Genomic DNA, 55,564 nt, shown 5'->3' on the forward strand with positions numbered 1-55,564 from the left:
CGCCTGCTGAAGCTGCGCCGCGCGCTGCGCGAGCGGCTGCTGGCCTGGCGCCCGGACGTGTTCGTCGGCATCGACGCCCCCGATTTCAATCTCGGCGTGGAGCGCTGGCTGAAGCAGCGCGGGCTGCGCACCGTGCATTACGTCAGTCCGTCGGTGTGGGCCTGGCGCGAGCAGCGCGCGGCCAAGATCGGCGCCAGCGCCGACCGGGTACTGTGCCTGTTCCCGATGGAGCCGCCGATCTACGCCAGGCACGGCGTGGACGCGCGCTTTGTCGGCCACCCCATGGCCGACGCGATCGCGCTGCACGAAGACCGTGGCGCGGCGCGCGCGGCCCTCGGCGTGGCCTCCGACATGCCGGTGCTGGCGGTGCTGCCGGGCAGCCGCCTGGGCGAGATCGGCAAGCTCGGCGACACGTTCTTCGCCGCCGCCGCGCGGGTGCTGCAGCAGCTTCCGAACGCGCGCGTGCTGGTGCCGGCCGCCAATGCCGCGTGCAAGACGCTGATCGCCGAGCAACTCGCGCGCTCGGCCTTGCCGCCGGCCGCCACCCAGGTGCTGGACGGCCAGGCGCGCGCCGCGCTGCTGGCCGCCGACGCGGTACTGCTTGCCTCCGGCACCGCGACCCTGGAAGCGATGCTGGTGAAGCGGCCGATGGTGGTCGGCTACAAGGTCGCCCCGCTCACCTACCGCATCGTCAAGGCGCTTGGGTTGCTGAAGGTAGACCGCTACGCCCTGCCCAATATCCTCGCCGGCCATGACCTGGCGCCGGAGCTGATGCAGGACGCCTGCACCCCCGACGCGCTGGCCACCGCGCTGCTGCACTGGCTGCGCGATCCGCAGGCGGTGGCGGCGCTGCAGCCCGAATACGAACGCCTGCATCTGCTGCTGCGCCAGGACGCCTCGGCGCGGGCGGCCGATGCGGTGCTCGAGTTGCTTGAGAGCCGGGAGTCGGGAGTGGGGATTCGGGATTCGAGAGAAGCAAAGGCATGAAGCGCCCAGACTCCCCATCGCCGCAGCAGGAGCTGCTCTGCGAATCCCCACTCCCCAATCCCCAATCCCGGCTCTACGCCGGCGTCGACGAAGCCGGCCGCGGACCCCTCGCGGGGCCGGTGGCGGTGGCGGCGGTGGTGTTCGATCCGGCGCGCACCCGCATCAACGGGCTAGACGATTCCAAACAGTTGACCGCGGCGCGGCGGGAGACGCTCTATGCGCGCATCGTCGAGCGTGCGCTGGCCTGGCAGGTGGTGCTGATCGAGGCCGAGGAGATCGACCGCCTGAACATCTACCAGGCGACCATGCTGGGCATGCGCCGCGCGGTCGAGGGCGTGGCGCACGTGGCCGGCTTCGCCCGTATCGACGGCAACCGGGTGCCCAAGGGCCTGCCCTGCGCCGCCGAGGCGTTGGTCGGTGGCGACGGCCTGGACCGCGCGATCATGGCCGCCTCGATCGTCGCCAAGGTCACCCGCGACCGGATCATGCAGCGCCTGCACGACGAACACCCGCACTACGGCTTCGACCTGCACAAGGGCTACGCCACCCCGGCGCACCTGGCCGCGCTGGCCGCGCACGGCCCCTGCGTCCACCACCGGCGCAGCTTCGCGCCCGTGCGGATGGCCCTGGAGGGCCGGGATTCGGCAGTGGGGATTGGGGATTCGTTGGAGTCGCTGCAGCTCGCGTAGGACGTTCAGCGGAATCCCGGGCAATCGCGCGCACTCAACGCCCAGTGAGACCGCAACGAATCCCCAATCCCCACTCCCGAATCCCCGCCTCCACCTGTCAAGCCTTGCCCGGCTCGCCCCCCGCCGCTACCCTGCCCGGGCATCGCTCTGGTTCCGCATGTCCACTTCCCGCTTCGCCCATCTGCACATCCACACCGAGTTCTCGCTGGCGGATTCGACCATCCGTGTGCCCGAGAAACCGGATCAGGCTGACCCGAAGAAAGCCAAGCAGGCCAACCTGCTCAGCCGCGCGGTGGAGCTGGACCTACCCGCGCTGGCGGTCACCGACCTCAACAACCTGTTCGCGCTGGTCAAGTTCTACAAGGCCGCCGAGGGCGTGGGCATCAAGCCGATCGCCGGCGCCGACCTGCTGATCGCCGACGGCACCCAGGCGCCGTGGCGGCTGACCGTGCTGTGCCGCAACCGCGACGGCTACCTCAGCCTGTCGCGTCTATTGACCCGCGCCTGGCTGGAAGGCCACCGCAACGAAGGCGGCGTGGCGCTGCGCCCGGAATGGCTGCAGACCGGCAGCGACAACCTGTTCGCCCTGGCCGGCCGCGAGAGCCTGGCCGGGCGCCTGGCCAGCGAAGGCCGCCACGACCTGGCCGAGCAGCAATTGGCCGACTGGCAGCGCATCTTCGGCGACGGCCTGCACCTGGAACTGACCCGCACCGGCCGCGACGGCGAGGAGGCGTTCAACCAGTTCGCCCTGCACGCGGCCGGCACCCGCGGCCTGCCGGTGGTCGCCAGCAACGACGTGCGCTTCCTGTACGCCAGCGACTTCGCCGCGCACGAGGCGCGCGTGTGCATCTCCTCCGGCCGCGTGCTCGACGATCCCAAGCGCCCGCGCGACTACAGCGACCAGCAGTACCTGAAGTCGGCCGAGGAAATGGCCGCGCTGTTCGCCGACATCCCCGACGCGATCGACAACACGCTGGCGCTGGCACAACGCTGCAACATCGAGATGCAGCTGGGCACCTACTTCCTGCCCGCCTACCCGGTGCCCGACGACGAGACGCTGGACAGCTGGATCCGCAGCCAGTCGCGCGACGGCCTGGCCGCGCGCCTGGAAAAGAATCCGCTGGCGCCCGGCAAGACCCGCCAGGACTACGTGGACCGGCTCGAGTTCGAGCTGGACACCATCATCAAGATGGGCTTCCCCGGCTACTTCCTGATCGTGGCCGACTTCATCCAGTGGGGCAAGAACCAGGGCATTCCGATCGGCCCGGGCCGCGGTTCCGGTGCCGGCTCGCTGGTGGCGTGGGCGCTGCAGATCACCGACCTGGATCCGCTGCCGTACAACCTGCTGTTCGAGCGCTTCCTCAACCCGGAACGCGTGTCGATGCCCGACTTCGACATCGACTTCTGCATGGATCGCCGCGACGAGGTGATCGACTATGTGGCGCGCAAGTACGGCCGCGACCGGGTCAGCCAGATCATCACCTACGGCACCATGGCGGCAAAGGCGGTGGTGCGCGACTGCGGCCGCGTGCTCGGCTTCCCGTACGGCCTGGTCGACGGCGTCGCCAAGCTGATCCCCAACATCCTCGGCATCACGCTGAAGGATGCGATGGGCGAAGGCAAGGACAGCGAGATGGCCTCGCCGGAGCTGATCCAGCGCTACCAGGCCGAGGACGACGTCCGCGACCTGATGGACCTGGCGCGGCAGCTCGAGGACCTGACCCGCAACGCCGGCAAGCACGCCGGCGGCGTGGTGATCGCGCCGACGCCGCTGTCGGACTTCTGCCCGCTGTTCGCCGAACACGACGTCGACAACTTCGGCAAAAACCCGGTCACCCAGTTCGACAAGGACGACGTCGAACAGGTCGGCCTGGTCAAGTTCGACTTCCTCGGCCTGCGCACCCTGACCATCATCGATTGGGCGGTGAAGGCGATCAACGTGCGCCACGCGCGCGCCGGCATCCCGCCTGTGGAGATCGCCGCGATCCCGCTCGACGACGCGCCGACCTACAAGGGCATCTTCGCCTCGGGCAACACCGGCGCGGTGTTCCAGTTCGAATCCTCGGGCATGCGCCGGCTGCTGAAGGACGCACGCCCCGACCGCTTCGAGGACCTGATCGCGCTGGTGTCGCTGTACCGCCCCGGCCCGATGGACCTGATCCCCGACTTCAACGCGCGCAAGCACGGGCAGCAGGAGATCGTCTATCCCGATCCGCGCACCGAAGCGATCCTGCAGGACACCTACGGCATCATGGTGTACCAGGAGCAGGTGATGCAGATGGCGCAGATCGTCGGCGGCTACTCGCTGGGCGGCGCCGACCTGCTGCGCCGCGCGATGGGCAAGAAGGTGCCGGCGGAAATGGCCAAGCACCGCGAGATCTTCCGCGAGGGCGCGGCCAAGGGCGGCGTCGGCGAGGCCAAGGCCGACGAAATCTTCGACCTGATGGAGAAGTTCGCCGGCTACGGCTTCAACAAGTCGCACGCCGCCGCCTATGCCCTGGTCAGCTACCAGACCGCGTGGCTGAAACGCCACTACCCGGCCGAGTTCATGGCGGCCACGCTGTCCTCGGACATGGACAACACCGACAAGGTGGTCGGCTTCCTCGACGAGGTGCGCAACCTCGGCCTGACCGTGCTGCCGCCGCGCATCAACGCCTCGGCCTACATGTTCGAAGCGGCCACCCCGGACACCATCCAGTACGGCCTGGGCGCGATCAAGGGCGTGGGCCGCGGCGCCTGCGAGGCGATCGTGGCCGAGCGCGAGCGCGGCGGCGAATACGCCTCGCTGCTGGATTTCTGCACCCGCGTCGAATCGGCCAAGCTCAACAAGCGCACGCTGGAAGCGATGATCAACGCCGGCGCGATGGATGGGCTGGGCAGCAACCGCGCCACGTTGATGCTGCAGTTGCCGGAGGTGATGAAGGCCACCGAGCAGATGGCGCGCGAGCGTGCCTCCGGGCAGAACTCGCTGTTCGGCGGTGCCGACACCAGCGCCCCGGCGCTGCGCCTGGACCTGCCGGAGAGCAAGGAATGGCCGCTGGGCCAGTTGCTGGCCGGCGAGCGCGAGACGTTGGGCTTCTACCTCAGCGGCCATCCGTTCGACCCGTACCGCGACGAAATGCGCGAACTGGTCGGCTGCGACCTGAGCGCGCTGGAGAAGATCTGCGCACAGTCCGGCGGCGGCCGCAGTGGCGGCGGCGATGGCGAGAAGCGCGCCTGGCGTCCGGAGGTCAGCGCGATCCTCGCCGGCCAGGTGGTCGGCGTGCGTCGCAAGGGCGACAGCCAGGTGTTCGTGCAACTGGAGGACGGCCGCGGCCGCATCGAGTGCAGCGCGTTCTCCGACGCCATCGCCGAGTTCGGCCACCTGCTGACCCGCGACCGCATCCTCATCGTCAAGGGCGGCGTGCGCGAGGACGAATTCAACGGCGGCTACGCGATGCGCATCCGCCAGTGCTGGGACTACGAACAGATCTGCACGCACCACGCGCAGCGCCTGTCGCTGCGCCTGGACCTGCGCCAGCGCAGCGCCTGGCCGCGCATCGACGGCCTGCTCGCCCGCCACCGCCCGGGCAAGACGCCGTTGCGCCTGGACCTGCTGCTGCAGTCGGCGCAGGGCGGCATCGCCGGCATGCTCGACCTCAACGGCAGCCACTCGGTGCGCGTGGATCCGCAGCTGCTGGACGCCTTGCGCGGCGACCCGGCGGTGCGCGCGGTGAAGGTCAAGTACAGCCCGCCTTGGGCGAGCTGACCCGCGCTGCAAGCCGAATCTACCGTCTCTTTTTTCCCTACGTTCTGGATATCCGCGTGCGCTTTTTGCTTCTGTCCTGCTGCATTCTGTTGTTGACTGCCTGCGGCAAGGGTCCGCAAACCTTCCGCTTCGACAATCCGACCGGGCAGGCCTTGCCGATCCAGGTCGATGGACACTCGCACAGCATCCCCGCACATGCCGAACTGGCCCTGGAACTGGCGCCGGGCGCGCACACCCTGCAGACCGCGCAGCTCGGACGCGTGCCCTTCACCGTGTACGCCGATCACGACGGCGCCCTGGTCAACCCCACTCTGTCGGATTACTACTGGGTCGACGAGGTCTACTGGACCAGCACCGCCCGTCCGCGCGAGTTTCAGGGCGATGCGGTGGTCGAGGTGCGGGGCGTGGCACTGAAAGGCCGCTACGGGCAAGTCCACGACTTGTTCATCGTCAAGGACTGGGACTTCGACGTGCATACCCCATTCCCCGAGAACGCCGTCGGCGCAGTCGACAGCAGCGGCGGCCGGCGCATGCGCAAGATTTTCGCGCCCGACGACTTCGTCGCCTACGTCGAGAGCAGCCACGATGCCCCTGGCTATGTCGCGGCGCATCAGCCGCGCGATTGGCAGCCGCCGCAGCGCCGGGTCACGCCCGCGGCCGAACGCCTGCCGGCCTTGCCGCCAGTGATGGAGGCGCACGCCGGGCCGCTGCGCGCGCTGGTCAATGCCTACCTGCATGCGACCGATCCGGCCGAGCAACAGCGCCTGCGCAAGACCTACGTATCCACGCAGATCGACTTTACCCATGCCACCGCGCGCCTGTTCAGCGGCCTGTCGGTGGACGACAACAAACGCGTCAACGCCTTCGTCGAGGGCGTCAGCCAGATCATGACCAGCCCCGCGCTGGTGACCGGCCCCTGAGCCGAGTCACCGGACGGCCGCGTACGGGTCGCCACGCGGCATTCGGCTAAACTCCACCACATTCACGTTCACCACGGCGTCCAATGAACCCGAACTACCTCGACTTCGAGCAACCCATCGCCGATCTGGAAGCCAAGATCCAGGAACTGCGCAACGCCAGCACCGGCCCGGCGGTCAACGTCGACGCGGAGGTGGGCGCGCTGGAGGACAAGCTGCGGGTGCGTACCGCGCAGATCTTCCGCGACCTGTCCTCGTGGCAGATCTCGCAACTGGCGCGGCATCCGCAGCGCCCGTACACGCTGGACTACATCAATGTGTTCTGCGACGAGTTCCAGGAGCTGGCCGGCGACCGCGCGTTCGCCGACGACAAGGCCATCGTCGGCGGCCTCGGCCGCATCGACGGCCGCGCGGTGGTGATCATCGGCCACCAGAAGGGCCGCGACACCAAGAGCAAGATCGCACGCAATTTCGGCATGCCGCGTCCGGAGGGCTATCGCAAGGCGCTGCGCCTGATGAAGCTGGCCGAACGCTTCAAGCTGCCGCTGCTGACCTTCATCGACACCCCCGGCGCCTACCCCGGCATCGGCGCCGAGGAGCGCGGCCAGAGCGAGGCGATCGCACGCAACCTGCTGGAGATGGCCGAACTGAAGGTGCCGGTGATCTGCACCGTGATCGGCGAAGGCGGCTCCGGCGGCGCGCTGGCGATCGGCGTGGGCGACCGCACCCTGATGCTGGAGTACGGCACCTACTCGGTGATCTCGCCGGAAGGCTGCGCCTCGATCCTGTGGAAGGACGCGTCCAAGGCCAAGGACGCCGCCGAACAACTCGGCCTGACCGCCAAGCGCCTGTCCGCGCTGGGCCTGGTCGACAAGGTGATCCGCGAACCGATCGGCGGAGCCCACCGCAACCCGACGCAGATGGCCAAGCGCCTGAAGGCGGTCCTGCTCAACGAACTGGACGCGCTGGAACAGCTGCCGATCGAGCAACTGCTGCAGAAGCGCTACGAGCGCCTGCGCGGCTACGGCGCCTACGAGACGGCGTGAGCGCAGCGGCGTCGCCGCTGCGGGGGAATCGGGAAACGGGAATGGGGAATCGGAAAAGCCGCTGGCAGCTGCGCAGTTCCAAGCAGCGCCAGATCGGCGAGTGAGAGACGGGAGGAGCGGTCACCCGCTTTTCCGATTCCCGTTTCCCCATTCCCCATTCCCAGCTCCAATCAAAACGGCTTGGCCAACACCAGCCAGATCACCACCAGCAGTCCGAGCACCGGCAGTTCGTTGAACAGGCGCAGCGCGCGCGAGGAGGGCAGCGGCTGTGCCTGGCCCACGCGCTTGAGCCAGCGGCCGGTGAAGATGTAGTAGGCCAGCATCAGCGCCACCAGGCCGAGCTTGGCGTGCAGCCAGCCGCTGTGGCCGGGCGCGACCATGGTCGGGAAGTCCGGCAGCACCTTGTAGCCCAGCCACAGGGTCAGCCCCAGCAGCAGCGCCAGGCCGAACATGCTGTGGCCGAAGCGGTACAGGCGCCGCCCCATCAGCGCCAGGCGTTCCTGCACCTGCGGCTGGCCCGCGCTCTCGGCGACGTTGACCAGGATCCGCGGCAGGTAGAACACCGCCGCCATCCATGCGATCACGAACAGCAGATGCAGGGACTTGATCCACAAATAGAGTTGCATGCGCTGGCTCCGGGTCGCTGGCGTAGGATGTGCGGCCATTTTCGCCGATTCGTCCGGCGCCCGCACGGATCACACGCGCTCATGAGCAAACAGTACGACGCCGACTACTTCCAGCGCTGGTATCGCCGCGACGGCATCGGCGATGCCGCGCGCCTGACGCGCAAGGTCGCCCTCGCCGTGGCCCAGGCCGAGTACTACCTGGAACGGCCGATCCGCAGCGTGCTCGACATCGGCTGCGGCGAAGGCGCCTGGCGCGCGCCGCTGCTGAAGTTGCGGCCGAAGCTGCGCTATCTCGGCTTCGACAGCAGCGACTACGCGGTCGCCCGCTATGGCCGCCACCGCAACCTGCACCCGGCGCGCTTCGGCGATTTCGCCTGGCTGCGGCCGTGTGCGCCGGTGGACCTGCTGGTGTGCTCGGACGTGCTGCACTACGTGCCCAGCCGCGAGTTGCGCCAGGGCCTGCCCGGCCTGGTGGAGTTGTGCGGCGGCGTGGCGTTCCTGGAGACCTTCGCCGCCGAAGACGACTTCGACGGCGACCACGCCGGCTTCCAGCCGCGCGCGGCGCGTTGGTACCGGCGCCAGTTCGGTGCGCTCGGGCTGCGCCCGGTAGGCAGTCATTGCTGGCTGGCGCCAGCGTTGGCGGGGGATGCGGCGGCGCTGGAGACGATTGGTCTGGTGCCCCATTAAGGTGCAAACAGCGCGGATGCGCTATGCTGCACGGCAGCATACGCTCAGGATGGAAACGCCGGCATGCTCTACCAGTGGCACGAACTGACCCGTAACCTGCTCGCCCCCTGGGTGCACCAGGCCGAAGCCAACGCCAAGATCTTCTCCGATCCCAACAGCCTGTGGTCGACGCTGCCAGGCGCCGAGCGCCTGGCCGCCAGCAACGAGCTGATGCACCGCCTCGGCAAGGACTACGAGAAGCCGGCCTGGGCGCTGGACCATGTCGAGGTCGACGGCCACGCGCTGCCGATCGTCGAACAGGAAGTGCTGCGCAAGCCGTTCTGCCGCCTGCTGCGCTTCAAGCGTTTCAGCGACGACGCCAAGGTCGTGGACGGCCTCAAGAAGCAGCCGGCCGTGCTGGTGGTGGCGCCGCTGTCCGGCCACCACGCCACGCTGCTGCGCGACACCGTGCGCACCTTGCTGCGCGATCACAAGGTCTACGTCACCGACTGGATCGACGCGCGCATGGTGCCGCAGGCCGAAGGCGACTTCGGGCTGGACGACTACGTGCGCTACGTGCAGGACTTCATCCGCCACATCGGCGCCGAGTCGCTGCACGTGATGAGCGTGTGCCAGCCGACCGTGCCGGTGCTGGCCGCGGTGTCGCTGATGGCCGGGCGCGGCGAGACCACGCCGCGTTCGCTGGTGATGATGGGCGGCCCGATCGACGCGCGGCGCAGCCCCACCGAGGTCAACAACCTGGCCACGCGCAATCCGCTGTCCTGGTTCGAGCACAACGTCATCCACACCGTGCCGCCGTCATACCCGGGCCACGGCCGCGAGGTCTATCCGGGCTTCCTGCAGCACATCGGCTTCCTGGCGATGAACCCGAGCCGGCACTTCATGTCGCACTGGGATTTCTACGCCAACCTGGTCAAGGGCGACCTGCAGGACGCCGAGGCGCACCGCCGCTTCTACGACGAGTACAACGCGGTGCTGGACATGCCGGCCACCTACTACCTGGACACCATCCGCGTGGTGTTCCAGGAGTTCCTGCTGCCGCGCGGCGAATGGGTGATCGACGGCGAACGCGTCGATCCGGCCGCGATCCGCGACACCGCGCTGCTCAGCATCGAAGGCGAGCTGGACGACATCTCCGGCCTGGGCCAGACCGCGGCCGCGCAGGACCTGTGCACCGGCATTCCCGCCGCGCGCCGCCAGCATCTGGAAGTGCAAGGCGCCGGTCATTACGGCATCTTCAGCGGCCGCCGCTGGCGCGACATCGTGTATCCGCAAGTGCGCAGCTTCATCGCCGCCAACGCCGCTGCCAGCCGCGCGCCGGCGGCCGGCAACGTCACCCCGCTCAAGCGCCGCGGCAGCCGCAAGGCCGGCTGAGCCGGTAATGTCCGCGGCCGGCAGTCGCCGGCCGCGGCACCTCGTCATTGCCCCGCGCTGTGCACCAGCAAGTGCTTTGCCAGCAGGCCATGCAGCTTGCCGACCGCGCGCGCCAGGTGCAGCGTAGCGAACAGCAGCACGATGCCCAGCGCGCTCCACACCGGCAGCAGCCACGGCGCGCTTTCGATGAGGTTCCCGTCGACGAACATCGCATTGAACTGCTGCGGCAGGAAGAACCCCAGCGGCGCCGCCGCGAGCGCCAGCCCAATACTCAGCAGGGTGATGAACACGCTGAAGTAGAAGGTGCCCAGCGGCAGCATCAGCAGGAAGTACAGCATCGTGGTCCAGGTGCGCGCATCGGTGAACATCTGCCCGATGCGCCGCAGCCAGGGTTGTGCGCGCTCGCTGTACAGCGGCCGCCGCGGCATGCGTTCGCCCAGCAGCACTTCCACGATGCGCCCTTCCACCAGCGACAGCACGCGCACCGAGCCGAAGAACAGCACCAGCAACGGCACGCCGATGATCAGCACCAGCATGCCCAGCGACACGCTGGCCCCGGTCACCACCCAGGTGAAGTAGAAGATGCCGGTGACCAGCGACAGCAGCATGTAGAAGAGCGCGCCGTAGGCGCGCGGGTCGGCGGCCACGCCAAAGAAGCGGCCGAGCAACGACTTGCGCTTCGGCGGCGCCGGCGGCTTCAGCGCGCGGTTCACCGTCACCTCCGTCTCACGGTAGATCTCGGCCACCTCATCCGGCGCACCGTAGCTGCCGGCCACGCCGGCGATGACCTCGGCCTCGCTCTTGCCCGGCTGCTCGGCCAGCTCCGAACGCAGGTATTCCTCCGCGTCGTACAGCGCGTCCTGGACCAGCGCCGGGTCGGCGCCGGCCAGCGCCGCGCGCAGTTGCGCCAGGTAGTCGGGAATGGTGGTCGGCAAGGGCCGCGGTGCGGTGTGTGCGCTGCTCATTCTGAAATCCCCTTCAGCACGGAATCGACGGAATCGCGGGTGGCGCGCCACGCCGCGGCCCATTGCCGCAGCGTGGTCAGGCCCGCCGCGGTGATGTGGTAGTAACGCCGCGGCGGCCCGGCCACCGACGGCTCGACATGGCTGGACAGCAGGCCAGCCGCCTCCAGGTTGCGCAGCACCGGGTACAGCGCGCTCTGCTTGCCGCTGAGCACGCCCTCGCCCACCTGCTCCAGGCGCTTGGCGATCAGGTAGCCGTACAGCGGCGCCTCGGCCGCGGCCAGCACCGCCAGCAGGGCCAGCGACACCGTGCCGGCGCTCAGCTCCTTCTGGAACTTCTTCAGTTGTGCATCCGGCTCGACCATGGCGCCCTCGCTAGGTTGAGATAGATACTAGTACCGAGTTCGACATAGTCCCTGTGCCGTTGGTCATGCCTGCCTCGCCTGCCCGCCACCGGTGCGACAAACGATTCGACAACACCGCGCTGACTACACTCGGAAGACTTCTTTCTCGCATGCCATCCAGGAGGTCACGCATGAGTTCGACGCCCGCCACCCCACAGCCCGGGCAGGCCACCGACGCCAGCTTCGCCGGATCCGGCAACCAGTTCTCGGTCGGCGGGGTCAAGCGCGACCCGGCGGCCGGCTCGGGTTCGCTCGAGTACAGCCGCACGGCCGCAGAGGCCAAGTACGGCCCGCTGGAATACGCGGTGGTGCATACCGGCAAGGTCGGCGCCGGCCGCAAGGAGGAAGACGGCAAGACCACGTTCAATGTCGAGATGGAGTTCACCCAGGGCCATCGCATCCAGGGCGACTTCAAAGCCGGGCGCCTGGCGGCCGACGGCAGCCTGACCCAGGCCACCGGCGAGCGCGGCCGCTACGAGGTCAGGCTGCCCGGCGCGGCCACGGCCGACGCCGCTGCGCGGGTGAATCCCTTCGATCCCACGACCATCCCGGAAGGCGGCCGCGTCAGGCTCGATGGCCAGGTATTCGCCAAGACCTCGATGGAGGCCGCGTTCCGCGGCTTCGCCACGTCCAGCGAACGCACCGACGCGGCCGGCATGAGCTATGCGGTGGAGCGCCTGGACGCCGACCGCGTCCGCGTCGCGGTCGGCCCGACCCAGGCGGTGGAGCGTCTGGAGGCGGTGGGGCTGAAGACCGACATCGCCCAGGCCATGCTCGGCCGGCAGGACGCGCTGGGTCAGGCGACCATGCGCACCGCCACCTTCGATCTGCGCGAGCCGCAGGCGCAGGCCGCCTATCGCACGTTCCTGGCCAGCGGCCGACTCGCCGCCGACGTGCCCGGCGTCGGCGACGTGCAGAAGGTCGAAAGCCTGACCATGAGTTCGGAGACCCGCGCCCAGCTCGGCCTGGGTCCGTTCAAGGCCGAACTGGGCGGCCAGCGCAACAGCGGCGAGAACGTGCGCACCACCTATGCCGATGGCAGTTCCAGCGTGGTCGGCAAGGTGCAGTACGCCGGCAACGTGCCGATGACCCTGACCCGTCAGTTCGATCCGGCGGGCAAGGAGCGCGTGGACGAGCGCAGCTACCAGTTCACCTTCGACAAGGTCGACCACAACCAGGCGCAGCTGCTCAACGCCGCGCTGACGGGCAAGGACACCGCCTCGGCCGATACGCCGATCGCGGCCGGCCAGAACGCCACCCTGCGCTTTTCCGAACAGCAGATGGACGCGCTGCGCCAGCAGTATCAGCGTGCCGCCCAGGCCAGTCCGATGACCGCGCACGAGGCCGCCCAGTATGAAAAACAGAGTCCGCAGGACTTCGCAATCGGGCTGGCGCGAAACCTGGGCAATTCCCAGTACGGCCTGAGCGAGCGCCTGTTTCGCGTGGCCAGCAGCGCCGGCGGCACGCCGGGCGGCGACCTGGTGCGCATCGACGCGCAGGTCGAGCGCGCCGACCAGCCATCACCGTCGGCGCCCGCGCGCTCCGCCCCTAGCACGGGCACCGCGCCCGATGCGCATGCCGTCGCCGATCCGCAGCAGCAGGCGATGCAGCAGGCGATCGCGAGCAAGCTCAGCCCCTACGATGCCAACGTCGCCAGCAGCCTGCTGCTGGCGGCCAGGCGCGACGGCCTGACCCAGGTCGATCACATCCTGCGCAACGACAACGGACGCGTGTTCGCGGTGCAGGGCGATCCCATGTCCGGCGACAAGCGGGTGGCCTACGTGGACGCCGCGCAGGCCGCGACCATCCCGGCCGCCGAAAGCGCCAGGCAACTGGCCGCGCTGCCGCCGGCCCCAAGCCAGGCGCCGGTGCAGGAGGCGCAGGAACCGCAGCGGCGCGCGCTGTCGTAGGCGGCACTGCCGGCGGCACGGCGGTCGCGCCATGCCGCCGGCGCATTGGCAGCGGCCGCCGCTTCGGTGAGAATCGAGCGCTCACCGACCGGGCCGCCCTCATGCCGCTGCGCACTTCCCTGCTCGCCCTCGCGTTGTCGCTGTCCACCTTCGCCGCGGCGGCAGGGGCGCCGCCGCCGGCCGTGCCGTACCGCAGCCCGCAACAGATCCTGGATGCCTCCAAGCCCAGCGACTGGCGCACCCTGGATCCGGCGAACACGCTCTACCTGGAACTGGAGACCGGCCGCGTGATCATCGAGCTGGCGCCGGCGTTCGCGCCGCAGCACGTCGGCAACATCCGCACCCTTGCCCACGAGCACTTCTGGGACGGCCTGAGCATCTACCGCTCGCAGGACAATTTCGTGGTGCAGTTCGGCGACCCCGATGGCGAGGAGCCGGGCAAGGCCAAGTCGCTGGGCAGCGCCAAGACCCACCTGCCGGCCGAATTCCAGCGTCCCGCCGCGGGGCTGGCGTTCCAGCCCCTGCCCGACCGCGATGGCTGGGCGCCGCAGGTGGGCTTCGTCGACGGCTTCCCGGTGGCGCGCGATCCCAAGGCCGGCACCGCCTGGCTGGCGCACTGCTACGGCACGCTCGGCGCCGGCCGCAACAACGATGAGGACAGCAGCATCGGCGCCGAACTGTACGTGGTCACCGGACAGTCGCCACGGCAGTTGGACCGCAACATCACCGTGGTCGGCCGCGTGGTCAAGGGCATGGAACTGCTCAGCGTGATCCCGCGCGGGCCGGACCCGATGGGCTTCTACGAAAAACCCGAGCAGCGCACGCCGATCCGCGCGATCCGCCTGGCCAGCGACGTGCCGGAAGCCGAACGTACCCCGCTGCAAGTGTTGCGCACCGACACCCGCACCTTCCGCGAAGTCGCCGAAGCGCGGCGCAACCGCCGCGACGCGTTCTACAAGCGCCCGGCCGGGCACATCGACCTGTGCAACGTGCCGCTGCCGGTGCGCACGCCGCGGCAGTAGCGTATTCCGCGCGACGCTGCGCGCTCAGGCGCCGCCGGCAGCGCGCCGTTGCGGCTGCTGCGCGTGCAGGAAGCGGGTGAACAGTTCGCGCGGCTGCTCCACGTCGCACTCGGTCAGCAGCATGGCGATGTTGCCGCGGTGGAAGGCGCCGTGCGCGAGCACGTGGAACAGCATTTCCTGCCGGCTCATGCTGCCGGCGTCGCCATCGGTGAAACGGAACGCGAGCGTCTGCTGCAAGGCGGGCGCGTCGAGCCGGGCGACGTAATCGGCATACCATCGGTCCGATTCGGTCACGGCCGCGCCCAGCGCCACCAGTTCCGGCGTCTGCGGCGTGTTGCTCGCGGTGAACGCATGCGTGCCGCCCTGCAGATGCGCGGCGAAGATCCGGTCCACCACGTAGGTGTGGTTCAACAGCCGGATCGCGCGCTCCCGCTGCGCCGGAAACGCATCGCCGTCGATCTGCGCCAGCGCCTGCAGCAGTTCGGCGTTGGCCCAGGCCTTGAAGGCGAACTGCGATGCAAGCAGGGAATCGGTCATTGCGTCGTTCTCCAGGCCAGAAGGCGTGTGCCACACGGCGATTAGGGCGCGCCGGTACGTGGCCAGCTCGGGCATCTTCGCGTACGTTGCCGCGGCGCTGCTACCGCGCGCGCTGGCTGAAGGCGACGCTGCCCAGGATCAGCATACCGGCCAGCAACATGGTCCAGGTCAGCGGTTCGCCGAGCAGCGCCCAGGCCAGCAGCGCGCCGAACACCGGCACAAGGTAGGTCACCGTCGACGCGCGCGCCGGGCCGATGCGCTGGATCAACCGGTAGTACAACAGGAACGCCAGCCCGGTACACAGCACGCCCAGACCGCCGGCGCAGGCCCAGGCGACGGCCGACACCGGGGCGGCCGGCCAATGCGTCCAGGCCAGCGGCGCCAGCAGCAAGGCGCTGCAACCCAGGGTGGACGCGGCGGAAGCGGCCGGCGGCAGATCGCTCATGTGCCGCTTCACCAGACTGTAGCCGATGCCGTACAGCAACGAGGCGGTGGTGCCGGCCAGCGCGGCGGGTCCCACGCTGATGCCGGCCGACTTGCCGGTGGCCAACACCACGATGCCGGCGAAGCCGATCAACAGCGCCAACGCGCGGCGCGTGCCGATCTTCTCGCCGAAGAACAGGAACGCGATCAATGCGGTGAACAGCACGGTCATCGCGTTGCAGATCGCGCCGATCGCCGCCGGCGCATGTTGCGCGCCCCAGGCGAACAGCAGGAACGGCAGCGCGGAGTTGAGCAAGCCGATCCCCGCCAGGGTCGGCCAGCGCCGCAGCGGGAAGCGCGCCCGCGCCAGCCATAGGAACGGCAGCAGCACCGCCGCGCCCAGCGCCAGGCGCAGTTCCACCAGCGCATAGGCGCCGAACTGCGGCGCGGCCACGCGCATGAACAGGAACGAGCAGCCCCAGACGACGCCGAGGAAGCCCAGTTCCAGCGGCGTGCGCCAGTCGCGCGTGGCAACGCCGTCGGATGCGGATGCAGCAGCAGCGGAGGCGATGGCCGGCTGCAGGGAGGGATCGGAAGTGGGCATGGGGAGGCTCGTGGTCGACCGGGAACGCGCCGCAGCGATCGTGCGACGCCACGCATCCGCGGCCGGCTGCGGGTGCCGAGCGGCGCCTCCGCGCCGACCCCGCCTCGCCGCTACGCGCCGCGCATGTCGCGTTCGGCTGCCAGCATCATCCTGTGCCACGGGGCCGACAAGCGCGTAGTATCGTCGCGAGCCACAAATCTGCCGCGTGTCTGCTCATGCAACTGCGCCCGTCCCTGCTGCCCGCGCTTGGCGTGTTCGCCGCCGCGGCCCGCCACCAGAACTTCGCCCATGCCGCGGAGGAACTGCACCTCACCGCCAGTGCGGTCAGCCACCATGTGCGGCGCCTGGAAGCCCTGCTCGGCGCCACGCTGTTCCAGCGCCACGCGCGCGGGGTCAAGCTGACCGCCGAAGGCCGGCAACTGGCCGATGCCGCCAGCGCGGCACTGGCCGACATCGCCGCGGTGGCCGGCAACCTGCATCCGCAGGCCGACACCGCACCGCTGCGCCTCACCACGCTGCGCTCGCTCTCGTACTGCTGGCTGCTGCCGCGCCTGCCGCGGTTCTGCCAGGCCTACCCGCACGTACGCCTGGAGATCCAGACCGACTCCGCGTTCTCGCGCTTCGAAGACGGCGGCCCGGAACTCGGCATCCGCTACGGCCAGGGCGACTGGCCGGGACTGACCTCGCACCACCTGATGGACGACGAACTGTTCCCGGTCGCCTCGCCGGCCCTGCCGCAACTGGCGACGCTGCGCCGGCCCGAGCAGATCGCGCAGTTGCCGCTGCTCACCGACATGTCGCCGCAGGGCTGGCGCGACTGGTTCCGCGCCGCCGGCGTGCGCGGCGTGGCGCTGCCACCGATGCACACCTTCAACGACAGCACCGATGCGATGCGCGCGGCAGTGTACGGCGTCGGCGCGGTGCTGGCGCGCAAGCATATCGCCCAGCCCTACCTGCAACGCTACGAGCTGGTGCGCCTGCCCGGCCCGGCGCTGACCGCGCGCTATTCCTACTACATCGTGCATCCGACCCACCGCCTGCTCAGCCCGGCCGCCAGCCACTTCGTCGACTGGCTCAAGCGCGAGGCGCTGGACGAGCGCACGCCGATGCCGGCGCTGCCGGCGGAACTGCTGGGGTTGCCGCCGAAGGCGGGTTAACGCCCCTGGCCGCGCGTGTTCGCAGGCGCGGCATCGACCACGACCGATGCCGTGCGTGCGCAGTGCGTGTGCAGTGAGGTGGTGGTGCGACCGAGATCTTGCCTCTCACGGCGGGTCGCGTCGGGACTGAAGTCCCTCCCACAGAGAGCGGAAGCCCCTCTCCCATCGAGGGAGGGGTTGGGGTGGGTCCGACGCACAAGCGACTCGCGTAGTCTGGATGGACGAGGCTGCGCCCATCCCCTCGTCCGCGCCTGCGCTGCACCTTCCCCCGAAAAGCGGGCCATGATCCCGATGAGGAAAGGACACGACGTCGCCTCTCTTCGATCGGGACAGCGGGTCAAGGCGAGGTTCCAGCCGTCTCAACGACCTGCAGCGCATGCCCGCCCGACTGCGAATGCGGCAACGGCCGAATGCGCACGCGGTGCGCGCAAATGTCCACATCCCGATACAGCATCGAACGTCCGTTGCGAAAGGTGAAGCGAAGATCGTAGCGGCAGGCATGACCGGCGAGCGGAAAGGTCGCTGCGTCGCCGCCGCCCCGCAACGGCGCGTGGAGCGCGACCTCGCGGAACTGTTCACTGCTTGGTGCAGCGACGGCCAGCGACGTCAGCGCGTCGTAGGCGCGGTTGCTCAGTTCCAGATAGCGCACCGACTCGGCCGCGGCAGCCGGTGCGGTCGCAACGGACAGGACAAGAGTCAAGGCAAGGACGCGGATCGAGGGCATGACGGATCTCCGATGGGAAGGATGCGCCAGCCACGCGGGGTGGATTCCGCTGTGCTGGCCTGCCCATCAGGCCGGGTGATCGAGCGGCTGCAAATCGATTCGGGACGAATCGTCGTTCTCGCGCTCCCAATCGTAGTGGGCGCGCGCCGGCGCTTTCCACGGCGTGTCGCTGCGCCTAGGATGCGCCCGTCACCCCTCGACCACCTCTGGATGAACGTCCGACTCGGCAATACCGAAATGAGCCTGGGGCGCTATATCGCGCTGTGGACGCTGGTGGCCATGGTGTTCATGCTCCAGAACATCGTCAACAACGGTGCGGTTGCCAGCAGATGGCCTTTGGAGGTGCCCATCCGATGGTCGCTGATCCAGTGGTACAGCTGGGCCCTCCTGGCGCCCACCGTCTTCCGGCTCGCCGAACGCTTTCCTGTCCGTGGCGCTCAGCGCTTCCACGGGCTTGGCGCGCAGGCAGTCGCAAGCCTGTGCGTGACGTTTGCCGCGATGGTCATCGGCGCGCTGGCCTCCACCCTGTTCGAGCCCAGTGGTTTCGCTGAACAGCTGGGATATTTCCTGGAGCAGCACTTCGCCATCGGGTTGCTGACCTACTGGACCCTGTTCGCGATCCAGCAAGCGCTGCACTTCCACGCCGAGAAGACCCGGCGCGAAGTGGAAGCCAGCCGCCTGGCCGCCGAGCTCGCGCAGTCGCGCCTGCAAGTGCTGAAGAGCCAGCTGCAACCGCATTTCCTGTTCAACACGCTGCATGCCATCGTCACCCTGCTGGACGAAGACACCGTCGCCGCCGAGGACATGCTGCTGCGGTTGAGCGAACTGCTGCGCGCGTTCCTGGAAGAATACGACGGCCAGGAAATCACCCTGGAACGCGAACTGGCCCTGCTCGACCTGTATCTCGGCATCCAGCGCAAGCGGTACGGCGACCGCCTGAGCGCGAAGATCTATGTCGCCCCCGGCACCCTGCACTGCGCGGTGCCCAGCCTGCTGCTGCAACCCCTGGTGGAGAATGCGATCCGCCATGGCATCGGCCAGCGTGTCGGCAGCGACCGCATCGAGATCGAGAGCCGGCGCGAAGGCGATACGCTGTCCATCGAAGTGCGCAACGGCAACAGCACGCTGGAGGAAAACAGCAAAGCGGGCGGACACGGCATCGGCTTCTCCAATACTCGCCTGCGGCTGCAGGAACTCTACGGCGACAACGCCGACATCCGGCTCGACATGCTCTATCCGCACGGCGTTGCCTGCCGCATCCGGCTGCCGTTCCGCGAGCTGGACGCCGAGGAAGCCCCGGAGCACCTCCCTGCATGAGCGTCACCGCGCTGGTGATCGACGACGAGCCGATCGCACGCCACGCCATCGTGCGGCTGCTGCGCGCCGATCCGGACATCGAACTGCTCGGCGAATGCGGCGATGGCGCCTCTGCGGTGATCGCAATCCGCAGCCAGTCGCCCGACCTGGTGTTCCTGGACATCCAGATGCCGGCGATGACCGGCATGGACGTCGTCGCCACGATCGGTGCGGCCAACATGCCGGCGACGATCTTCGTCACCGCCTACGAGCACTACGCGGTCCGTGCGTTCGAGGCCAACGCGGTGGACTACCTGGTCAAACCCTTCAGCCGCGAACGCTTCGCCGAGACATTGCAGCGCGCGAAGCGGCGTCTGTCCGCCGGCATCGGCGTTGGCACCTCTTCCGAGGCGCGCATTCTGCAGACCCTGGATGCGTTGCGCCAGCGCGACGACTATCTGCAACGGATTCCGGTGCGCGTCGACGAAGCGGTGGTGCTGGTCGCGGTCGAGGACATCGTCTGGATCAAGGCCAGCCGCAACACGGTGCTGATCCACCTCGCCGACCGCACCCATGAACTGCGCGAGACCATGGCCACGCTGGCCGCGCGGCTGGACCCGCGCCACTTCGCCCGTGTGCACCGATCCGCGATCATCAACCTGCGCCGGGTCAGGGCGATCCACCCCTGGTTCAACGGCCACCATGTGGTCACGATGGATACGGGGCAGCAATTGCGCATGAGCCGCTACCAGCACGAAGCCTTCCTGCGGCTGGTGACGACGCGCAAGGACCCTTGAACGAAACGCGGGCACTGCGCCGACCGCCTCGTCCGCCACGACCGCTCTGCTGATGGATGGCGAACGCCATGGAAGGGCACCGAGTCATCGCCATGCCGCCCGCCTGTGCGCGGACCGAAAATCCCCGTCGCGGCCGAGCCGCTTCCACCAGAAGGCAGCGCACGTGGCCCCCACCGCCGCGCCCGACGGCGCTGCCTCGGCACTTGACAGTTGCATGGCGACACGTCATCAATTAACTAATTCGTTAATTAGCTAAACCCCGATGTCCATCGATCGCGTTTTCGAAGCCCTCGCCTCGCGGCCACGCCGCGAGATCCTGGCCTACCTGTCGGCCCAGGAACTTACCGCTGGGGAGATCGGGCAGCGCTTCGCGATGAGCGCGCCGGCGATCTCGCGGCACCTGTCCGTGCTGGAAGCGGCGGGACTGGTGGCGAGCGAGCGCCGCGGCCAGTTCGTGGTCTACCGGCTCACCCCCGACAACCTGGTCAACACCCTCAGCGGTTTCGCCTTCGAGATCTGCCCCAGTGCCGGCCCGCTCAAACGCGAGTCGCGCAGACAGGCCAAGCGCACCGCCTGATCCTTCCGCCACGGCAACAGGAGTCCGCCGATGACCGCCGCACCGCTCAGCGAACACGCCGCCGCGCAAACCGGATTTCCCTCGGTGCGCCTGCCCTCCTACAGCGGCGGCTTGCCGGTGGAGGTCATCCTGATCGCCCAGCTCGGCGTGGGTGCCGGCGATCCGCTGATCGCCCAGGCCTGCCTGCGCCAGCGCGCGCATCCGCAGTTCCGCGATGCGCTGGACGAACCCTCGGCGCGTCTGGCCGGCACCGATTTCGGCAATGGCGAGTCGACCGCACTGTATTCGTTCGCGGTCGGCAGCGGCGGCCATCCGTTCCATTGCCATGCCGGGCATCGCATGTTCACCGCGATCACCGGCAGCGGCGGCGCGCTGCTGCGTTTCAGTACCGCCTCGCCAGCGCAACTGCAGGAGGATCCGCAGCATTTCCTCGCCGCGCTGCGGCATGTCGAACTGCCCGCCGACTGCCTGTTCAGCGTGCGCTTCGGCGGCGGCACCTGGCACCAGTTCGCCCCGCTGCGCGCGCAATCCGGGCATCCGGCGTTCTTCGCCCTGTCCTGCCACAGCGACGAAGCCGGCGGCGTGCTTGCCGAGGACGTGCGCGCGCAGGTCCTGGCCGGCACCGCCGACATCGCCACCCTCACCGAACTGCTTCCGGCCCCGGTCGCGGCGCTGCTCGCATCGCCGCAGGCGCAGGCGCAGGCGCTGCCCGTACCGACGGTGCGGCTGTCGCTGGCGGCGTCGCCAGGCAGCCGGCGCCTGGCCTGGTGCGCCGGCCTGCGCGCCCTCAGCGGACGCCTGCGGCAGCGGCTGGGCGCCTGGCGGCATCCAGCCGGTTTCGCGGCGCTCGCGCCACGCTTGCCGCGTGCACGGGTGATGCGACAGTTGCTGCCCGGCTCGCTGCTCGAACAGCAGCTGCCCGCCCATCATCACCAGGACAGCGTGCGGCTGACGGTGCCGGCGCAGGCGCTGCGGCCACTGGGCGCACACGCACTGATGGCCGCCTTGCTGGACGGCTTCCTGCGGCACCCGCCGCGTACCGTGACCTGGCTGATGCGCCTGCGCAACGTGCTGGTCGCGCCGCTGCGGCTGCGCACCTCGCCGCTGGGCTGCCCGGTGTCCTCGCTGCTGTCGCCGCAGCGCGATCAGTTGTTCGCCGGCCGCTTCCCGGTGCTGGCGCAGGCCTCCACGGCGCAGGCGCGGCGCGTGCAGGTGCTGCTCGGCGCCGACGACCGCCACCTGGTGTTCCGCAGTTGCGTGGGCGTGACGCTGCGCGACGACGGCAGCGCCGAGCTGAGCCTGGAGACGCGTGTGGCCTGCCGCAACCGCTTCGGCCACCTGTACATGGCCCTGATCGCCGCCGCGCACCGCCGCTACATCGCACCGACGCTGCTGCACGCGGCCGCCGAGGCGCTGCTGCTGCCGGTGGCCGAGCATGCCGGGCCGGACGCGGTCGTGCCACTGCGCTGAGCGCGTCATCACCCCGCCTTAGCCGATGCCTGCCTAGCCTGCGCCTTCCCCCTAAGAGGAAGGCACATGCCCCAGCTCCGCATCCGCATCACCGGCAGCGAGGACGACGCCCGCGCCATCATCAACCTGCTGTCGAGCCTGGAAGGCATCGAACACGTCGAGGAAATCGACGACCTGATGCCGCACATGGACGACGACGATTCGAGTTCCGCCGGTCTGCCCGACGATCAGGGACCGGGCACCCACGAAGTGGAAGTGGAAGCCGGCAACGCCGCCACCGCACAGAAGGTGCGCGAAGCGGTGGAAGCGCTGGCGTTCGAGCTGGACGTGATCGTCGAGTTCGAACAGGACGAAGGCTGACGCCGGCCGATGGGACGTTGCGCCGCGTGGCGCCGCGTCCCGGCAGGCCGCATGGCCTGCTTGCGTAGAAGTACGGTCAGCCGCGTCCCCTGGTTCAGGCACGTTGCGGCCATGCGTCGGGATTGAAGCATTCCCACGCTGCCAGCACGCGCATCGTCGATGTACCTGCAGGGGCGGCGTCAGCCGCGACCCGGGATCAATGACCGACCAGACCTGTTCGATGCCACGCCAACCTGCGTGGCATGCGTGCGGCAAGCGCAGCGCCGCCCCACCTCGCTGGCGTATCGCCTGGGGCGCTCCCGCCCGATCCACATCGGACGGGAAAGCCACGTCTCCTAAGCTGCGCGCCGCCGACGTCGACGCCAGGCGATCAGCCGCCACAGCGCATAGCCGAGCAGCACGAACGGCGCCAGGCCGACCACTGCGCGAATCGCCCAGGCGATCGATCCGGCAAAGATTTCGCCACTGTCGCGCAGCGCATCGCCGATGTCGCTGCGGCTACGCTCGGCGGTCGGCGCGACGAAGGTCAGCGTCACCCGCTGCGTATCCAGGCGTCGGCGCTGCTGCGCGGCTTCCTGGCTGGTGGCGAGCAACTGCGTCTCCACGGCGGCCAGTTTCTCCGACAGCGCGATCATATCGGCCACACTGAGATCGCGGCGCTGCTGGAACTCCTGCAGGCGCCGCTGCTCGGCCTGCAGACGCTGGCGCTGCGCGTCGTTGTCCTGCACCTCCTGCGCCAGATCCTCGGCATGGGTGGTGCGGCTTTCGATCTGGCCACCCTGGCCTGCCTGCGCGATCAACGGCTCGACCCCGGCAGGCGCGATCCGCACGCTGACTTCGCCGTGCGGCTGATCGCCGCCACGCTGTTCGACCTGCAACACCGTGCAGGCCCCGAAACGCGACTGCTGGCACTCCTCCTGGAGTTGTTTGAGCCGCGAGGGGATCTGCGCCGCCGGCAGCGCCACATCGACCTCGTGCTCATAGGCCAGTGTCGCCATGGCGCGATGCTCTTCGCCAGGCGCGCCCGCGGCGAAGGACGCATCTGCCGCCTGCGCCGCGGCCTCGGCGGCACTGGCAGCACTGGCAGCATCGGCGGCATAGGGCGGCGCCGCAGCGCTCTCGCCGCCACGGCTGCAGGCAGCAATCGCCGCCATCAACGCCAGGGAAACGCCCCAGCCGCGCCAGCGCCGGCTGCCAGGCAGCGGGCCGCGCCGAGCGCTCGCAGTCTCGGCACGCCCTGCCCCGGCTGCGGCAGGCAGTGCGGCATCGACCGTGGCGATCTCGGAATCGCACACACTGCGGCCGCGATGGCGACGTCCCTTGTCCTGCATTTCGATGCTCCTGAGTGGCGAAAGCGTCAAGGGTAATCCAATGGCAGGGGCGCCGGCAGCACGGCGGGGCTACCCTGGCGGATCGACCCACTCCAGGAACCCCGATGCGCAAGCACCTGCTCGCCGCCGCCCTGCTCGCCGCCCTCGCCGGCTGCCAGAAACCCGCCGATGCGCCCGCCGCCAGCAACGCCGCTCCCAGCCAGGCCGCGGTCGCCACCGATGCCGCCGCCGACGCCAGTTTCGCCGCGCTGTCCAAGCGCGCCGTCGACACCTGGATGCAGCTGTCCCCGGTCGGTGCCACCCAGACCGGCGACCACCGCTACGACAGCGAACTGGACGACCTCAGCGCCGCCGGCCGCCAGAAGAGCCTGGAGGCAAGCAAGCAGCTGCTGGCCGAGCTGGACAAGCTCGACGTGGCCAAGCTCTCGCGCGAGAACCAGGTGGACGCGGCGATCCTGCGCAACCAATTGCAGTCCGACATCTGGAGCAACGAGGTGGCGCAGGGCTGGGCGACCGACCCGCAGGTCTACAACGGCCTGGCCGGCGGTGCGATCTACGGGCTGATGGCGCGCGAGTTCGCGCCGCTGCCGGAGCGGCTGAAGTCGGCCACCGCGCGCATGGAAAAGATCCCGGCGTTGTTCGCGCAGGCGCGCGCCAACCTCGACCCGGCCCGCGTGTCGGAGATCAGCGCCAGGACCGTGGCCAAGCAGAACCGCGGCATCCTCAGCATCGTCGACAGCTTCATCGTCCCGCACATCCAGGAACTGCCGCAGGCCGACGCGCAACGCCTGCAGGCGGCGATCGAGGGCCTGAAGAAGGCCGTGGCCGAGCAGCAGACCTGGCTGGACCAGACCCTGGTGCCCAACGCCAAGGGCGATTTCCGCCTGGGTGCGGAGAAGTACGACCAGAAGCTGAAGTTCGCGCTCAACTCCTCGCTGTCGCGTGCCGACATCAAGCAGCGCGCCGAAGCCGAGCTCACGCGCGTGCGACAGGACATGTACGCCATCGCCCGCACCGTGCTCAAGGACAAGCCCGGCGCACCGGCGCTGGTCGACGCGCCCAGCGACGCGCAGCAGCAGAAGGCGATCGAGGCGGCGCTGGAGCTGGCCTACGCGCAGCATCCGGCGCGCGACAAGGTGGTCGAGGACGCCAAGGCCTCGCTGGCCGATGCCACCGACTTCGTGCGCAAGAAGGATCTGGTGACCCTGCCCGACGCGCCGGTGGACATCATCCTGATGCCCGAGTTCCAGCGCGGCGTGGCGGTGGCGTACTGCGATTCGCCCGGTCCGCTCGACAAGAACCTGAAAACCTTCTACGCGGTGTCGCCGATTCCCGACGACTGGACCGCGCAGCAGGCCGACTCGTTCCTGCGCGAATACAACAGCCGCATGATCCACCTGCTGAGCATCCACGAGGGCGTGCCCGGGCATTACGTGGAAGGCTGGCACTCGGCCAAGTTCCCGTCCACCCTGCGCGGCGTACTGCGCTCGGGCGTGTTCGCCGAAGGCTGGGCGGTGTACACCGAGCGGATGATGCAGGAGCAGGGCTATCTGGACAACGATCCGCTGTTCCACCTGGTGCAGCTGAAGTTCTATCTGCGCAGCATCGCCAACGCGCTGCTCGACCAGGGCGTGCACGTGGACGGCTGGAGCAAGGAGCAGGCGCTGCACCTGATGGTCCACGACACCTTCCAGCAGCAGAGCGAGGCCGAGGGCAAGTGGGTGCGCGCGCAGCTGACCTCGACCCAGTTGCCGACCTACTTCGTCGGCGTGCAGGAACACCTGGACCTGCGCAAGGCGATGCAGGACAAGCTCGGCGACAAGTTCAACCTCAAGGCCTACCACGACCAGGTGCTGTCCTACGGCGCCCCGCCGGTACGGTTCGTGCGCGAGCTGATGCTGGACGAGCCGATCAAGTAGTGGGGATTGGCAACGGCGGCGTTGCCGATGCGCCTAGAGAAAAGCCCCCTCGATGGAGGGGGCTGCCGAAGACGGCACAAAGTGCGAACCGGAAGGCGTGCCTGCAATTGACGGTGCGCAGCGCACAGCGGCCATCTCGCTGCCGTCAGGCCGCGACCGCATCGGCCCGAGGCGAAACCTGCGCGTGAAGGCATTGGCAGATACCGCCGCAATCAGCGGCGGCACCTGCGTCACTCACTCGCCGTAGACCTCGATTTCCGAGTAGGCCAACCACGAGTACGGGTTGTTGGCCTCGATCTTCAGGTACTGGGCGGTGCTGCCGTTCAAGGCGATGTACACCGGCGCCACGTCGGACTGATCGGGCTCGGTGTAGTACTGCGGGTTGTCGAAGTACACCGGCCCGGGATTGGTGCTGCCGCCGAACACCGCGCCATGCCGGCCGGCGGAGACCGCGAAGTCGATCGGCTGCGCGACGCCCGCGGTTTCGCTGGCCGCGGTACGCACGGTGATGCGCATGCCGGTGACCTTGCGCGTCTGCCCCAGGTTCACGGTGACGCTGCCCCAGTTGGTGCGTGCGTTCCAGTAGTCGGTATCGCTGAAGAAGCGGCCGTCGTATAGCGAGGCCAGGTTGTCCGAGTTGGTCGGCGATGTCGCGCCGATGATCGGCAGGCGCTTGATCAGGTTCAGCGACGACGGCGCCACGTACTGCACCTTGCGCAGCGGCAGGCCGGCCTCGCTGTAGCCGGTGTTGCTCAGGCCGGCCTTGATGTAGGCCTCTCGCTCGAGCGGCCGGGTCTGGGTGTTGCCGTAGCGCGAGGCGATCGCGGCGACGATCGGCGCGGCGAACGAGGTGCCGGAGACAGCTTCGGTGCCACCGTCGTAAATGAGGTTGGTGATTTCGTGCGCCGGCGCCCACGCCTCGACGCAAGGGCCGACGGTCGATCCCTTCGCATAGCCGCCCCAGCGATCGCTGTTCTGTGCGCCGGCAAAGCGCGAGCCGTCACGCTGCAAGCCACCGACCACGACGATGCCATCCATGTCGCGTGCGGCCCCCTGCTGGGTCTGCGGATCGATGTAGCCGAACGCCACCTTGCACGCGTCCTGCTCTAGCGGCGAGAGCCCGACGGTGTAGGCATTGCCCGCCGACTGGGTGATGAAGAAACGATTGCTCGCCGCGCGCATCCGACGGCCCCAACGATTGCTGGCGTTGAACGGGTTGTAGGTCCCACCCGGGCTCTGATTGAACGACATGTTCAGGACGGCGAATTCGCCCGACGCTTCGGCGTAGCGCACTGCGGCATCCAGCGCCGTGGCCACGGTGCTTTCGTTCAGATCGGCAAGGCCGAACGCCTTGATCGGCTGGCCAGGATTGACGCCGCGCACCAGTTGTCCATTCTGCCTGGCACCGATCAGCCCTGCCGTCGCCGTGCTGTGCAGGGGGTTGGGCGAAAGCGTCGGGAAATCCTGGCGATACACCACGTTGAGCTCGGGATGCGGCGGATTGTCCAGCACCGCATCGAGCAGATACGCGGGATTGGACGTGGTGACTCCATCGTTGGTCTGCGTGTACGGCAGCGCCCAGGGCGTGATCTCGCCGCCGTTGACGATGTCGCCCGCAGCGGAGAACGTGGCGTGCGTGGCTTCGACCCCGCGCACCGAGACCACCCAGTCGGCCTTGAGCAGTTGCGCCGCGGTGCGCTCCGGCATCCAGGCATAGACGGTGCTGGAAACCGTGGACAGCACCCGCTCGATCTTCACCCCCGGCAGCTGCGCGATCTGGTCGGCGTAGTGGACCATGCCGGTGCTGTTCTCTTGCGCACGGATCGCCGGATCCAGGGTGCGGTAGTCCGCGGGACGGGACTTGGCGTACAGGCGCGTGGTCTCCTGCAGCACGAACGGGTTGAGGTCGATCGCGTACAGGCGCCGTCCCTGCGTATCGGTGCGCGGCATGGTCGCTTCCTGCAGCATGCGCTTGGCCGGGAACTTGCCGCCGCTGGCGGCTTGCGGCTGCGCGTGCGCGGAGGCGACGGCCAGGCTCGCCAGCAGCGCGGCCAGCAGCAGCTCGGTCGATGTCTTCTTCATGGACTCATCCTTTGACTGGGAGATGCCCCGCGCGTCGGGGCACCGGAACAGGGGTTCCACCCATCAAGGACGAGGAGCGCATGCGCCTCCCCTACCGCGTGCGCGGCATCGTCTACTCAGGCAGACGCTGCGCGCTGTGCATCACAGTCCGCACGTTCGTCGCATCGATGCGGCAGCGTCGGCAAGGCGATATGGGGTGGGCACCGATGTCGCGATACAACGACGCAACTCACGCGCTCATGCACACGCGCGAAGTGCGCAACCCAAGGCGCGCGCCGCCGCACCCGCGTGTGTGCGGGCACGCACGCGACGCATCACGCGACGCGGTCTGCCGGCGTCTCGCTGCTCCACAGCAGCATCGCGTCGCCGTAGCTGAAGAAGCGGTAGCGCTCGGCGATGGCGTGGCGATAGGCGGAAAAGATGCGCTCGCGGCCGGCGAAGGCCGAGACCATCATCAGCAGCGTGCTTTCCGGCAGATGGAAATTGGTCACCATCGCGTCGACGCTGCGGATGCGGTAGCCCGGCAGGATGAAGATCTGCGTCTCGCCGGCGAATGGGTGCAGTTCGCCATCCTTGGACGCGCTTTCCAGCGCGCGCACCACCGTGGTCCCCACGGCGATCACGCGGCCGCCGGCCGCGCGCGTGCGCCGCACCTGCTCGACCAGGCTGGCGCCGACGTTGAGCCACTCGCGGTGCATCTGGTGCTCCTCCAGCGCTTCCACCCGCACCGGCTGGAAGGTGCCGGCGCCCACGTGCAAGGTCACATGCCCCACCTCGACCCCGCGGTCCTGCAGCGCCTGCAGCAGCGGCGCGTCGAAATGCAGTCCGGCGGTCGGCGCGGCGACTGCGCCGGACTCGCGCGCGAACACGGTCTGGTAGCGCTCGCGGTCGTCCAGGCCCGGCTCGCGGCGGATGTACGGCGGCAACGGCAAGCGCCCGGCCTGCTGCAGCCAGTGCTCCAGCGCGCCGTCCACATGGAACTGCAACTGGTAGAACTCGCCATCGCGGCCCAGTACCTCGGCCTCGCCGCCGGCGTCCAGGGCGATGCGCGCACCGGCCTTGGGCGACTTGCTCACGCCCAGTTGCGCCCGCGCGCGCTGGCCGCCGAGCAGCCGCTCGATCAGGATCTCGACCCGCCCGCCGGTGCGCTTCTGCCCGAACAGCCGCGCCGGAATCACCCGCGTATCGTTGAAGATCAGCAGGTCGCCGGCGCGCAGCAGCTCCGGCAGATCGCGTACGTGCCGGTCGGCGAAGGGCGCCGGCGCCGGCGGCACCAGCAGCAGCCGGCTGGCCGAACGCTCGGCCAGCGGCGCCTGCGCAATCAGCTCTTCGGGCAGGTCGTAGTGGAAATCGGACTTCTTCACGGCGCCGGGAGAGATCGGGAATGGGGCCGGCCATTGTAGCGGCGCCGGGATTGGGGATTCGGGAGTGGGGATTCGCAAGAGCGCGGTGCTGCCTGCCTTGGCGAATCCCCACTCCCGAATCCCCAATCCCAGCCCCTCAGCGCTCGAACTTGGTGGACAGAATGATCGACGAGGTCGTGCGCTCCACCCCGTCCAGCGCACCGATGCGGTCGGTCAGTTCGTCCATGTCGTTGACGCCCGGCACCACGCCGAGCGCGATCAGGTCGAAGGAACCGCTGACCGAATGCAGCACGCGCACCGCCTCGATCTCGCGCAGCGCCTTGACCACCGAGGTCATCTTCTTCGGCAGCACGGTGATCAGGATGTGCGCGCGGATATGGCCCTGCTCGTAGTCGTCGCGGGTGCGCACGGTGTAGCCGCAGATCACGCCCTCGCGCTCCAGGCGCTCGATCCGGCTCTGCACGGTGGTCCGAGACACCCCCAGGCGACGGGCGATCTGGGCGGTGGAGGCGCGCGCATCCTCGCGCAGCAGCGACAGCAGGGCGTCGTCGGAAGCGGTGATCTTCATGGCCGGGGATTTTCGTCGAATCGACGAAATTGCGTCAATTCCTGCACGGATTCACGCTGCCATTCGACGATCCTGTCCCGATAATAGGGAGGATCGCTGCCAGACAGCCCGCCTTCAGGAGATCGCCCATGACCGTACTCGGCCCCCTCGCCCCGCTCCGTGCCCACGCCGGCGACCGCCTGACCCACGGCCTGGATGACGCCAGCATCGAGCGCCTGGCCGCCTCGCACCCCGCGTTGCGCGCGGCGATCGAGGCGGCGGGTGCGGAACATGCACGCATCGCCACCGAGTTCGACGACCTGCTCGACCTCGACGAGGCCGAGCAGATCCGCCACCTGCAGGCCGGTTTCGTCAATTTCTACGCCGACGACGCGGTGACCCCGTACGTGGCGCTGAGCGCGCGCGGCCCGTGGGTGGTCACGCTGAAGGGCGCGGTGCTGTACGACGCCGGCGGCTACGGCATGCTCGGCTTCGGCCACACCCCCGAGGCGGTGCTGGAGGCGATGGCGCGGCCGCAGGTGATGGCCAACGTGATGACCCCCAACCTGTCGCAGCTGCGCTTCGAGCGCGCGCTGCGCGCGGAGATCGGCCACCGCCGCGGCGGCTGTCCGTACAGCCGCTTCATGTGCCTCAACTCCGGTTCCGAAGCGGTGGGCCTGGCCGCGCGCATCGTCGACATCAACGCCAAGCTGCAGACCGATCCGGGTGCGCGCCACGCCGGCGCCAAGATCAAGCGCCTGGTGGTCAAGGGCAGCTTCCACGGCCGTACCGACCGGCCGGGCATGTATTCCGATTCCAGTCGCAAGACCTATCAGCAGCACCTGGCCAGCTACCGCGGCGACGATGCGCTGATCGCCATCGCGCCCTACGACGTGGACGCGCTGCGTCGCGCCTTTGCCGAGGCCGAGCAGCACGGCTGCTTCATCGAGGCAGTGTTCCTGGAGCCGGTGATGGGCGAAGGCGACCCCGGCCGTGCGCTGCCGCCGGCGTTCTACGCCGCCGCGCGCGAACTGACCCGCAGCCACGGCAGCCTGCTGCTGGTCGATTCGATCCAGGCCGGCCTGCGTGCGCACGGCGTGCTGTCGGTGGTGGACTATCCCGGCTTCGAGCAGCTCGACGCACCCGACCTGGAAACCTACTCGAAGGCCCTCAACGCCGCGCAGTACCCGCTGTCGGTGCTGGCGGTGACCGAGCATGCGGCGCAGGTGTATCGCAAGGGCACCTACGGCAACACCATGACCAGCAACCCGCGCGCGCTCGACGTGGCCACCGCGACCCTGGCGCAACTGACCCCGCAAGTGCGCGCCAACATCCGCGAGCGTGGCGCCGAGGCGGTGCAGAAGCTGGAGAAGCTCAAGGCCGAGCTCGGCGGCGCCATCACCCAGGTGCAGGGCACGGGCCTGCTGTTCTCCTGCGCGCTGGCCCCGCAGTACAAGTGCTACGGCGCCGGTTCCACCGAAGAGTGGCTGCGCCAGCACGGCGTCAACGTGATCCACGGCGGCGAGAACTCGCTGCGCTTCACCCCGCACTTCGCGATGGACGGCGAAGAGCTGGACCTGCTGGTCGGCCTGATCGGCCGTGCGCTGCGCGAAGGTCCGCGCGTGGCGCAGGCTGCTGCGGCCTGAACCACACTGTCAGCGGCGCCGAAGGACGGCGCCGCGAAGCGGCCGATCTCCGGGAGCACAGCCGCTTGCCGGCACTGGCACAGAGGGCGTGCACCGGCCGACTTCATGGTCGCCGATGCCGGCGCCTCTGGCGGCATGTCGTGTGACACCCCACCCGTTCCCTCGGTGTATGTCGAAGCGCCCCTACTAAGCGGGTCCGGCTACGGCAATGTGCCGTCACCACCATGGCGTCTTCGGAAAGCATCGGCATCCCGACACCGGCGCCCTTCGCCCTCGTCCCTGCCTCCCCGGACGTCGCCGCATCCGCCTCGCCGGCGTCCGGCGTCGCACGCCTGCACAGACTCGCATCTCTCACCTCGGCGCCCGGTCATCGGGCCGACAGCGTGCCTCCGTAGCCCCGTGCTGTTCCTGACGAATCAGGGCGTCCGAACGGTGGCGAATCTGTTTCGATGACAAAGATATTGCAAACAATTCGCATTTGCATGGAAAATGAACGCACTGCCCGCATCGCACTCGCGGCAGACACCCTTTCGCACTGCCGCCCGACCCCGGCGCCGCGCCCGCTCCTGATGAGGGACGGCCGGTGTCCGCGGCTGGGTCGTCATCCATCCTGCAAATCGAACCGCCCATGACCTCTCCGATCAAGCGCCGCAAACATCCCGTCACCCGCCAGGCCGCGGCACCGACCCTCACCACGGCCATGCTGCTCGGCGGGCTGAGCCTGCTCTCCTCCGCGCACGCGGCGGCGGCGGACCAGCCGACCACCCTGGACAAGGTCGACGTGCAGGCCCAGCGCGCCAAGCGCTACCTGGTGGAAACGCCGGATTCGCCGAAGTTCACGCAGCCACTGATCGACACTCCGCAGACCCTCAACATCATCGGCAAGGACCTGTTCAACGAGCAGGGCGCCACCACCCTCACCGAAGCGCTGCGCAACAGCCCGGGCGTGGGCACGTTCTATGTCGGCGAGAACGGCAACACCAGCACCGGCGATGCGCTGTACATGCGCGGCTTCGACAGCTCCAGCAGTATCTTCGTCGACGGGCTGCGCGACCTCGGCTCGATCTCGCGCGATGTGTTCAACATCGAGCAGATCGAGGTCGAAAAGGGCCCGGCCGGCACCGACAACGGCCGCAGCGCGCCGACCGGCGCGATCAACCTGGTAAGCAAGCAGGCGCACCTGGAGGATGCCAGCAGCGGCACCCTGTCCGGCGGCGACCATGGCCAGCGCCGCGCGACCGCGGACTGGAACCAGCACCTGGGCGCCAGCAGCGCGCTGCGGTTGAACGTGATGGGCCAGGACAGCGACGCCATCGGCCGCGACCATGTCGCCAACAAGCGCTGGGGCCTGGCCTCGTCGCTGGCGTTCGGCCTGGGCACCGACACGCGTTACCTGCTCGACCTGCTGTACGTGAAGCAGGACAACGTGCCGGATGGCGGCGTGCCGACCATCGGTCTGCCTGGCTACAGCTCGCCCGATCCCGCGCGGCCGTGGCTCGGTGGCGCCGCGCGCGTGGACAGCGCCAATTTCTACGGCACCCGCGACGACCACGACGACGTGACCGCGAAGATGGCGACCTTCCGCATCGAGCACGACGTGTCCGACACGGTCAAGCTGACCAATACCGCACGCGGGGGCCGCAACGATCAGGACTACCTGCTGTTCGCGTTCATGCCCAATGCCGCCAACCTGCGCACGCCGAATCCGGCGGATCCGTCGACCTGGACGGTGCTGCGCAGCCTGCCGACCTTCAAGGACCAGCAGTACACCACCCTCGCCGATCAATTGAATCTACGTGTGGACTTCGCCACCGGCGCGGTGCGGCACAACCTCAGCACCGGCGTGGAAGCGTCGCGCGAGGAACTGCGCAGTTGGGGCCACAACATCGTCGACCGTGCCACCTGGCTGGCGGCCAATCCGGCCAACCTGTACGCACCGGACTGGAACACCACGGCGCTGCGCACCGCGCGCAACGGCGCGCGCAGCCATGGCACCACCACCACCTACTCGGCCTATGCCTTCGACACGCTGAAGTTCGGCGACAGCTTCCTGCTCACCGCCGGCGTGCGTGCGGACCGCTACAAGACCGACTTCGACAGCCTGGTGTGCAACTCCGCCACCTCCACCGCCGCGCCCTGCACCACCGTGGTCGGCCTGGACACCGATATCGCCGACACGCTGTTCAGCTGGAAACTCGGTGCGGTCTACAAGGCCAACGAGGACGTGAGCGTGTACGCGAATTTCGCCACCTCGCAGCAGCCGCCCGGCGGCAGCACGCTGGAACTGAGCAGTTCGGCCAACAACGCCAACAATCCGCGCTTCGACCCGCAGAAGGCCAAGACCGCGGAGGTGGGCACCAAGTGGAACTTCCTCGACGATGCGCTGTTCGCGACCCTGGCGCTGTTCCGCACCGACGTGAATAACGAGATCGTGCAGGGCAGCGACGGGCTGTACTACCAGAGCGGTGCCAAGCGCGTGCAAGGCATCGAACTGTCGGCGGTCGGCAAGCTGACCGAGCGCTGGTCGCTGTCCAGCGGCTACACCAAGCTGGATGCTCGGGTGCGGCAAGGCACGACGGTCTCGCAAGACGGCAGCCAGGACCTGGCCTACACGCCGGACAGCGCGTTCACCGCCTGGAGCACCTATACCCTGCCGTTCGGGCTGACCGTCGGTGGTGGCGTCCGCTATTCGGGGCAGATGCAGCGCGGCCGCGACAGCGCGGTCGGCACGCCGGCGTTCGTGAAGTCGTACACGGTGTGGGATGCGGTGCTGAGCTACCCGGTCAACGACCACGTGGCACTGCGCCTGAACGCCTACAACCTGTTCGACAAGGACTACGTGGCCGCGATCAACAAGAGCGGCTTCCGCTACACGCCCGGCGCGCCGCGCTCGGTGCTGCTGACCGCCGAGGTCCGGTTCTGACCGACCGCGCCTGCCAACGTGCGGTGGACGCCCTATCCTGGGCGTCCACCGCCGGAGCGCCCCATGCTGTTGCACATTCCCGACATCCTCACGGCCGATGAGGTCGCGCGGTTCCGCCAGGCACTGCAGTCCGCCGACTGGGTGGACGGCCGCGAAACCGTCGGCGCGCAAGGCGCGCAGGTCAAGCGCAACCTGCAGCTGGCCGACGCGTCGCCACTGAAGCAGGAACTCGGCCAGGCGGTGCTGAGCGCCCTAGCGCGCAGCCCGCTGTACTTCGCCGCGGCGCTGCCGCTGCGCACCATCCCGCCGCGCTTCAACCGCTACGCCGGCGGCGGCAGTTATGGCCTGCACGTCGACGGCGCGGTGATGACCCAGGCGGCCAGCGCCGCACAGCCGGCGCTGACCGTGCGCAGCGACCTGTCCTGCACCCTGTTCCTGAGTGCGCCGGAGGAGTACGACGGCGGCGAACTGCTGATCCACGACACCTACGGCGAGCACGAGGTCAAGCTGCCCGCGGGCGATCTGATCCTGTATCCGTCCAGCAGCCTGCACCGGGTGGCGCCGGTGACCCGTGGCGCGCGGCTGGCCTCGTTCTTCTGGGTGCAGAGCCTGGTGCGCGACGCCGGCCGGCGGCAGACGCTGCTCGACCTGGACACCGCGATCCAGGCGCTGACCGCCAGCGGTGCCGACGCAGCGGCGTTGCTGCGCCTGACCAACGTCTACCACAACCTGCTGCGCGACTGGTCGGAGACATGAACCGACTCGGCGACCAAAGCGCCGAGCACTCGGCCCACGCACGGCCGCGTAGCACCGCACGCCTCCGCCCTGGCGTGGTAACGCCGCGCCCAGTCGACGCGTGAACCACCCTGCTTCACCCACCGCATCGCGCTTCAGCGCCGGCATCGCCACGCTGCACGGCAGAAGCATGGGCACGCGCTGGAGCGTCAGGCTATTGCCACCCCTTGGCAGCGACCTGCACGCACTGCGCGACGCGATCCAGGCGCAGCTCGATCTGGTCGTCGCACAGATGAGCACCTGGGACGCGCAATCGGACCTCAGCCGCTACAACCGCGCCGATACCGACACCTGGCACGCCTTGCCCGCCGCGCTCGACACCGTGCTGCGCTGCGCACTGGACGTGGCACAACGCAGCGGCGGCGCCTTCGATCCCACCATCGGCGCCCTGGTCGGCGTGTGGGGGTTCGGCGCCATGGCAGGAGATCGGCGCGTGCCCGACGCGGGGGCATTGCGCCAGGCGCGCGCTGCCGGCGATTGGCGGCGGCTGCGCGTCGATGACGATGGCCGTTGGCACCAGCCCGGCGGGCTGCACCTGGATCTGTCGGCGATCGCCAAGGGTTATGGCGTCGACCTGGCAGTCCGAGCATTGCAGGCACGCGGCGTGGAAAGCGCACTGGTCGAGGTCGGCGGCGATCTCTACGGCTATGGCCGCAAGCCGGATGGGCAAGCGTGGCGCGTGCTGCTCGAGGCGGCCCCGGAGGACGGCCTGCGTGGCGATGCATCCCCGCGCACGCTCGCGGTCGACGGCTTGGCCGTGGCAACCTCCGGCGACCGCTGGCAGCACTTCGAACAGGACGGCCACCGCTACGGACACCTGCTGGATCCACGCAGCGGCCAGCCGATCGCCGCGACGCTCGCCGCGGTCAGCGTCGTGGCCGCCGATACCATGCGCGCCGATGCCTGGGCCACCGCGCTCAGCGTGCTGGGCGCCGAGGCTGGCCTGACCTGTGCCGAACGCGAAGGGCTGGCGGTGCGCTTCGTGCTGCGCCAGCGCGGCGGCCTGCAGGAACGGGTCAGCCGCGCGTTCGCTGCATTGGCGGAGGCCTGAGCGCAGAGCGCTGCGCCTGGATCCACGGTCACGGAAGAACGCCAGAACACCGCGCGACACCATGCGCCGGTGTGCGGAACGACGAGCGGGTGTCCACCGCTGCCCGCCCGCAGCTGCGGCGGCTACGGCGGCGATACGGTGCGACACGCAGGGAATGCTTATCGACCCAATGACAAACGCTTGTCGCAGGGTGGGCCACATTGCGAGGAAGCCTTCGGCAACACGAAGGTGTGCGATAGGACACCAGGCTACGTTGCACATCCACTCGGCGATGGCGATGCGCATTGGGAGGTGAGACTGGACCGCCTCGCGGCTAAACCGTTTTCGGCACGCTAGTGTGCGATTGGCTAACCAGCCGCCTTGCGCATGCACTCGTCGATGGCGACGCACATTGGGAGGTGCGAATGGGCCGGCTCACGGCTAGACCGTTTTCGGCAACGCCACGGTGTGCGATCGGCTACCCCGGTCGCGTCGCGCATGCGCTTGGCGATGACGATGCGCGTCGGAAGGCGCGAACGGAGCGACGCGACCTGAGGCAGTGCCTCGCCAGGCGCTACCGCGCCCAAGCGACGATCTGGAACACGCGCTGTCGAGACGCACCAGCCATTCCGCGGACAGGGCACACGCGTCGCGTTGCATCCCGCGCGTGGCCGGGCATATGCGGACGCGGCGTCCGCCGCGACGGGCATGGCAGGAGCGCCCGACCGTCACGCCATCAGCGCGCGGTCGGCAACCCCATGCGCTGCAGCTCGAACACATAGCCCTTGCCGCGCACCGTGCGGATCCATTGCGGCACGAGCGGGTCGTCGCCGAGCTTCTGGCGCAGCCGCGAGACCTGCAGATCGATGCCGCGGCTGCTCGGCGGCACGCTGGCCTCGCCGTCGCCCAACGCCGTCCGCAGCACCTCGCGGCTGAGCACTTCGCCGGGTTGTTCGAGGAACACCGCCATCAGTCGCAGTTCGCCAGGGGACAGCGGGATCGTCCGCCCGTCCGGCGCCACCGCCTGGTGACGCGCGGCATCGACCTGCCAGCCGCCGTGCGCAGCCGGCGGCGGCTGGGTCGCACGCACCCGGCGCAGCACCGCGTTGAGCCGCGCCACCAGTTCGCGCAGATCGGGCGGCCGCACCAGGAAATCGTCCGCGCCCAGGTCCAGGCCGATCACCCGGTCCACCGGCTCGGCGCGGTCGCCCATCATCACGATGGCGATGTCACCGCGGTCGCGCAGCTGCCGGCACAGGCGCAGGCCCTCGGCGCCGTCGAGGCCGGCATCGAGTACCACTGCGTCGTAATGCCCGGCCGCCAGTTGCGCCTGCAGTTGCGGCGCACTGTCGGCGTCGTGCGTCTGCAGGTTGAAACAGGCCAGGTAATCGCGAACCCGGCCGCGCAAGGCCGCGTCCGCGTCCGCCACCAGAATTTTCGCCAACCACCTGTTGTCCGAGACCACCTGTCGGCTTCCGCTGTGCGACCCGGATGGCCGCGTTCGCGCATTGGACGCGGTCGGCGCCGACGCCGCAAGACCCGCGCGCGCGGTCGCGCAGGCTCAGTCCGCGGACGTCGCTGCGGCCTCGATGCGCATCGCCAACAACTCCCCGCCCCCGCTCAAAGCGAAGCGGCGTCTAGCATCGGCGGCCAGCCAGGCGCTGTCGCCGGCCGCCAATGGCGGCAGTCCGCTGGCCGCATCGAACTGCGCTTGCCCTGCCAGAAGATGAACGACCCAGGCGACACCCGGTTCGGCGAAGAACAACATCGGCCCGACCAGTGGCCGGTGCAGCAGTTGCGTGCGCAGCCGGTCGCGACGCCACATGAGGTTGAAATCGTGGGTCGGCCCATCGAGCAGCTCGCCGCGCAGCGGCCACTCGCCGGCAAAGCGCAGGCGCGCGTACGGGTCCTGCAGCACCTGCTCCTCGCCATCGTCGAAACGCAGACGCACACCATTGCCACGCAACAGCACCAGTTCGCGGTCGATCCCGGGAAAAGCGGAGAACGCGGCGTCCTGCTCGATCTCGGCGATGGACAGGCGCAGCAGCCAGTCGTCGCCGGACATCGGCAAGCGCAGGATCTCCCGGGTCCAGCCCAGGCCGTTGCGCCAGCGTTCGCGGCGGTACTCGTTGGCGGGAATCACCCGCGCGGGCAGCGTATGCAAATCCATGCGCGCATTCTGCACGATCATGGCAACGGCGCCTGTCCCTGGCGCGCCCGCAGCTGCCAGGCAAGCCGCACCATGGCCCAAAAAAAACATCGCCCGGCTGCACGTCACTGTGCAACGCCGGGCGACGATGTACCTCCCTGTCGGCTTCCTGCCTTCCCCCCTCGCATCCTGCTCAGTGAGGCTGCGGCCGCGCGTCCAGCGCCGGCCCTATCCCTTTCGTTGCAAATCCCTTTAACGCCTTTCCACCGGCTTGGCAGCTGCCTGCTTGGCGGCTGTCGGCGCGGGTGCCTTCGTGGCGCCCACTTCGATCCGGTCGCGGTTCCGTTCGACCGTCTTGAGTCCGATGCCTTTCACCAGTGCCAGTTCCTCGGCGCTCTTGAAAGGTCCGTGCGCCTGCCGGTAGTCGACGATCGCCTGAGCCTTGGAGGCTCCCACGTTCACCAACACCTGGTCGATTTCCTCCGCTCCAGCGGAGTTGATGTTGACCTTGTCCGCAGCGAGCGCGGAACCGGACAGCATCAGGGCAACGACCAGCGACTTCAGGACCACGATAAAAGACTGCATGGCAACGCTCCTTGTGACTTGGATGGGGACTTCGCCGGCCTTTCCTGCCGGCGTTGTCAGCATCGCTCGCCACATGGGTACAGCCTATCGTCGGAGCGCGTCACAAACAGCAGGTAAACGGCGCGTCGCCGTGTAGGAAAAACCCTACACGGGCAGCGGGGCGTAGAATGGATGCACACGTGTGCAATCACCTCGGAGTTTTTCATGGACAGTGCCAAGATCGACCGTTTCCTGAGCGAAAAGTGGGATGACGACATCGTCCCGCAACTGGTCGATTACATCCGCATCCCCAACAAATCGCCGATGTTCGACGCCGATTGGGTCGCACATGGCTATATGGCCGATGCGGTGGCGCTGATGGAGCGCTGGGCGCGGGCCCAGGCCATCCCCGGCCTGCAGGTGGAGGTGGTGCAACTGGAAGGCCGCACCCCCTTGATCTACCTGGAGGTGCCGGCCAGCAGCGAGGCGACCGGCGAGGACACCGTGCTGCTGTATGGGCACCTGGACAAGCAGCCGGAAATGACCGGCTGGGACGCCGATCTGGGCCCGTGGACGCCGGTGCTCAAGGGCGACCGCCTGTACGGCCGCGGTGGCGCCGACGATGGCTATGCGCTGTTCGGTTCGCTGGCGGCGATCCAGGCGCTGCAGGACCAGGGCATCCCGCACGCGCGTTGCGTGGTGCTGATCGAGGCCTGCGAGGAATCGGGCAGCTACGACCTGCCTGCCTACGTCGATCACCTGGCGGCGCGGATCGGCAAGCCGTCGCTGGTGGTGTGCCTGGATTCGGGCTGCGGGAACTACGAACAACTGTGGTGCACGACCTCGCTGCGCGGCCTGGCCGGCGGCAACTTCAGCGTCAAGGTGCTCAGCGAAGGCGTGCATTCGGGCGACGCCTCCGGCGTGGTGCCGTCGAGCTTCCGCGTGCTGCGCGACCTGCTGTCGCGGCTGGAGGACGAGGCCACCGGCAAGATCAAGGTCGAGGGCCTGTACGCCGACGTCCCCGAGGAGCGGCTGGCGCAGGCGCGCAAGGTCGCCGAGGTGCTGGGCGACGAGGTCTACAGCAAGTTCCCGTTCCTGCCCGGCATGCGGCCGATGCACGAGGACCTGTCCGAGCTGGTGCTCAACCGCACCTGGCGCCCGGCGCTGTCGGTGACCGGTGCCGACGGCCTGCCGCCGCTGGCCTCGGCCGGCAACGTGCTGCGCCCGGAGACCGCGGTGAAGCTGTCGCTGCGCCTGCCGCCGACGCTGGACGGCAAGCGCGCCGGCGAGCTGCTGAAAGAGGTGTTGCTGCGCGACCCGCCGTATGGCGCCGAAGTGTCGCTGGCGCTGGAGAAGTCCTCCTCCGGCTGGAACGCGCCGGCGCAGTCGCCTTGGCTGACCGACGCGATCGAATCGGCCTCGCAGGCGGCGTTCGGCAAGCCGGCGATGTACATGGGCGAAGGCGGCTCGATCCCGTTCATGGGCATGCTCGGCGAGAAGTTCCCCGGCGCGCAGTTCATGATCACCGGCGTGCTCGGCCCGCATTCCAATGCGCACGGTCCGAACGAGTTCCTGCACATCCCGATGGGCAAGCGGGTGACCGCCTGCGTGTCGCGGGTGATCGCGGCCCACCATGCCGCCAGCCTGCGCGGCGAGACCACCGGCAGCGCGGCGGTGGCCGGCGGCGAGCAGCATGGCGGGCACGGCTGCTGTTGATGGGGCTGGGATTTGGGAGTCGGGATTGGGGATTGGCGAAGCCGGTTTCCTGAGTGCCTGACTTCCCTGGTTGCTGCGGGAGAGGCGTCGATCCAGACGCGGCGCCTCTCCGTAGCCTGACCGCTGGGCAACGTGGGCGGCCGGTTCCATGGGCTGTAGCGCCCGCGCCGCGCGCGCAAGCATCGACGCCATCACCGTCGATCTGGCACGATCCGACGCTGATCTCCCCTCCGCGCTCGGAACGCTCTCCATGCACACTCTGTTCGGCAGTGACAGCTGGCTCTACATCATCCTGGTGGGCTTCGTGGTCGGCCTGCTGGCGCGGTTCCTCGGCCCCAGCAGCGGGCGCTCCGGCTGCCTGTTCACCGTGTTGCTGGGCATCGCCGGCGCGCTGCTGGCCGGCTGGTTCGGCCACTACATGGGCTGGTACAGCCGCGGCGAGCCGGCCGGCTTCCTCGGCGCGCTGCTCGGCGCCATCGCCCTGCTCGCGCTGTTGCGGCTGTTCTCCAGCAAGCGCTGAGGCACGTGGCGCCGCTCGCCACGGCGGCGGCGCCCGTTTACGCTGTGCGGCTCGTTTCCGCCGCAGCCTGCCGATGAGCGCCAGTCCGACCGTTCCCGATGTCCTTGCGGCACGCGCCGCGCACCGCCTGGCCTGGGCGCGCATGGCCCTGGACGATGCGCAGGCGACGCTGGAGCGCGCCTCGGTGGACGCCGGCCAGCGCAGCTACTGGCGCAGCCACGGCCACGGCATCAGCCGCATCGTGATGGATTCGCCACCGGACCTGGAAGACGTGCGGCCGTGGCTGCGCATGCACGCCCTGCTGCACGGCGGCGGCGTGCGGGTGCCGGCGATCCTGGCGCAGGACGCGGAGGCCGGCTTCCTGCTGCTGGAAGACCTTGGGCAACCGACGCTGGCGCAAAGCCTCGATACGACCACCGCGGACGCGCACTTCGACGCCGCGCTCGGCCAGTTGCTGCGCCTGCAGGCGATCGCGCCGCCGCCGGGCATGGGCGTGTTCGGCGAGGCGCTGCTGCAGCGCGATGCCGGGCTGTTCGAGGAGTGGTTCCTGCAACGCCACCTGGGAATCACTCTGGGGGACGCCGAGCGCGCGGCCCTGCACGGGGTGCAGCGCCAGCTCATGGACAACGCGCTGGCACAGCCGCAGGTGCTGGTGCACCGCGACTTCATGCCGCGCAACCTGATGCCGGCAGCCGACGGCCCGGCGGTGCTGGATTTCCAGGACTGCGTGGTGGGGCCGGTGGCCTACGACCCGGTGAGCCTGTTCAAGGACACCACGGTGAGTTGGCCGCTGGCGCGGGTGGACGCCTGGCTGGCCGGGTACCACGCACGGGCGTTGCAGGCTGGGATCCCGGTGCCGCCGCTGGCGCAGTTCCTGCGCGACGCCGAATGGATGGGCGTGCAGCGCCACCTGAAGAACCTGGGCATCTTCGCGCGGCTGAACTACCGCGACGGCAAGGCCTGGTACCTGGACAACGTGCCGCGCTTCATCGCCTACCTCGACGAGGCGTTGCCGCGGCACCCCAGCCTGCAGCCGTTGGCGCAGCTGCTGCAGACGCGGATCAAGCCGGCCCTGGCGCAGCGCGCAGCGGGCGGCGCATGAAGGCGCTGATCTTCGCCGCCGGCCTCGGCGAGCGCATGCGTCCGTTGACTGCGCACACGCCCAAGCCGCTGCTCGCGGTGGGCGGCACGCCGCTGGTCGTCTGGCACCTGCGCAAGCTCGCCGCATTGGGCGTGCGCGAGGTGGTGATCAACACCTCGTGGCTGGCCGAACAGTTCCCGCAGACGCTAGGCGACGGCAGCGCGTTCGGGCTGCGCATCGCCTATTCCTACGAAGGCGCCACGCCGCTGGAGACCGGCGGCGGCATGCTGCACGCGCTGCCGCTGCTCGGCGAGGCGCCGTTCCTGCTGGTCAACGGCGACATCTGGACCGACTTCGATTTCGCTCGGCTCGCGCCCGAGCCGCCCGGCCTGGCGCAACTGGTGCTGGTGGATCCGCCGGCCTATGCGGCGCACGGCGATTTCGCGCTGCGCGACGACGGACACGTGCACAACACCGGCGAACCGCTGCTGACCTACGCCGGCATCGGCATGTACCGCCCTGCCCTGCTGCGCGACTGGCAGACCATCGCCGCCCCGGCGCCAACCGCGCCGGGCGTCCCGCCACGCTTTTCGGTGGTGCCGCTGCTGCGTGCACAGGCCGAACGCGGCCAGTTGCACGGCCTGCATCATCGTGGCCGCTGGACCGACGTGGGGACGCCGCAGCGGTTGGCGGAATTGGATGAGGTGCTGGGATTGGAGAATCGGGATTCGGGATTCGGGAAGCGCTAGGCGATCCGCTCGGCCTGGGCGGCGCAGGCCGTCGCGATCATCGGGCGCTCAACGCTCGTCCAATCCCGAATCCCGACTCCCCAATCCCCGCCCTTCCAGCACCCGCCGCAGGAACGGCACCGTCACCCGCCGCTGCGCCGCCAGCGATTCGCGGTCCAGGCGCTCCAGCAGGCCGATCAAGCCGGCCAGGTCGCGTCCGGCGTGGGTGAGCAGCCAGTCGATCGCCGCATCCTCCAGCACCAGGCCGCGGCGCTGGGCGCGTTCGCGCAGCACGGCGGCGCGGCCGGCGTCGTCCAGCGGCGCCAGCGCGATGCGGGTGCACTGCGAGAGCCGCGAGCGCAGATCCGGCAGGGACAGGGCGAGACCGTCGGGCATGGCCTGCGCGGTGTACAGCAAGGTCACCCCGGCGCTGCGCGCACGGTTGTGGAAATCGAACAGCGCCACCTCGTCCTCGCGCTGCCCGGCGATCGCTTCCAGGCCGTCGAGCGCGACCAGATCGCGACCTTCCAGCGCTTCCAGCGCATCGCGCAGGCGGCCGGCTGCGGCCTGCAGCGGCAGGTAGGCGGCGCTGCGCCCGGCCTGTTCGGCGGCCGCGCACAGCGCCAGGGCCAGGTGGGTCTTGCCGGTGCCGGCGGGGCCGGACAGGTACACCCAGTCGTCGGCGGTGCCATCGGCGACTGCCTGCAGCTGCGCCAGCAGCCCGTCCGGCGCGCCCAGATAACGGTCCAGGCGCTGTTCCGGCGGATAGCGCAGGGCCAGCGGCAGTTGCGGCACGCTCACGGCTGATCGGGGCTGCGCGGCGGCAGTTCGATGATGGTGGTGCGCTCGGTGACCGTATCCAGCAGGATCGCCGACTTCTCGCCCGCGTACAGGTCGCTCTGCCGGTACTGCTCGTGCAGGTAGTGCAGCAGCACATTGGCCACCGCCGCCACCGGCAGCGCCAGCAGCATGCCGAGGAAGCCGAACAATTGGCCGCCGGCCATCACCGCGAAGATCACCGCCACCGGATGCAGGCCGATCTTGTCGCCGACGATGCGCGGGGTCAGCACGTAGCTCTCCAGCAGCTGGCCGACGGTGAACACCACGCCGACCAGGACCAGCAGCTGCAGGTCGAAACCCTTGGCCTGCACCAGCGCGGCCAGCACCGCCAGCAGGATGCCGGTGGTCGCGCCCAGGTAGGGAATGAAGCTGATCAGGCCGGCGACGATGCCGATCAACAGGCCGAGCTTGAGGCCAACCAGGGTCAGGCCGCCGGCGTAGATCACGCCCAGCGCCAGCATCACCAGGAACTGGCCGCGGATGAACGCGCCCAGCACCTCGTTGGACTGCTGCGCCAGGCGGGTGATGGTGCCGACATGGTTGCGCGGGATGGTGACCGCCACGCGCGCGACCAGCAGGTCCCAGTCGCGCAGGAAGTAGAAGGTCAGGATCGGCAGCAGCACCAGGTTGACCACCCAGGTCACCATCGCGAAGCCCGAGCGCGACAGGTAGCCGAAGAAGGTCGCGGCGACGCCGCCGGCCTGCTGCCAGTGCCCGCGGATCCAGTCGATCAGCCGCTCCGGATCCAGCCAGGTCATCAGCTCCAGCCCGGTCTTCTGCTCGGCCCACGGGATCGCGGTGCCGATGAACCAGTCGCGCGCCTGCGGCAATACGTCGATGAAGGTGACGATCTGCCGCTCCAGCATCGGCACCAGGATCACCAGCGCCAGCACCAGCAGCAGCACCATCAGCACGAACACCAGGGTCACCGCCATGTTGCGCGAGCGCCCGGCGCGCTCCAGGCGATCCACCAGCGGATCGCCGAGCCAGCCGAGCAGCAACGCCAGCACGAACGGGGTCAGGATCGGCGCCAGCAGCCACACCACCCACAGCACGCCAAGGATCACCGCCGTCCATTTCAGGCGGCGCAGGAACAGCGCGATCTCGGCTTCGGGCGACAACGTCATTTCAGGCGGTACTCCGTCGGCTCGCTGTTGAGGATCACCGGACCCTCGACCGGCGCGACCACCGGCTGCAGCGCGGCGTCCGGGCCGAGCATGCGGTTCAGCCCGGACACGCCGCTGAGCAGGTCCAGGTCCAGCTCCAGGCGATCGCCGTCGGCGCGGATCGGCACGATGCGCCTTACCACCGAGGCGTTCTGCAGCGCGGCGGAGGCGCGCAGGTAGTCGTCGGCGCTGCGGATGCCGGTGATCACCACCCGGTAGATGCCGGCCGGGCCGGCGCTGACCGCCTTGGCGTAGCGCTTGACCAGGGCATCGGCGGCGCCATCGGCACCGCTGGCCATGGCGCGACGCGCGTCGGCGTCGCTGGACGACCAGGTCGACAGCACCTTGCCGCCGTCCACGAAGGTCCAGTCCGCGGTCCAGCCACCGGCCTTGCCGCGGTACAGCTTGCCGATCAGCTGCATCGGCGGGCTGTAGCGCGACGAGGCGCTGGCCACGGCGGCGGTGTCCTGGCGCCAGATCGCGCCGGCCAGCGCCTGCTCGGCGGCGCTGCCGGTCGGCAGGCCGAGGCGGAAGCCGCGCTCGATCGCACGGTCGAGCAGGCTGCGTGCGGCATTGGACTGCTGCACACCGACCAGGCGCGGGCCGCTGCCGTCGTCGATCGCCAGCCACACCACCGGCTTGGGCCGCGGCTGCGGCCACACCGGCAGGCCCAGCGCCGCGGCCAGGCCATCCACGTCCTGCGGGCGGAAGCGCGCCACCAGAATGGTGCGGAAGGTCGGGGCGCCGCTCGGCGAGGTGCCCTGGTCCTGGCGGTAGTCGAAGGTGTCGACCAGGTTCTTGGCGTTGCGCAGCGCCTGGCTCACCCCCGGCCGCGACATCACGCCCTTGTCGCCGGAGATCTTGCCCAGCACCACGCCGAGCGCGCGGGCCAGGGCGCCGTTGCGGTCGCCCTCGCTCTGGCTGTTGACCGGCACCTCCGCATCGTAGGGGCCGGTGGCGCCGGCCACGTCGCCCTCGGTGCGCAGATCGGCCTGAGCCAGGGCGCTCGCGGCAGGCAGGCACAGTGCGAAAGACAGGAGGAAGGCAAGGCTGCGGCGCATGAAGGGTCCAGTACTCGGCGTATCCGGGGCGAATTGTTGCCCGAATGCGGGCCTAGCGCCAATGCGGCCTGTTAAAATCGCCGCCTTTCCGCCCGACCCCGCCGCCCGTGACCACTTCCCAGCCCCCCGCCGCCGCCCCGTTGACCTACCGCGACGCCGGCGTCGACATCGATGCCGGCAATGCCGTCGTCGAACGCATCAAGCCCCTGGTCAAGCGCAGTTTCCGCCCCGAGGTGATGGGCGGGCTGGGCGGCTTCGGCGCGCTGTTCGACCTGTCCGGCAAGTACCGCGAGCCGGTGCTGGTGTCCGGCACCGACGGCGTCGGCACCAAGCTGAAGCTGGCGCAGCAGCTCGGCCGCCACGACACCATCGGCATCGACCTGGTCGGCATGTGCGTCAACGACGTGCTGGTGCAGGGCGCCGAGCCGCTGTTCTTCCTGGACTACTTCGCCACCGGCAAGCTCGACGTGGAGACCACCGTGGCGGTGGTCGGCGGCATCGCCCGCGGCTGCGAACTGGCCGGCTGCGCGCTGATCGGCGGCGAGACCGCGGAAATGCCCGACATGTACCCGCCGGGCGAATACGACCTGGCCGGCTTCACCGTCGGCGCGGTGGAGAAGTCGCAACTGCTCGACGGCGCCAAGGTGCGCCAGGGCGACGTGTTGATCGGCATCGCCTCCTCCGGCCCGCACTCCAACGGCTACTCGCTGATCCGCCGCATCTACGACCGCGCCGGGCGCCCCGACGCGCTACAGGTCGGCGGCGTGGCCCTGGCCGACGCGCTGATGGCGCCGACCGCGCTGTACGTCAAGCCGATCCTGTCGCTGCTGCGCGAACAGGGCGACGGCATCCACGCCATGGCGCACATCACCGGCGGCGGCCTGACCGAGAACATCATCCGGGTGATTCCGGACGGCCTGGGCCTGGACATCCGCGCCAGCGCCTGGACCCTGCCGCCGGTGTTCGAGTGGCTGCAGCGCGAAGGCGCGGTGGCCGACAGCGAGATGTGGCGCACCTTCAACTGCGGCATCGGCTTCGTGCTGGTCGCCGCTCCGGAGCAGGTGGCGGCGCTGGAGCGCAGCCTGGACACGCTGGGCCTGGCGCACTGGCAGATCGGCGCGGTGACAGCGGCCGGCGCCGGCGAACGCGTGCACATCGGCTAAAGGCGCATGGCGGCGGCCAAGCGCGCCTGGCTGGCACTGGCGCTGGCGGTGTTCGCCGCCAGTTGGATACGGCCGCTATGGCCGGCGGAACAGGCCATGCACAGCTCCCTGGCGGTGCTGGGCCTAGCCTGGCTGGTCTGGCACGACCGCCGCTGGCCGCTGCGCACCGGCCACTTCGCCGCCATCTGCATGTTCATCAGCGTGCACAACGTCGCCGCGCACTGGCTCTATTCGAATGTGCCCTACGACCAATGGTTGCGCACGCTGACCGGCGGTTGGTCGCCGGGCGCGGCCTTCGGCTGGCAGCGCAACCACACCGACCGGCTGATCCACCTGCTGTTCGGCGTGTGCGTCGCGCCGGCACTGCGCGAGCACGCGCGCCAGCGCTGGCCGGCGTTGTCGGCGCGCCAGGCCTTCGTCCTGGCGACGATGGCGATCATGTGCGTCAGCCTGGTCTACGAATGGCTGGAATGGCTGATCGCGCTGCTGCTGTCGCCGCAGCAGGCCGAGTCCTACAACGGCCAGCAGGGCGATCCCTGGGATGCGCACATGGACATGCTGCTGGCCGCCCTGGGCTGCGCCAGCGCCTGGCCAAGGCGGCGCGCCGCGCCCCCGCTTCCTTCCGCGCCGCGCTGAGACCGACGATGTCGCTGCCACCGCCCCTCCCCGTCTCCGGCGGCCGTGCCGCCGAAGTGACGCGTGCCACCACCGACCTGGACAACCTGGCGAGGCTGTACGCGGTGATGGCCGGGCTGCAGTTCTTCGTGGTGCTGTTGGTGGGCGCCGTGCTGGGCTACGGCGTGCACGAGGAGGCGCGGCTCAACGCCGTCGGCCAGAGTCCGGACCAGGCCCAGGGCGGCGTCATCGCGATCGTGATGCTGTCGGTGCTGCTCGGCTTCGGCCTGCTTTCGCTGGTGATCAAGGTGCTGCTTGCGCGCGCCTTGCGCCAGCGTCGCCAGTTGGGGCTGTGCTACACCGGCGCCGCGATCACCTGCCTGGGCTTTCCGCTGGGCACCGCGCTGGGCATCGCCACCTTGCTGACACTGCAACGCCCTGTGGTGGGCGACCTGTTCCGGAACCCTGCCCGATGACGCTTCGCCTCGCTGTGCTCGCCTCCGGCCGCGGTTCCAACCTGCAGGCCATCCTCGCCGCGATCGCCGCCGGCACCCTCGATGCCGAGGTGGTCGGCGTGTTCAGCGATCGCCCCGAGGCGCCGGCGCTGACGATGGTGGCGCCGGAGCGGCGCTGGTCGGCGCAGCCCAAGACCTTCCCCGACCGCGCCGCGTTCGAGCAGGCGCTGGGCGACGCGGTCGCCGCGGCACGGCCGGACTGGGTGGTCTGCGCCGGCTACATGCGCATTCTCGGCGCCGGCATCGTGCAGCGTTTCGGCGGGCGCCTGCTCAACATCCACCCCTCGCTGCTGCCAAAGTACCGTGGCCTGCACACGCATGCGCAGGCCTTGGCTGCGGGAGACGCCGAGCACGGCGCCAGCGTGCATTTCGTGGTGCCGGAGCTGGACGCCGGCGCGGTGATCGCGCAGGTGCGGGTGCCGGTGCAGGCCGGCGACGGCCCCGACGAACTGGCGCAGCGGCTGCTGCCGCGCGAACACCGGCTGCTGTGCGCGGTGCTGCGGCTGGCCGCGGCGGGTCGTCTGGCTGAACGGGACGGCAAGGTCTGGCTGGACGGTCAGTGCCGGTTTAGTCCGCTGCGCCTAGATTGCGACGACGTGCTGCTTCCCTGAATGCGCTGCCGCACCTTCCGCGGCCCCTCCCCTCTTCCCTCCCGCCCACGCCAGCCGATCCCATGAAGCTCGCTCCGCGTCCGTTCGCCCTCCTCGTTGCGTCCGGCCTCGGCCTGCTGGCGCCCATCGTCGCTGCGCAGGTCGCGCCGGCGCCCGCCGCGCAACCGGCGCCGCAGACCGGTCCCGCTCCGACCACGCCCGCCACCGGCACACCCGCACCGGCCGCCGCGGCGTCGCCGGCGCTGCCCGCAGAGGCGTGGACGCCACCGCCGCTGCAGCCGTTCGTGGCCACCTACGACGCCCTGTACAAGGGCAAGCCGGCCGGCGACGCGCGCATGGACGTCGTGCATACCGGCGGCGACCAGTGGCGGGTCGACCTGGGCGTGCATGGACGCAGCGGTTTCGCCAGCATCCTCGGCCTGAACATCGAGCAGAGCACGGTGTTCACCGTGCAGGACGGCCGCTACGTCCCGCAGAGCCAGAGCACGGTCAAGAAGGCGGTGTTCTTCGGCAAGAAGGTCACCGGCGTGTACGACTGGAAACAGGGCGTGGCGCGCTGGGACGGCGACCTGAAGAAGGACCGGCAGGCGCCGATCCCGCTGCAGCCCGGCGACCAGAGCGCGCTGCTGCTCAACCTCTCGCTGATGCGCGACGCGCAGCCGGGCAAGACCATGACCTACCGCTTCGTCGACGTCGGCCGGGTGCGCGAACATGTCTACCGCGCCGCCGACCAGACCGAGACCGTGCAGGTGGGCGACATCAGCTACGACGCATTGCGGGTGTCGCGCACCAACGGCGGCCGCAATGAGACCATCCTGTGGATCGCCAACGGCGTGCCGACGCCGGTGCGCATCCTGCAGCGCGAAGACGGCGAAGACCGCATCGACCTGCGCCTGACCGAATACCAAGGAGCCTGACCATGACCCGCATCGCCCGCCCGCTGACCGCCCTCGCCGCCGCCCTGCTGGCCACGGCGAGCCTGCCCGCCATGGCCCTGGAGCCGTTCACCGCGGACTACCAGGCCAGCTACATGGGCATGCAGGCCAATGGCGTGATGACCCTGGCCAAGCAGGGCGGCGACCGCTGGCGCTACAGCCTGGCGATCAAGAACCAGGTCGCCGACCTCAGCCAGAGCACGGTGTTCGAGGAAAAGGGCGGACAGCTGCGTCCGCTCAGCAGCGACGACCGCTCGGTGTTCCTGATCAAGAAGAAGGCCGTGACCGCCAACTATGACTGGAGCACCGGCCAGGCGACCTGGGGCGGCGACCTCAAGGCCGACCGCCGCGGTCCGGTGAAGCTGCAGCCGGGCGACATGGACGCATTGTTGATCAACCTGGCGATCGCGCGCGACGTCAATGCCGGCAAGACCCCGAGCTACCGCATGGTCGACGAGGGCCGCGCCAAGCCGATGACCTACCACGTCGCCGGCAAGGAAGCGGTCACCGTCAACGGCAAGACCGAGCAGGCGACCAAGGTCACCCGCACCGACGGTTCCAAGGAGATCGTGGCCTGGATCGTGCCGGACATGCCGGTGCCGGTGCGCATCCTGCAGCGCGAGAACGGCCAGGACGCGCTGGACCTGACCATCAAGTCGTTGCGCTGAGGGGCTGGGATTGGGGAATCGGGATTGGGGAATCGCAACGGCGGTTCCGCCGTGGGAATGGGGAATTGGGATTGGGGAATCGCAAAAGCGGCTCCCCGCTCGTGGCGGTTCCCATGTAGGAGCGGCTTCAGCCGCGACCCGGTGAGCCGGGATTGGCATTTGGGATTGGGAAACCGCAGCAGCAGTTCCCAACGCAGCGCGTGGCGTCCCATGTGGGAGGGGCTTCAGCCCCGACGCGAGGTTGCGAATCGCCCTGCGGAAACCGGCGAGCGATTGCAGAAGCTCCAAACGGCGCGAGTCAACGCCCATCCATGGAACATGCAACGGGGCGACAGGTAGTGCTCTCCCTTGGTGCACAGCCTAGGCGGGCGCCGCCCACGCGGCGCCCCGCCCCACATCCTTACTTCTTCTCCGCCGGCGCGGCCTTGAACGTGGTGCGGCAATCCACGCGGATCTGGGCGCCGCTGCTGCGCCAGTAGAACGTACTGCACTCGCGCGGGCCGTTCTGGGTGCGGCTCACGCCGACCGCGTAGAACGATTGCCAGATCTCGTCGCGGGTGACCTGGCCGTCGCCGTTCCAGTCCATGTCGCGCTCCTCGATGCCCTGGGTGATGGCGATGCCGGTGTACCAGGCATAGCCGACCCAGGCCAGCAGCACCACGACGATCGCCAGCAACACCTTGCGCCGACGGGTGAAGCGGCCGCTGAGGATCATGCGACGCGCCGGATGGACGCGCCCAGCGCCCCCAGCTTCTCCTCGATGTTCTCGTACCCCCGATCCAGGTGGTAGATGCGGTCGATGGTGGTGTCGCCGTCGGCGACCAGGCCGGCCAGGATCAGCGAGGCCGAGGCGCGCAGGTCGGTGGCCATCACCGGCGCGCCGCTCAGCCGCTCGGTGCCGCGCACGATCGCGGTATGCCCTTCGATCTGGATGTCCGCGCCCAGGCGCAGCAGTTCGTTGACGTGCATGAAACGGTTCTCGAAGATCGTTTCGTTGATCACGCCGACGCCGTCGGCCACGCAGTTGAGCGCCATGAACTGCGCCTGCATGTCGGTGGGAAACGCGGGATACGGCGCGGTGGTCAGGCTGACCGCACGCGGGCGCTTGCCGTGCATGTCCAGGCGGATCCAGTCCTCGCCGGTCTCGATGCTGGCGCCGGCCTCGGTGAGCTTGTCCAGCACCGCGTCGAGGGTGTCGGCGCGCGCGCGGCGCACGGTGACGCTGCCGCCGGTCATCGCCGCGGCGACCAGGAAGGTGCCGGTCTCGATGCGGTCCGGCAGCACCGCATGGCGGCCGCCGGAGAGGCGCTCCACGCCGTGCACGACGATGCGCGAGGTGCCCGCGCCTTCGATCTTCGCGCCCAGCGCGATCAGGCAGTCGGCCAGGTCGCTGACCTCCGGTTCCATCGCCGCGTTCTCCAGCACGGTGGTGCCGTCGGCCAGCGCCGCGGCCATCAGCACGTTCTCGGTGCCGGTGACGCTGACCATGTCGAACACGTAGCGGCCGCCCTTGAGCCGGCCGTTGCTGCTGGCCTTGATGTAGCCGTTCTCGACGCTGATCTCCGCGCCCAGCGCCTGCAGGCCCTTGATGTGCTGGTCGACCGGCCGCGAGCCGATCGCGCAGCCGCCGGGCAGCGACACTTCGGCCGCGCCGAACTTGGCCAGCAGCGGGCCCAGCACCAAGATCGAGGCGCGCATGGTGCGCACCAGCTCGTACGGGGCGACGTGCTGGTGGACCTTGCGCGGGTCGACGGTGATGGCGCTGCCGCGCGACAGCGTGCCTTCGTCGATGGTGACTTCCGCGCCCAGCTCGCCGAGCAGCTTCACCGTGGTGATCACGTCGTGCAGTTGCGGCACGTTGGTGATCTCCACCGGCGCATCGGCCAGCAGGGTCGCGCAGAGGATCGGCAGCACGGCGTTCTTGGCGCCGGAAATGTTCACTTCACCGTGCAGCGCGTTGCCGCCGGTCACTACGATTTTGGCCATGGGTCTCGTGGGGGAAGGAAAAAAAGGGGAATAACGGGTACGCGGCGGCTCAGCCGGCGGCGCGCCCGGCCTGCTCGGGGGTCAGGGTGTTCAGCGCCAGCGCGTGGATCGCACCGCCCATCAGGTCGCCCAGGGTGGCGTAGACCATGCGGTGGCGGGCCAGCGGCAGCTTGCCGGCGAAGGCGGCGCTGACCACGGTGGCTTCGAAGTGCACGCCGTCGTCGCCCTGCACCTGCACCTGCGCGTCCGGCAGGCCGGCCTCGATGAGTTTACGGATGGTTTCGGCGTCCACCGGGCTTTCCTCATAAAATGATCGGCCATTCTACCCTCCGACCGGCACCCGCATGGATGTATCGCCCCTGTCTCCCACGACGCCCGACGACGCCGGCCTGGTCGCCAGCGGCCGCCGTGTGGTCGAGATCGAGCAGGCCGCGCTGGCGGCGGTCGGCGCGCGCATCGGCGCCGATTTCGCCGCTGCCTGCCGGCTGATCCTCGGTTCGCGCGGGCGCGTGGTCGCCACCGGCATGGGCAAGTCGGGCCACGTGGCGCGCAAGATCGCCGCCACCCTCGCCTCCACCGGCACCCCGGCGTTCTTCGTGCACCCGGGCGAGGCCGGGCACGGCGACCTGGGCATGATCACCGATGCCGACGTGGTCCTGGCGCTGTCCTATTCCGGCGAATCCGACGAGATCCTGATGCTGCTGCCGGTGCTCAAGCGCCAGGGCAACGCGGTGATCGCGATGACCGGCCGCCCGCAGTCCACGCTGGCGCGCGAAGCCGACCTGCACCTGGACGTCAGCGTGCCGGCCGAGGCCTGCCCGCTGGACCTGGCGCCGACCTCCAGCACCACCGCCTCGCTGGCGCTGGGCGACGCGCTGGCGGTGGCGCTGCTGGACGCGCGCGGCTTCACCGCCGACGACTTCGCCCGCTCGCACCCGGCCGGCAGCCTCGGCCGCCGCCTGCTGCTGCACATCACCGACGTCATGCACCGCGGCGACGAACTGCCCAAGGTGCGCGAGGACGCCAGCCTCAGCGAGGCGCTGGTGGAGATGAGCCGCAAGCGCCTGGGCATGACCGCGGTGGTGGACGCCGACGACCGCCTGCTCGGGCTGTTCACCGACGGCGACCTGCGCCGCGCCCTGGACAGCGCGCTGGACGTGCGCCAGACCCGCATCGCCGAGGTGATGACCCGGCAGCCGCGTACCATCGGCGCCGACCAGCTCGCCGCCGAGGCCGCACGGCTGATGGAGACCCACAAGATCACCGGCCTGATCGTGGTCGATGCGGCCGGCCGCGCGGTCGGCGCACTCAACATTCACGACCTGTTGCGCGCCAGAGTGGTTTAACAGGCTGAACCCGTTCACCGCCCGCCGGCGTCCCCACGCCGCTGGCCCTGGCCGCTGGAAAGCCGGCCTCCCCGCCCCGATATCCCGAACATGCCCTATTCCCCGCTGGCCGACCTCCCCGCCGACCTGATCGACCGCGCCGCCCGGATCCGCCTGGCGTGCTTCGACGTGGACGGCACGCTGACCGACGGCCGCCTGTACTACGACCGCGACGGCAACGAGAGCAAGGCCTTCAACGTGCTCGACGGCCAGGGCCTGGTGCAGTTGCGCCGGCACGGCATCGACGTGGCGCTGATCACCGCCCGGCCCAGCCTGGCGGCGGAGAAGCGCGGCCAGGAGCTGGGCCTGCTGGTGCAGATCGGGGTCAAGGACAAGCGCGCCGGGGTGCAGGCGCTGTGCGACGAGCGCGGCATCGGCCTGGAGCAGGTCTGCTTCATGGGCGACGACCTGCCCGACCTGGCGCCGCTGCGCGTGGTCGGCCTGGCGGTGGCCCCGGCCAACGCCCACCCCTGGACCGCCGAACACGTGCACTGGACCACCCGCGCCCGCGGCGGCGAAGGCGCGGCGCGCGAACTGTGCGACGTGCTGCTGGCCGCGCAGGGCCACGTCCCATCCCTGCTGCAGGAGCATGGCGCATGAACTGGCGCACCACCCTTGGCACCCTGTTGCTGGTCGGGGCGCTGATCAGCGGCTGGTCGGCCTGGAACCAGCGCAGCAAGCCCACCCGCAATCCTTCCGACGAAGCCAGCGTGGACTACATCGCCCGCGACTTCGAGATCGTCAGCCTGGACAAGCAGGGCAAGGAAGCGATGACCCTGCGCGCGCCGCAGATGGAACGCAGCCGCGCCGACCAGACGATGTCGATCGTGACCCCGCTGTTCCTGCTGCCCGACGCCAACGGCCAGCACTGGGAGATGCGCAGCAAGACCGGCTGGGTCAGCGCCGACGGCGACGAACTGCGCCTGCGCGACGACGTCGCCGGCGACAGCCCAAAGGTGCCCAGCATCCCGCCCACCACCTTCCGTACGCAGAGCCTGGACGTCTTCCCGCAGACCAACAGCGCGCGCACCGCCGCCCCGGTCACGATGACCCGGCCCGGTATGATGCAGACCGGCGTCGGCTTCGAAGTCGACTTGAAATCCCGGCAGTACAAGCTCCTTTCACAGGTCAAGACCCGTTATGAACCGAATGCTGCCCGCTAAGCTCGCCCTGCTCGCCCTGCTGCTGCCGACCCTGGCGCTGGCCAAGTCCACCGACCGCAACCAGCCGATGGACATCAAGTCCGACACCAACAATTGCGACAACTTGAGCGGTGATGACGGCAAGTGCCGCTTCGCCGGTAACGTCATCATCGTGCAGGGTACGCTTGAAGTGCATGCCGACACGGCCGACCTGTTCCGCAAGAATGGCGATGTCGACAGGATCCTGCTCAATGGCAAGCAAGCCACGCTGAAGCAGGACATGGACGACGGATCCACCGTGAATGGCACTGCCGACACGATCGATTACACCGTCGGCAACGATACGGTGATCCTGACGGGCAACTACAAAATGACCTCACCCAAGGGCACCAATGCCGGTCAGCGCATGGTCTACAACACCAAGACCGGCAACATGCAGGGCGGCGGCGATGGTACCCGCGTGCACACGGTGATCCAGCCGAAGAATGCCGCCCCGGCAACGCCGGCCGGCGCGCCGGCAGCCGGCGCCAAGCCCCCCGCCAAGCCCCCCGCCAAGCCCGCCGCGGCACCGGCGAAGCCGACCAAGCAAGGAGGCCAGTGATGCTGCTCGCCGAAGGCCTGCGCAAGCGCTACAAGCAGCGCGAAGTGGTGCGCGACTTCGCGCTGACCCTGGAGGCCGGCGAAGTGGTCGGCCTGCTCGGCCCCAACGGTGCTGGCAAGACCACCTGCTTCTATATGATCGTCGGCCTGGTCGATGCCGATGCC

At 69.3% G+C, this 55,564-nt stretch carries 54 protein-coding genes (2 of these 54 cut by a window edge); 35 read left to right on the forward strand and 19 right to left on the reverse strand.

Annotated features, from left to right (window positions below; translation table 11 throughout):
* From lpxB to FHR66_RS11910, 5 genes are all read left to right on the forward strand, one after another.
* Positions 1-987, forward strand: the 3' portion of a protein-coding gene (gene lpxB, locus FHR66_RS11890; protein ID WP_167087814.1) for a lipid-A-disaccharide synthase. It extends 297 nt beyond the left edge of the window; 987 of the gene's 1,284 nt are visible here — the last part of the coding sequence; its start codon lies off the left edge, out of view; it ends in the stop codon at positions 985-987.
* On the forward strand, positions 984-1,676 hold the full coding sequence (locus FHR66_RS11895) for a ribonuclease HII (protein WP_160970830.1): 693 nt from the start codon (positions 984-986) through the stop codon (positions 1,674-1,676). The genes lpxB and FHR66_RS11895 overlap by 4 nt, the downstream gene beginning before the upstream one ends.
* Before the next feature lie 157 nt (positions 1,677-1,833).
* On the forward strand, positions 1,834-5,424 hold the full coding sequence (gene dnaE / locus FHR66_RS11900) for a DNA polymerase III subunit alpha (RefSeq protein ID WP_160969942.1): 3,591 nt from the start codon (positions 1,834-1,836) through the stop codon (positions 5,422-5,424).
* A 56-nt stretch (positions 5,425-5,480) separates the two neighbouring features.
* Positions 5,481-6,344 (forward strand): hypothetical protein, encoded by an 864-nt coding sequence (locus tag FHR66_RS11905; RefSeq protein WP_160969944.1) that lies wholly within the window; start codon positions 5,481-5,483, stop codon positions 6,342-6,344.
* Between the two features lie 83 nt (positions 6,345-6,427).
* Positions 6,428-7,387: an acetyl-CoA carboxylase carboxyltransferase subunit alpha gene (locus FHR66_RS11910; protein WP_160969946.1), complete on the forward strand. Its 960-nt coding sequence runs from the start codon at positions 6,428-6,430 to the stop codon at positions 7,385-7,387.
* A 170-nt stretch (positions 7,388-7,557) separates the two neighbouring features.
* Here the strand turns inward: FHR66_RS11910 and FHR66_RS11915 are convergent, their stop codons facing one another.
* Entirely contained in the window at positions 7,558-8,013 is a 456-nt protein-coding gene (locus FHR66_RS11915; protein WP_160969948.1) for a CopD family protein, read from the reverse strand.
* 81 nt (positions 8,014-8,094) lie between these two features.
* On the opposite strand from FHR66_RS11915, the gene FHR66_RS11920 reads away from it, so the two are divergent.
* Positions 8,095-8,700 (forward strand): class I SAM-dependent DNA methyltransferase, encoded by a 606-nt coding sequence (locus FHR66_RS11920; protein ID WP_160969950.1) that lies wholly within the window; start codon positions 8,095-8,097, stop codon positions 8,698-8,700.
* 63 nt (positions 8,701-8,763) lie between these two features.
* Positions 8,764-10,074 (forward strand): polyhydroxyalkanoate depolymerase, encoded by a 1,311-nt coding sequence (locus tag FHR66_RS11925; protein WP_160969952.1) that lies wholly within the window; start codon positions 8,764-8,766, stop codon positions 10,072-10,074.
* A gap of 44 nt (positions 10,075-10,118) precedes the next feature.
* On the opposite strand, the gene FHR66_RS11930 is transcribed toward FHR66_RS11925, so the two are convergent.
* Both FHR66_RS11930 and FHR66_RS11935 read right to left on the reverse strand, forming a co-directional pair.
* Positions 10,119-11,039 (reverse strand): sensor domain-containing protein, encoded by a 921-nt coding sequence (locus FHR66_RS11930; protein WP_160969954.1) that lies wholly within the window; start codon positions 11,037-11,039, stop codon positions 10,119-10,121.
* The gene (locus FHR66_RS11935; RefSeq protein WP_048492168.1) at positions 11,036-11,401 is read right to left on the reverse strand and encodes a PadR family transcriptional regulator; all 366 of its coding nucleotides are present in this window, start codon (positions 11,399-11,401) and stop codon (positions 11,036-11,038) included. Before FHR66_RS11935 ends, FHR66_RS11930 begins: the two co-directional genes overlap by 4 nt.
* 170 nt (positions 11,402-11,571) lie before the next feature.
* Here FHR66_RS11935 and FHR66_RS11940 point away from each other — a divergent pair, with 170 nt between their 5' ends.
* Positions 11,572-13,350 (forward strand): XVIPCD domain-containing protein, encoded by a 1,779-nt coding sequence (locus FHR66_RS11940; RefSeq protein WP_160969956.1) that lies wholly within the window; start codon positions 11,572-11,574, stop codon positions 13,348-13,350.
* A gap of 101 nt (positions 13,351-13,451) precedes the next feature.
* On the forward strand, positions 13,452-14,372 hold the full coding sequence (locus tag FHR66_RS11945; protein ID WP_160969958.1) for a peptidylprolyl isomerase: 921 nt from the start codon (positions 13,452-13,454) through the stop codon (positions 14,370-14,372).
* A gap of 24 nt (positions 14,373-14,396) precedes the next feature.
* Here the strand turns inward: FHR66_RS11945 and FHR66_RS11950 are convergent, their stop codons facing one another.
* Positions 14,397-14,909, reverse strand: coding sequence for a DinB family protein (locus FHR66_RS11950; protein ID WP_160969960.1), 513 nt, complete (start codon positions 14,907-14,909; stop codon positions 14,397-14,399).
* A 100-nt stretch (positions 14,910-15,009) separates the two neighbouring features.
* Positions 15,010-15,936, reverse strand: coding sequence for a DMT family transporter (locus tag FHR66_RS11955; protein WP_160969962.1), 927 nt, complete (start codon positions 15,934-15,936; stop codon positions 15,010-15,012).
* 215 nt (positions 15,937-16,151) lie between these two features.
* Here FHR66_RS11955 and FHR66_RS11960 point away from each other — a divergent pair, with 215 nt between their 5' ends.
* Complete coding sequence (locus tag FHR66_RS11960) at positions 16,152-17,093, forward strand: LysR substrate-binding domain-containing protein (RefSeq protein ID WP_160969964.1); 942 nt, start codon at positions 16,152-16,154, stop codon at positions 17,091-17,093.
* Positions 17,094-17,430: 337 nt separating this feature from the next.
* Here FHR66_RS11960 and FHR66_RS11965 read toward each other — a convergent pair whose 3' ends face one another.
* Positions 17,431-17,817 (reverse strand): hypothetical protein, encoded by a 387-nt coding sequence (locus tag FHR66_RS11965; RefSeq protein WP_160969966.1) that lies wholly within the window; start codon positions 17,815-17,817, stop codon positions 17,431-17,433.
* Between the two features lie 237 nt (positions 17,818-18,054).
* Here FHR66_RS11965 and FHR66_RS11970 point away from each other — a divergent pair, with 237 nt between their 5' ends.
* From FHR66_RS11970 to FHR66_RS11990, 5 genes are all read left to right on the forward strand, one after another.
* Positions 18,055-19,134 (forward strand): sensor histidine kinase, encoded by a 1,080-nt coding sequence (locus tag FHR66_RS11970; protein WP_456361753.1) that lies wholly within the window; start codon positions 18,055-18,057, stop codon positions 19,132-19,134.
* Positions 19,131-19,910 carry a LytR/AlgR family response regulator transcription factor gene (locus FHR66_RS11975; protein WP_160969968.1) on the forward strand — a complete coding sequence of 260 codons (780 nt, stop codon included), beginning with the start codon at positions 19,131-19,133 and terminating at the stop codon, positions 19,908-19,910. Before FHR66_RS11970 ends, FHR66_RS11975 begins: the two co-directional genes overlap by 4 nt.
* 262 nt (positions 19,911-20,172) lie before the next feature.
* Entirely contained in the window at positions 20,173-20,487 is a 315-nt protein-coding gene (locus FHR66_RS11980; RefSeq protein ID WP_017909067.1) for a metalloregulator ArsR/SmtB family transcription factor, read from the forward strand.
* Between the two features lie 30 nt (positions 20,488-20,517).
* Positions 20,518-21,957 carry a DUF2867 domain-containing protein gene (locus FHR66_RS11985; protein ID WP_160969970.1) on the forward strand — a complete coding sequence of 480 codons (1,440 nt, stop codon included), beginning with the start codon at positions 20,518-20,520 and terminating at the stop codon, positions 21,955-21,957.
* Between the two features lie 66 nt (positions 21,958-22,023).
* Entirely contained in the window at positions 22,024-22,317 is a 294-nt protein-coding gene (locus FHR66_RS11990; RefSeq protein WP_160969972.1) for a hypothetical protein, read from the forward strand.
* 335 nt (positions 22,318-22,652) lie between these two features.
* On the opposite strand, the gene FHR66_RS11995 is transcribed toward FHR66_RS11990, so the two are convergent.
* Positions 22,653-23,471 (reverse strand): DUF4349 domain-containing protein, encoded by an 819-nt coding sequence (locus tag FHR66_RS11995; protein ID WP_160969974.1) that lies wholly within the window; start codon positions 23,469-23,471, stop codon positions 22,653-22,655.
* Between the two features lie 281 nt (positions 23,472-23,752).
* On the opposite strand from FHR66_RS11995, the gene FHR66_RS12000 reads away from it, so the two are divergent.
* Complete coding sequence (locus tag FHR66_RS12000; protein ID WP_160969976.1) at positions 23,753-25,567, forward strand: DUF885 domain-containing protein; 1,815 nt, start codon at positions 23,753-23,755, stop codon at positions 25,565-25,567.
* A gap of 234 nt (positions 25,568-25,801) precedes the next feature.
* On the opposite strand, the gene FHR66_RS12005 is transcribed toward FHR66_RS12000, so the two are convergent.
* The 3 genes from FHR66_RS12005 to FHR66_RS12015 all read right to left on the reverse strand — a co-directional run bounded on the left by FHR66_RS12005 (position 25,802) and on the right by FHR66_RS12015 (position 29,581).
* Positions 25,802-27,649 (reverse strand): S8/S53 family peptidase, encoded by a 1,848-nt coding sequence (locus tag FHR66_RS12005; protein ID WP_160969978.1) that lies wholly within the window; start codon positions 27,647-27,649, stop codon positions 25,802-25,804.
* A gap of 314 nt (positions 27,650-27,963) precedes the next feature.
* A complete protein-coding gene (gene queA / locus FHR66_RS12010) occupies positions 27,964-29,013 on the reverse strand; it encodes a tRNA preQ1(34) S-adenosylmethionine ribosyltransferase-isomerase QueA (RefSeq protein WP_343160690.1) in 1,050 nt (349 codons plus the stop codon).
* A gap of 136 nt (positions 29,014-29,149) precedes the next feature.
* Positions 29,150-29,581 (reverse strand): Lrp/AsnC family transcriptional regulator, encoded by a 432-nt coding sequence (locus FHR66_RS12015; protein ID WP_160969980.1) that lies wholly within the window; start codon positions 29,579-29,581, stop codon positions 29,150-29,152.
* 128 nt (positions 29,582-29,709) lie between these two features.
* Between FHR66_RS12015 and FHR66_RS12020 the strand changes: the two genes are divergently transcribed.
* From FHR66_RS12020 to FHR66_RS12035, 4 genes are all read left to right on the forward strand, one after another.
* Positions 29,710-31,206, forward strand: coding sequence for an aminotransferase class III-fold pyridoxal phosphate-dependent enzyme (locus FHR66_RS12020; RefSeq protein ID WP_160969982.1), 1,497 nt, complete (start codon positions 29,710-29,712; stop codon positions 31,204-31,206).
* Positions 31,207-31,834: 628 nt separating this feature from the next.
* Positions 31,835-34,129 (forward strand): catecholate siderophore receptor Fiu, encoded by a 2,295-nt coding sequence (locus FHR66_RS12025; protein ID WP_160969984.1) that lies wholly within the window; start codon positions 31,835-31,837, stop codon positions 34,127-34,129.
* A 63-nt stretch (positions 34,130-34,192) separates the two neighbouring features.
* A complete protein-coding gene (locus FHR66_RS12030; protein WP_160969986.1) occupies positions 34,193-34,885 on the forward strand; it encodes a Fe2+-dependent dioxygenase in 693 nt (230 codons plus the stop codon).
* A gap of 169 nt (positions 34,886-35,054) precedes the next feature.
* Positions 35,055-35,975 (forward strand): FAD:protein FMN transferase, encoded by a 921-nt coding sequence (locus FHR66_RS12035; protein ID WP_160970008.1) that lies wholly within the window; start codon positions 35,055-35,057, stop codon positions 35,973-35,975.
* A gap of 715 nt (positions 35,976-36,690) precedes the next feature.
* On the opposite strand, the gene FHR66_RS12040 is transcribed toward FHR66_RS12035, so the two are convergent.
* The 3 genes from FHR66_RS12040 to FHR66_RS12050 all read right to left on the reverse strand — a co-directional run bounded on the left by FHR66_RS12040 (position 36,691) and on the right by FHR66_RS12050 (position 38,688).
* Positions 36,691-37,383: a response regulator transcription factor gene (locus FHR66_RS12040; RefSeq protein ID WP_160970010.1), complete on the reverse strand. Its 693-nt coding sequence runs from the start codon at positions 37,381-37,383 to the stop codon at positions 36,691-36,693.
* A gap of 132 nt (positions 37,384-37,515) precedes the next feature.
* Positions 37,516-38,145 (reverse strand): HutD/Ves family protein, encoded by a 630-nt coding sequence (locus FHR66_RS12045; protein WP_160969988.1) that lies wholly within the window; start codon positions 38,143-38,145, stop codon positions 37,516-37,518.
* A 210-nt stretch (positions 38,146-38,355) separates the two neighbouring features.
* Positions 38,356-38,688, reverse strand: a complete 333-nt coding sequence (locus tag FHR66_RS12050; protein ID WP_160969990.1) for a ComEA family DNA-binding protein — start codon at positions 38,686-38,688, stop codon at positions 38,356-38,358.
* Between the two features lie 204 nt (positions 38,689-38,892).
* Between FHR66_RS12050 and FHR66_RS12055 the strand changes: the two genes are divergently transcribed.
* The 4 genes from FHR66_RS12055 to murU all read left to right on the forward strand — a co-directional run bounded on the left by FHR66_RS12055 (position 38,893) and on the right by murU (position 42,733).
* Positions 38,893-40,383, forward strand: coding sequence for a M20 family metallopeptidase (locus tag FHR66_RS12055; RefSeq protein WP_160969992.1), 1,491 nt, complete (start codon positions 38,893-38,895; stop codon positions 40,381-40,383).
* A 250-nt stretch (positions 40,384-40,633) separates the two neighbouring features.
* Positions 40,634-40,903, forward strand: coding sequence for a GlsB/YeaQ/YmgE family stress response membrane protein (locus tag FHR66_RS12060; protein WP_010344083.1), 270 nt, complete (start codon positions 40,634-40,636; stop codon positions 40,901-40,903).
* Positions 40,904-40,976: 73 nt separating this feature from the next.
* Positions 40,977-42,005, forward strand: coding sequence for an aminoglycoside phosphotransferase family protein (locus FHR66_RS12065; protein ID WP_160969994.1), 1,029 nt, complete (start codon positions 40,977-40,979; stop codon positions 42,003-42,005).
* Entirely contained in the window at positions 42,002-42,733 is a 732-nt protein-coding gene (gene murU / locus FHR66_RS12070; RefSeq protein WP_160969996.1) for an N-acetylmuramate alpha-1-phosphate uridylyltransferase MurU, read from the forward strand. The genes FHR66_RS12065 and murU overlap by 4 nt, the downstream gene beginning before the upstream one ends.
* A 48-nt stretch (positions 42,734-42,781) precedes the next feature.
* On the opposite strand, the gene hda is transcribed toward murU, so the two are convergent.
* The 3 genes from hda to FHR66_RS12085 are packed head-to-tail and all read right to left on the reverse strand — an operon-like array spanning position 42,782 to position 45,779.
* Entirely contained in the window at positions 42,782-43,513 is a 732-nt protein-coding gene (hda, locus tag FHR66_RS12075; RefSeq protein ID WP_160969998.1) for a DnaA regulatory inactivator Hda, read from the reverse strand.
* Positions 43,510-44,679 (reverse strand): AI-2E family transporter, encoded by a 1,170-nt coding sequence (locus FHR66_RS12080; protein ID WP_160970000.1) that lies wholly within the window; start codon positions 44,677-44,679, stop codon positions 43,510-43,512. The genes hda and FHR66_RS12080 overlap by 4 nt, the downstream gene beginning before the upstream one ends.
* Complete coding sequence (locus tag FHR66_RS12085) at positions 44,676-45,779, reverse strand: DUF2066 domain-containing protein (RefSeq protein WP_160970002.1); 1,104 nt, start codon at positions 45,777-45,779, stop codon at positions 44,676-44,678. Before FHR66_RS12085 ends, FHR66_RS12080 begins: the two co-directional genes overlap by 4 nt.
* A 140-nt stretch (positions 45,780-45,919) precedes the next feature.
* On the opposite strand from FHR66_RS12085, the gene purM reads away from it, so the two are divergent.
* The 6 genes from purM (at position 45,920) to FHR66_RS12115 (ending at position 50,286) form a co-directional block, all read left to right on the forward strand.
* Positions 45,920-46,942, forward strand: coding sequence for a phosphoribosylformylglycinamidine cyclo-ligase (purM, locus tag FHR66_RS12090; RefSeq protein ID WP_160971115.1), 1,023 nt, complete (start codon positions 45,920-45,922; stop codon positions 46,940-46,942).
* Positions 46,943-46,948: 6 nt separating this feature from the next.
* On the forward strand, positions 46,949-47,578 hold the full coding sequence (locus FHR66_RS12095) for a DUF2238 domain-containing protein (protein WP_160971109.1): 630 nt from the start codon (positions 46,949-46,951) through the stop codon (positions 47,576-47,578).
* Positions 47,579-47,586: 8 nt separating this feature from the next.
* The gene (locus FHR66_RS12100) at positions 47,587-48,033 is read left to right on the forward strand and encodes a hypothetical protein (protein ID WP_160971111.1); all 447 of its coding nucleotides are present in this window, start codon (positions 47,587-47,589) and stop codon (positions 48,031-48,033) included.
* Positions 48,030-48,683: a phosphoribosylglycinamide formyltransferase gene (gene purN, locus FHR66_RS12105; RefSeq protein ID WP_160971113.1), complete on the forward strand. Its 654-nt coding sequence runs from the start codon at positions 48,030-48,032 to the stop codon at positions 48,681-48,683. The genes FHR66_RS12100 and purN overlap by 4 nt, the downstream gene beginning before the upstream one ends.
* Before the next feature lie 62 nt (positions 48,684-48,745).
* Positions 48,746-49,600, forward strand: coding sequence for a DUF3108 domain-containing protein (locus FHR66_RS12110; protein ID WP_160970864.1), 855 nt, complete (start codon positions 48,746-48,748; stop codon positions 49,598-49,600).
* A 2-nt stretch (positions 49,601-49,602) separates the two neighbouring features.
* Entirely contained in the window at positions 49,603-50,286 is a 684-nt protein-coding gene (locus FHR66_RS12115) for a DUF3108 domain-containing protein (RefSeq protein WP_160970866.1), read from the forward strand.
* A gap of 400 nt (positions 50,287-50,686) precedes the next feature.
* On the opposite strand, the gene FHR66_RS12120 is transcribed toward FHR66_RS12115, so the two are convergent.
* From FHR66_RS12120 to FHR66_RS12130, 3 genes are read right to left on the reverse strand one after another with little or no spacing between them, the layout of a single operon-like run.
* Complete coding sequence (locus FHR66_RS12120; protein ID WP_160970868.1) at positions 50,687-51,001, reverse strand: EF-hand domain-containing protein; 315 nt, start codon at positions 50,999-51,001, stop codon at positions 50,687-50,689.
* Complete coding sequence (gene murA / locus FHR66_RS12125; protein WP_160970870.1) at positions 50,998-52,272, reverse strand: UDP-N-acetylglucosamine 1-carboxyvinyltransferase; 1,275 nt, start codon at positions 52,270-52,272, stop codon at positions 50,998-51,000. Before murA ends, FHR66_RS12120 begins: the two co-directional genes overlap by 4 nt.
* Positions 52,273-52,321: 49 nt before the next feature.
* Positions 52,322-52,564 (reverse strand): BolA family protein, encoded by a 243-nt coding sequence (locus tag FHR66_RS12130; protein WP_160970872.1) that lies wholly within the window; start codon positions 52,562-52,564, stop codon positions 52,322-52,324.
* Between the two features lie 52 nt (positions 52,565-52,616).
* Here FHR66_RS12130 and FHR66_RS12135 point away from each other — a divergent pair, with 52 nt between their 5' ends.
* From FHR66_RS12135 to lptB, 5 genes are all read left to right on the forward strand, one after another.
* The gene (locus FHR66_RS12135) at positions 52,617-53,618 is read left to right on the forward strand and encodes a KpsF/GutQ family sugar-phosphate isomerase (protein WP_160970874.1); all 1,002 of its coding nucleotides are present in this window, start codon (positions 52,617-52,619) and stop codon (positions 53,616-53,618) included.
* Between the two features lie 90 nt (positions 53,619-53,708).
* Complete coding sequence (locus tag FHR66_RS12140; protein WP_017910666.1) at positions 53,709-54,257, forward strand: KdsC family phosphatase; 549 nt, start codon at positions 53,709-53,711, stop codon at positions 54,255-54,257.
* On the forward strand, positions 54,254-54,820 hold the full coding sequence (gene lptC / locus FHR66_RS12145; RefSeq protein ID WP_160970876.1) for an LPS export ABC transporter periplasmic protein LptC: 567 nt from the start codon (positions 54,254-54,256) through the stop codon (positions 54,818-54,820). Before FHR66_RS12140 ends, lptC begins: the two co-directional genes overlap by 4 nt.
* Complete coding sequence (lptA, locus tag FHR66_RS12150) at positions 54,798-55,400, forward strand: lipopolysaccharide transport periplasmic protein LptA (RefSeq protein WP_160970878.1); 603 nt, start codon at positions 54,798-54,800, stop codon at positions 55,398-55,400. The genes lptC and lptA overlap by 23 nt, the downstream gene beginning before the upstream one ends.
* Positions 55,400-55,564 carry the beginning of an LPS export ABC transporter ATP-binding protein gene (gene lptB, locus FHR66_RS12155; protein WP_160970880.1) on the forward strand. 555 nt of this gene lie beyond the right edge of the window, so 165 of the gene's 720 nt are visible here — the first part of the coding sequence; the start codon lies at positions 55,400-55,402; its stop codon lies beyond the right edge, outside the window. The genes lptA and lptB overlap by 1 nt, the downstream gene beginning before the upstream one ends.

It is taken from the genome of Xanthomonas sp. F4, from assembly GCF_011761895.1.

Coding starts and splice junctions, on each gene's coding strand:
- FHR66_RS12015 (WP_160969980.1), bottom strand. CDS start 29,581: ATGAAGATCACCGCTTCCGACGACGCCCTGCTGTCGCTGCTGCGCGAG.
- FHR66_RS11935 (WP_048492168.1), bottom strand. CDS start 11,401: ATGGTCGAGCCGGATGCACAACTGAAGAAGTTCCAGAAGGAGCTGAGC.
- FHR66_RS12110 (WP_160970864.1), top strand. CDS start 48,746: ATGAAGCTCGCTCCGCGTCCGTTCGCCCTCCTCGTTGCGTCCGGCCTC.
- FHR66_RS12060 (WP_010344083.1), top strand. CDS start 40,634: ATGCACACTCTGTTCGGCAGTGACAGCTGGCTCTACATCATCCTGGTG.
- FHR66_RS11925 (WP_160969952.1), top strand. CDS start 8,764: ATGCTCTACCAGTGGCACGAACTGACCCGTAACCTGCTCGCCCCCTGG.
- FHR66_RS11945 (WP_160969958.1), top strand. CDS start 13,452: ATGCCGCTGCGCACTTCCCTGCTCGCCCTCGCGTTGTCGCTGTCCACC.
- FHR66_RS11965 (WP_160969966.1), bottom strand. CDS start 17,817: ATGCCCTCGATCCGCGTCCTTGCCTTGACTCTTGTCCTGTCCGTTGCG.
- FHR66_RS11955 (WP_160969962.1), bottom strand. CDS start 15,936: ATGCCCACTTCCGATCCCTCCCTGCAGCCGGCCATCGCCTCCGCTGCT.
- murA (WP_160970870.1), bottom strand. CDS start 52,272: ATGGCCAAAATCGTAGTGACCGGCGGCAACGCGCTGCACGGTGAAGTG.
- FHR66_RS11970 (WP_456361753.1), top strand. CDS start 18,055: ATGAGCCTGGGGCGCTATATCGCGCTGTGGACGCTGGTGGCCATGGTG.
- FHR66_RS12095 (WP_160971109.1), top strand. CDS start 46,949: ATGGCGGCGGCCAAGCGCGCCTGGCTGGCACTGGCGCTGGCGGTGTTC.
- FHR66_RS12080 (WP_160970000.1), bottom strand. CDS start 44,679: ATGACGTTGTCGCCCGAAGCCGAGATCGCGCTGTTCCTGCGCCGCCTG.
- lptA (WP_160970878.1), top strand. CDS start 54,798: ATGAACCGAATGCTGCCCGCTAAGCTCGCCCTGCTCGCCCTGCTGCTG.
- FHR66_RS12135 (WP_160970874.1), top strand. CDS start 52,617: ATGGATGTATCGCCCCTGTCTCCCACGACGCCCGACGACGCCGGCCTG.
- FHR66_RS12085 (WP_160970002.1), bottom strand. CDS start 45,779: ATGCGCCGCAGCCTTGCCTTCCTCCTGTCTTTCGCACTGTGCCTGCCT.
- FHR66_RS11930 (WP_160969954.1), bottom strand. CDS start 11,039: ATGAGCAGCGCACACACCGCACCGCGGCCCTTGCCGACCACCATTCCC.
- FHR66_RS12045 (WP_160969988.1), bottom strand. CDS start 38,145: ATGATCGTGCAGAATGCGCGCATGGATTTGCATACGCTGCCCGCGCGG.
- FHR66_RS11995 (WP_160969974.1), bottom strand. CDS start 23,471: ATGGCGGCGATTGCTGCCTGCAGCCGTGGCGGCGAGAGCGCTGCGGCG.
- purN (WP_160971113.1), top strand. CDS start 48,030: ATGACGCTTCGCCTCGCTGTGCTCGCCTCCGGCCGCGGTTCCAACCTG.
- FHR66_RS12050 (WP_160969990.1), bottom strand. CDS start 38,688: ATGCAGTCTTTTATCGTGGTCCTGAAGTCGCTGGTCGTTGCCCTGATG.
- FHR66_RS12100 (WP_160971111.1), top strand. CDS start 47,587: ATGTCGCTGCCACCGCCCCTCCCCGTCTCCGGCGGCCGTGCCGCCGAA.
- FHR66_RS12030 (WP_160969986.1), top strand. CDS start 34,193: ATGCTGTTGCACATTCCCGACATCCTCACGGCCGATGAGGTCGCGCGG.
- FHR66_RS12065 (WP_160969994.1), top strand. CDS start 40,977: ATGAGCGCCAGTCCGACCGTTCCCGATGTCCTTGCGGCACGCGCCGCG.
- FHR66_RS11990 (WP_160969972.1), top strand. CDS start 22,024: ATGCCCCAGCTCCGCATCCGCATCACCGGCAGCGAGGACGACGCCCGC.
- FHR66_RS11985 (WP_160969970.1), top strand. CDS start 20,518: ATGACCGCCGCACCGCTCAGCGAACACGCCGCCGCGCAAACCGGATTT.
- lptC (WP_160970876.1), top strand. CDS start 54,254: ATGAACTGGCGCACCACCCTTGGCACCCTGTTGCTGGTCGGGGCGCTG.
- FHR66_RS11940 (WP_160969956.1), top strand. CDS start 11,572: ATGAGTTCGACGCCCGCCACCCCACAGCCCGGGCAGGCCACCGACGCC.
- FHR66_RS12140 (WP_017910666.1), top strand. CDS start 53,709: ATGCCCTATTCCCCGCTGGCCGACCTCCCCGCCGACCTGATCGACCGC.
- FHR66_RS11980 (WP_017909067.1), top strand. CDS start 20,173: ATGTCCATCGATCGCGTTTTCGAAGCCCTCGCCTCGCGGCCACGCCGC.
- FHR66_RS12025 (WP_160969984.1), top strand. CDS start 31,835: ATGACCTCTCCGATCAAGCGCCGCAAACATCCCGTCACCCGCCAGGCC.
- FHR66_RS11895 (WP_160970830.1), top strand. CDS start 984: ATGAAGCGCCCAGACTCCCCATCGCCGCAGCAGGAGCTGCTCTGCGAA.
- FHR66_RS11950 (WP_160969960.1), bottom strand. CDS start 14,909: ATGACCGATTCCCTGCTTGCATCGCAGTTCGCCTTCAAGGCCTGGGCC.
- FHR66_RS12120 (WP_160970868.1), bottom strand. CDS start 51,001: ATGATCCTCAGCGGCCGCTTCACCCGTCGGCGCAAGGTGTTGCTGGCG.
- FHR66_RS12000 (WP_160969976.1), top strand. CDS start 23,753: ATGCGCAAGCACCTGCTCGCCGCCGCCCTGCTCGCCGCCCTCGCCGGC.
- FHR66_RS12005 (WP_160969978.1), bottom strand. CDS start 27,649: ATGAAGAAGACATCGACCGAGCTGCTGCTGGCCGCGCTGCTGGCGAGC.
- FHR66_RS12035 (WP_160970008.1), top strand. CDS start 35,055: ATGGGCACGCGCTGGAGCGTCAGGCTATTGCCACCCCTTGGCAGCGAC.
- FHR66_RS12115 (WP_160970866.1), top strand. CDS start 49,603: ATGACCCGCATCGCCCGCCCGCTGACCGCCCTCGCCGCCGCCCTGCTG.
- dnaE (WP_160969942.1), top strand. CDS start 1,834: ATGTCCACTTCCCGCTTCGCCCATCTGCACATCCACACCGAGTTCTCG.
- FHR66_RS11960 (WP_160969964.1), top strand. CDS start 16,152: ATGCAACTGCGCCCGTCCCTGCTGCCCGCGCTTGGCGTGTTCGCCGCC.
- FHR66_RS11915 (WP_160969948.1), bottom strand. CDS start 8,013: ATGCAACTCTATTTGTGGATCAAGTCCCTGCATCTGCTGTTCGTGATC.
- FHR66_RS12055 (WP_160969992.1), top strand. CDS start 38,893: ATGGACAGTGCCAAGATCGACCGTTTCCTGAGCGAAAAGTGGGATGAC.
- FHR66_RS12020 (WP_160969982.1), top strand. CDS start 29,710: ATGACCGTACTCGGCCCCCTCGCCCCGCTCCGTGCCCACGCCGGCGAC.
- FHR66_RS11975 (WP_160969968.1), top strand. CDS start 19,131: ATGAGCGTCACCGCGCTGGTGATCGACGACGAGCCGATCGCACGCCAC.
- FHR66_RS11910 (WP_160969946.1), top strand. CDS start 6,428: ATGAACCCGAACTACCTCGACTTCGAGCAACCCATCGCCGATCTGGAA.
- FHR66_RS11920 (WP_160969950.1), top strand. CDS start 8,095: ATGAGCAAACAGTACGACGCCGACTACTTCCAGCGCTGGTATCGCCGC.
- murU (WP_160969996.1), top strand. CDS start 42,002: ATGAAGGCGCTGATCTTCGCCGCCGGCCTCGGCGAGCGCATGCGTCCG.